The organism is Amycolatopsis acidicola, assembly GCF_007713735.2.
GTDB lineage: Bacteria > Actinomycetota > Actinomycetes > Mycobacteriales > Pseudonocardiaceae > Amycolatopsis_E > Amycolatopsis_E acidicola.
On sequence record NZ_VMNW02000051.1, the window covers coordinates 1 to 54,643 of the forward strand.

Here is a 54,643-nt window from a genome sequence, read left to right on the forward strand (position 1 = left end):
GGGTTGGGCAGGGCTCGGTTGGCAGGGCCCGGGTTCGCGGGGGCGCGGTTGGCGAAGCCCGGGTTGGCAGGGCCCGGATTGCGGGACCGGGTCGGCAGGGCCCGGTCGGCAGGGCGCGGGTGGCAGAGCCCGTTGGCAGAGCCCGGGTTGACAGAGCCCGTTGACGAAGCCCGTCGACGAAGCCCGTCGACGAAGCCCGCGTTCGCAGGGCCCGGTCGGCGGGGCCCGGTTGACAAAGCCGGGAACGGCGCCGATGGAAACGGCGGCCTTCAGCCGGGCGCGATCACCACACCGACCGGCAGCCACCAGCCCGGCCGACACTCCGGCGAGAGCGGCGAACATCCGGCCCGTCGCGGCGACCACTCCACCGGAACGCCCACCGCACCACCGGAACCGGCAAACACACACCCCCAGGCAGCCAACACACCACCGACAACCGCCACCACACACCCCCAGGCAGCCAACACACCACCGACAACCGCCACCACACACCCCCAGCCAGCCAACACACCAACGACAACCGCCGACACACTCCGTCCGGGCGGCGGCGCATCGAGCGCCGGTGCATCAGGGGTGTCTACTAGTGTGGTGATCGTGACCGAGGGCAGCAGAGCGCGCAGTAACCGGCGCGTCGTGTACGAGACGCTTCGCCGGCGGGTGCTCAACCTCGAGCTGCCGCCGGGGGCCGCGCTGTCCGAGAACGAGCTCGCGGCCGCCTTGGGGGTGAGCCGCACGCCGGTGCGGGAAAGCCTGATCCTGCTGGCCGAAGAGGGCCTCGTGCAGGTGTTCCCGCAGGTCGGTTCCTTCGTGTCGCGAGTCGATCCGCAGCGGGTGGCCGACGCGCAGTTCCTTCGGGAAGCCGTGGAGCTCGCCGCGCTCGCGGACCTGCCGGCCGAGCCACCGGCCGACGTCCTCGCCGAGCTGCGGGAAAACCTTGCGGCGCAACGGAAAAAGGACATCGACCTGGAGGAGTTCTTCGATCTCGACGAACGGTTCCACCACGGCCTGCTCCGCCTGAGCGGGCACGAACGCGCCTGGCCGACGGTCGTGTCGGCCAAGGGTCACCTCGATCGCGCCCGCCGCCTCGGCCTGCACCGCGCGGACTCCCCCAGGCTGTTCGTGCGCCAGCACGCGGAGATCCTCGAAGCGGTGGCCGGGCACGATCTCCCGGCCGCCGCCGAGACGATGAGGACGCACCTGCGCGAGGTGTTCGCCGACATCGAGCGGATCCGCGCCGAGCAGCCGGAGCTGTTCGCCTCCAACTCGGCCGCGGCGCCGGTGCGGCGCAACGTCGTCGTCTGGGAGTGAACCCGGCTCAGCGCCGGAAGTAGTGCCCCTCCCCGAGATCCGCCAAAAGCCCGGGCCGCACCGGCTGCCAGCCCAGCAGTTCACGCGTCGCCGCGGCCGACGCCGGGATGTCGAGCCCGAGCAGCCCGGCCAGCCAGCCGAAGTGCCCGGCCGCGTCGTCCGCCTCGATGGCCTTCACCGGCACGCCGAGCTGCTCGCCCATCACCTCCGCGAGCGAGCGGATCGGCACCCCCTCGTCGCCGACGGCGTGCAAAGTCGTGCCCGCCGGGGCTTTTTCCAGCGCCAGCCGGAAAAGGTTCGCGGCGTCGAGGCGATGCACGGCGGGCCACCGATTCGCCCCGTCACCGAGGTAGCCCGCCACGCCCTTCTCCCGGGCGATGCCCGCGAGCCGCGCCATGAACCCCTTGTCGCCCTCGCCGTGCACGGTCGGGCACAGCCGCACGATCGACGAGCGAATCCCTTGGGACGCCAGGGAAAGCACCAGTTCAGCCGTGGCGAGACGAGCCGCCGGGCCCTCGACGTCGGTGGGCGCCGGCCCGCCCTCGTGCCCGTCCTGTTCGGTCACCACACGGCCCGGCGTCAGCCCGCCCAGCCCGGAAGCGACCACCAGCGGCCGCCCGGAACCCGCGAGCGCCCCGGCGAAAGCCTCGACGGCGCGGCGTTCGGACCCGGCCGCTTCCCGGAAGTTCCCGGTGAACGCGATGTCGTGCTTGAAGGCCAGGTGGATCACGCCGTCCGACGCCGCGGCCGCGTCACGCAGCACGTCGAGATCATCCATCGTGCCGCGCAGGACCCGCGCCCCGGCCGCGGCCACGACCTCGGCCGAGGCCTCCGAGCGGGCGAGGCCGGTGACCTCGTGCCCTGCCTTGACGAGTTCCGGGACGACGGCCGAACCGATCCAGCCGGACGCGCCGGTGACGAAAACACGCATGGGAACAGCCTTTCGGCGAGTGATGTCAGTTTCTGTCATCAGAGTAGCAGCGATGTCAGACCCTGTCATCACGTACGATCTCCCGATGAGCCGATGGCAGCCCAACGCACACGGCCGGCTGGAGCAGGCCGCACTGGAGCTTTACGTCGAGCGCGGGTTCGACCGGACGACGGTGGCCGAGATAGCGGAACGGGCCGGGCTGACCGAGCGCACCTTCTACCGCCACTACGCCGACAAGCGCGAAGTGCTCTTCGGCGACGGCACGACGTTGCCGGCGTTGCTCGCGAAGGCCGTCGAGGAGGCGCCGGAGTCCGCGAAGCCGATCGACGCCGTCGCCGCCGCGCTCGACTCATGGGGCGTCCAGCTCCAGAAGAACCGCAAGGGCACGATGCGCCGCCACGACATCATTTCCGCGCATCCGGAGCTGTGGGAGCGCTACCTCGTGAAGCGGTCGAAGCTGGCCGCGGCGATGGCGGAAGGGTTGCGCGGACGCGGGGTCGACGAGCCGGCCGCCACTCTCGCGGCCGAGTCGGGCATGGCCGCCTTCGAGGTCGCGCACGCGCGCTGGCTCGGCGCCCCCGATTCGGCCGGGCTGACGCGTTACCTCCGCGAAGCGTTCCGCGAGCTGAAGGCCGTCATCGCGGGCGATTGACCGTCAGGCCAGGCTCAGCGGCGGGCGCCGGACGGCCAGCAGCAACGCGGCCAGCGTCGGCAGCCAGCGTTGCCCGCGGTCCGGTTCGGCGACCCAGCGCAGCTCCGGCGCGGTGACACCGGTGCACGGCAGCGGCACGGCCTGCCCATAGCCGAGCACCTCCACGCCGGTCGTCAGCTCGCCGCGGACGGTGATGCATTCGTTGGCGTCCGCGAGGAAAACCCAGTGCGGGCGGGCGTTTTCGACCGCGAGGACCGGGCCGTCCACGCCGAGCCGCTGCAGCCGCTCGTGCACGGTGCCCGCGATCCGGCGCGGCACGACCAGGGCCACCAGCCCGTTGTCGAGGACCAGCACGATCCGCCCGTCGCGCCGCTCGACCTGCCAGCCCAGCAACGCGCGGTACTCGGCGAGCCGCCAGCCGTGCGGCCGCCCCTGTAACGCGGGCGCGGTCACCGCAGCTCGTCCTTCATCACCTTGCCGGTGCCGTTCATCGGCAGCTCGGGCAGGAACTCCACGAACCGCGGCACCTTGAACCCGGCCATCCGCTCCCGGCTCCACGCGATCAGCTCGCCGGCGGTGACCGGCCGCCGCCGCACCACGAACGCCTTCCCGACCTCGCCGAGCCGTTCGTCGGGCACGCCGATCACCGCCGCCTGCGCGACCGCGGGGTGTTCGAGCAGGAAGCCCTCGATCTCCGCGGGATAGGCGTTGAACCCGCCGACGATGAACATGTCCTTCTTGCGGCCCACGATGCGCAGGTGCCCGCGCCCGTCGAGAGTGCCGAGATCGCCGGTGTGGAGCCAGTTTTCGGCGTCGATCGCTTCCGCCGTCGCGACCGGGTCGTCGAGATACCCCTGCATCACGCTGTAGCCGCGGACCAGCACCTCACCGTCCTCCGCCACGCGTACTTCCACGCCGTCGCAAGGAGTCCCGACGGTGGTCGCGATGTCCTCAAAGGAATCTCCCGGCCGGGACGCGGTCGCGGTGCCCGCCTCCGTCAGCCCGTAGCCGGTCATGATCGACTGGAACGGCAGCTCCCGGCGGATCCGGCGGATCAGCTCCACCGGGATGTCGGCCGCGCCGGTGACCGCCGCGCGCAGCGAGGACAGATCGCGCGTGCCGCGCGCTTCCAGCAGCGAGTGATACAGCGTGGGCGGGCCGGGCAGCATCGTGATCCGCTCGCGCTCCACCAGGTCCAGCACGCGATCCACGTCGAACACCGGGACGGGCAGGATGGTCGCGCCGCGGATCAGCGACGCGATACAGCCCGCCTTGTAGCCGAAGGTGTGGAAGAACGGGTTGACGATCAGGTACCGGTCGCCCTCGCGCAGATCCGCCAGATCGCACCATTCCGCGTACAGCCGCAGTGTCTGCTGGTGGTTCATCAGGACGCCCTTGGACTTCCCGGTGGTGCCGGAGGTGAACACGATGTCGGCGATGTCGGTGCCGTCGACCTCCCGCTCGAACGGCGCGCCGTCGTCGAGGAAGCCGGACCGGAGGTCGACCACCGGCACGGGCGCGGTGAACTCCAGGCCCAGGAACCCTTGCTGCGCAAGGACGAGCTTCGCGCCGCTGCGGGTGATCACGTCGGCGGCCTCGTCGGGCTTGAACCGGGTGTTCACCGGAACCAGCACGCCGCCCGCGGTCACCAGCCCGAACGCCGCGATGACCCATTCGGCCGAGTTGGGCGCCCAGATCGCGGCCCGGTCACCCTTGCCGATCCCGGCTTTCGCGAACGCGCCCGCCGCCACCCGCACCCGTTCGGCCAGTTCCGCGAAGCTCAGCCGCAGCGGGCCGTTGACCACCGCCTCGGCGTCACCGAAGCGTTCCCCCGCGGTCCGCACCAGCTGCGGGATGGTCGCCGGGATCCACCGGCCCAGATCGCCGCCCATGAGGTACCTCTCCGTCGCGCCACGGTATGCGAGATCATTCTTACCGTTTTGCGAGAATGCTATTCTCTCGCCGCGCTCGCCGCAATGTCCTGGCGCAGGCGGTACTTCTGCACCTTCCCGCTCGCGGTGCGCGGGAAGTCCTCGACTTCGTGCAGTTCCTCGGGCCATTTCTGCCTCGCCAGCCCGGCGCGGCCGAGGTGCGCGCGCAGCTCGTCAAGACCGGGCAGCGTGTGCCCGGGCTTGAGGCGCAGCACGGCCGCCGCGTGCTCGCCGAGCCGTTCGTCGGGGGCGGCGACGACGGCGGCTTCGGCGACCCCGGGCAGGCCGAGCAGGATCTCCTCGACCTCGCAGGCGCTGATGTTCTCGCCGCCGCGGATGATGAAGTCCGCCTTGCGATCGGTGATGGTGAGGTAGCCGTCTTCGTCGAGCTCGCCGACGTCGCCGGTGTGGTACCAGCCTTCGTCGTCGAAGACGGACGCGGTCAGCTCGTCGTCGGTGTAGCCGACGCACAGGTCCGGGCCGCGCGAGAGGATCTCGCCGTCCGGCGCGAGCCGGATTTCCACGCCAGGGCAGGCGTTTCCGTCCGTGTAGAGGCGTTTGTGCTCGGGCGCGTCGTGCACCGAGGCGGTGATCGACGGATGCTCGGTGCTGCCGTAGGCGCGGAAGACGGTGATCCCGAGCCCGGCCAGCCTCGTGGTGACGGCGTCCGGGACGGCGGACCCGCCCAGGCCCGCGTACTTCATCCCGCTCAGGTGCGCCGGCGTGAACCCGGGATGGTCCAGCAGGCTCGTCAGGTAGTACGGCACTCCCCCGCCGACGCTGAGCCCGTCGGACGCGATGAGGCGCAGCACCAGTTCCGGGTCCCAGACGTCGGCGAGGTTGACCGGGGTGCCGTCGAGCACCGGGATCAGGAAGGCGTTGACCATGCCGATGAAATGCCCGACCGGGGCGGAGGTGAGCTGCTTGCCGCGATCGGGCGGGTAGCGGGCGGCGAGCTGACGGGTCTCGAACCCGAGGGAGCGATGGCTGTGCACCACGCCTTTCGGGTCGCGGGTGGTGCCGGAGGTGAACGCGATCAGCGCGGGACCGGCGGGGTCGGCGGGCACCACCCCGGGCATCGGCTCGCCGGCGAGCAGGTCGTCGAAATCCCGGCCGACGACGCCGACGATGGGGACGTCCGCGCACAGCTCCGGGTCGAACTCCAGGCGCCCGAACCGTTCCGCGGTCACGAACACGCGCGGCCTCGTCGCGCCGAGGATGTAGCCGACCTCTTTGGGGCCGTAGAAGTGCACGATCGGCACCACGATCGCGCCGAGCAGGGACGAGGCCCAGAAGGTGCCGGCCGCCTCGACCCAGTTGGGCAGCTGGAACGCGACCACGTCGCCGGGCCCGACACCGCGCTCCCGCAACCCGGCCGCGAGCCTGCGAGCACGGTGTTCGACATCGCGGAAAGTGCCCGACCACGGCCTTACGGCGGAGTGCACGCGGAACGCCGCGTCCGGCGCGGCGGCCAGCCCGCGCGCGAGGAGATCGCCCAGGGTGTCCGCGGTCCACCAGCCTTCGGCTTCGTAGCGTTCGGCGAGTTCAGCGGGGATCTTGCGCATATGCGATATGTTATTCTCCTCACTGGAGAATGCCAATATCACCGGAAGAGAGTGCCGGAAAGGCGAGGCGCCGTGGTGAAGGACGTGACCGTCGAGGAGAGTCCGGTCGGGCCGGTGGTCCGGCCGCCGGAGGACACCGAGCTCGTCGTGCTGTATCTGCACGGGAACCAGGACGGGCCGGAGCCCGCGCTGGAAGCCGCGGGCCGGCTGGCGCTGCTGGCCGGGGCCACCGTCGTCTGCCCACGTTACCGGGGCGCTTTCCCGGCCGCCTTGATCGACGCGCATTCCGGCTACAGCTACTGCCAGGCGGCGGGTCCCGTGGCGGTGGTCGGTGAAGGGATCGGGGGCGCGCTCGCCACCGCGATGCTGGTGCAGCTGCGCGATTCCGAGGCGACCTCGCCGCGCCGCGCGGTGCTGGTGTCAGCGTTGCTCGACCTGACGCTGGACTCGAAAAGCCTGCAGTTCAACGCGAGCCCCACGTTCGACCTCGGCGCGCTGCGCAGCCGGATCGCGGACTACGCGCGCGGCACGCCGCTGACGGACTCGCACCTCAGCCCGCTCTACGCCAACCTGCACGGCCTGCCGCCGATGGCCTTGCTGGTCGCGGGCACCGACCCCATGCTGGACGACTCGCTCGCCTTCACCACCCGCGCGGCGCGCTCCGGGGTGGCGCTGGACCTGCGAGTCTGGCCCGACGCGGCGAGCTTCCACGCGCAGTCGACACACGTAATGGCGGAGTTCCTGGCGGCCCGCCACGCCGGCGCCGAGGCCGGGGCCGCGGCTTGAGTGGGGGGGCGCGTGGCTGGCGGGTTCACCGCGACCAAGCAGGCGGGCATTCACGCCTGAGGCGCAGCATGAGCACGCGAGCCGGATGCTCAGCCGGGTCCATCGCCGCCCGCCATCCGGGCACCCCAGCCAAAACCCCCGCGCTGCGCCCCGCGGGCGCCCAAGCCACAACCCCCGCGCCGCGCTACGGCGTGAGAGCACGCACGCAGTACGCGGCGATCCGCTCGACCTCAGGCTCCCCCGGCTCCACCCGCCGTTGCAGGTAATCCGACAGCATCCCGAAAGTCGCGTGCGCGGCGAGCGTCGCGTCGGCGGCCGGGGCGGTGCTGCCGAGTTCGGCGAACGGGCCGTGCAGCAACCCCGAGAGCCGCGCGCTGGCCGAGGGTTCCGCCGACGCGACCGGTTCGCCGAGGCGGCCCGCGTTCCACAGCACGGCCCGGGTCGTCGCGGCGCTGTCCTCGGCGGCTTGCGAGAGCACCCCGGCGACCCACCGCCGCACCTGCCGGTCCGCGCCCGGCGCCTTCGCCATCTGATGCGCCACATAGCTGTACAACCGGTCGGTCCCGTCCTCCAGTATCGCCGCGACGAGCGCGTCCTTCGACGGAAAATGCCGGTAGAAGGCGTCATTCGACAGTCCGGCGGCGGCGACGATGTCGGCCACCCTCGGCCGCGACTCCGTCCCACGGTCCCGGATCACGACCAGCGCGGCGTCCAGCAGACGCCGCACCTCACCGGCATAACCCGCCTCGCGTTTGGCCAGCGCGCGGCCCGCGATCCGTGCCGCGAGATCGCTCAGACTGTCGTTCTCGTTCATGAGAACATTATTCTGTCCAGGACCGCTCCCGCCAAGGAGGTTCCGTGCTCGTCCGGACCGAGATCGCCGACCGCGTCGCCACCGTGACGCTCGACCGGCCGGAGGCCCGCAACGCGCTGAGCCGCGCCCTCACCCACGAACTGTGGGACGCGATCACCGCCGCGGGCGCGGATCCCGCCGTGGACGTGGTGATCCTGACCGGCGCCGGTCCGGCCTTCTGCGCGGGCGCCGACCTCAAGGAGATCTCCGGGGAGACCCCGTCCACGACCGCCCCGCGCGGGCCTGGCCAAGGGCCCGAGCGGGACACCAACGGCCTCTTCCGGTTCCTGCCGGTCATCGAAAAACCCGTGCTCGGCGCCGTCAACGGCCCCGCGGTCACCGGTGGGCTGGAAGTGGCCCTGCAGTGCACTTTCCTCATCGCCTCGGAACGCGCCCGGTTCGCCGACACGCACGCGCGGCTGGGCGTGATGCCGGGCGCGGGCGCGAGTGTCCTGCTGGCCCGGAGAATCGGCCTCCAGCGCGCGATCGAGCTGTCGCTGACCGGGAACTTCCTTACGGCGGAGGAAGCATTGCACATCGGCTTGGTCAACCACGTCGTGCCGCACGAAGAACTGCTGCCCTTCGCCCGGAAACTGGCCGGGGACATCGCTTCCGGCGACCAGCCGGGCGTGCGGCACCTGCTCGCCCACTACCGGCGGATCGCGAACGCCGCCACCCTCGACGAAGCCCATCTCCTCGAAGGAATGCTGGCGGAGACGTGGCAGCAGGGCACCGGTCAGGTCGGCGCCCGGCGCTCCGAGGTCATGGCACGCGGCCGGGCTCAGACGGGTTCGAGCCCATCGACGCGCAGCAACGACCCCGTCGTGTAGGACGAAGCCGCGCTCGCGAAATACAGCGCCGCGGTGACGATCTCGTCCGGATAGCCGAATCGTCCTAAAAGGACGTCCGGCACCTCTTTCCCCGGGATCGCCCAGCTTTTCGAGATGTCCGTGTAGAACCCGCCCGGCGAGATCACGTTGAACCGCACCTTCGGCGCGAACTCCCGGGCGAACGCCACGCTCATCGCGTTGAGCGCCGCCTTCGCGCCCGCGTACGGCGCGAAACCGGGCGCGGGCCGCAGCGCGCCGGTGCTGGACACGCTGATCACCGAGCCGCCTTCCCCGGCCGCCATCCGTTCCGCCACCAGCGCGGACAACCGGAACGGGCCCTTGAAGTTCACCGACAGCACCTTGTCGAACAGCTCCTCGCCGGTGTCCACCGAGGACGGTGCGACCGGGGACATCCCGGCGTTGTTCACCAGGACATCCACCTTGCCGAACTGTTCGTAGGCACGCTCGGCCAGCGCGGACAGCTCGTCCCAATGCCCCACGTGGCAAGCGACGGGAAGCGCTTTCCGCCCGAGTTCGGACACCTCCCGCGCCACTTCCTCGCACGCGGGCAGCCGACGGCTCGCGATCACGACGTCGGCGCCCGCCGCGGCGTAGGCCAGCACGATGGCGCGCCCCAGCCCCCGGCTCCCGCCCGTGACCAGCGCGACCTTGCCCGACAGGTCGAACAGCTCGGCCGGGGTGCGCGCGGTCATTTCGCGGCCCCGTACCGCTCACGCAGGTGGCGTTTGTACAGCTTGCCGTTCGGGTCGCGGGGCAGCTGGTCGACGAAATCGACCGTGCGCGGGCATTTGTACGCCGCCAGCCGCGCGCGACAGTAGTCCAGCAGCTCCTCGCCGAGCCCCGGCCACGCCCCGTCCGCCCGCTGCACCACCGCTTTCACCGACTCGCCCATCTCCGCGTCCGGCACGCCGATCACCGCCGCGTCGGCCACCGCGGGATGGGTGAGAAGCACGTTCTCCGCCTCCTGCGGGTAGATGTTCACCCCGCCGGAGATGATCATGTGCGACTGCCGGTCGGTGAGGTAGAGATAGCCGTCCTCGTCGAGGTGGCCGATGTCACCGAGGGTCCGCCAGCCGTGTTTCTCCGAGACCGACGCCGTTTTGGCGGGGTCGTTGTGGTACTCGAACGGACGGCCGCCCGCGAAGTACACGACCCCGGTCTCCCCCGGCGGCAGCTCCTCGCCGTCCTCGCCGACGATGTGGCATTCGTTCAGCGGGCGGCCGACCGAACCGGGGTGCTCCAGCCATTCGCGCGGCCCGATCGAGGTGGTGCCGATGTCCTCGGTGCCCGAGTAGTACTCGTGGATGACCGGGCCCCACCAGTCGAGCATCCGCTGCTTCACCTCGACCGGGCAGGGCGCGGCGGCATGCACGACGTAGCGCATGCTGGAGACGTCGAACCGCTCGTGCCCCGGCAGCCGGAGCAGGCGGACGAACATCGTCGGCACGAACTGGGCGTGCGTGACCCGATGCCGTTCGATCAGCTCCAGGCAGCGGCGCGGGTCGAACCGCTCCATGACGACGACGGTCGCGCCGAGGCGGTGCATCGACATCGAGAACACCAGCGGGGCGGAGTGGTAGAGCGGCGCCGGCGAGAGGTACACCGAGCCCGGGCCCGCGTCCTGCATCACCAGCCCGCGCGCGATCTGCACCGGCGGCGCGGCCGGATCCCCGAAAGCCGTGCGCGGCAACGGTTTCCGCACGCCCTTCGGCCGGCCGGTGGTGCCCGAGGAATAGAGCATTTCGCGCCCTTCGCACTCGCCTTCGAGCGCCCCGGGCCCGTCCGCGGCGAGCACTTCGTCGTAGCGCTCGAACCCGGCGTGGGCGCCCACCGCGATCCGCACGGGGACGCGTGCCAGGTCGAGGCCGTCGAGCACGTCCGCCATCGCCTCGCTCGCGATGAGCGCGGCGGCTCCGCAGTCGTCGAGCACGTACTGCACCTCCCCAGCGAGCAGGTGGCTGTTGATCGCGGTGTAGTAGAGGCCGGACCGCTGGGCGGCCCAGGCGACTTCGAGGTATTCGCGGTTGTTCTCCATCAGGATCGCGACGTGGTCGCCCACGCCGAGCCCTCGCGCCCGCAACGCCCGCGCGAACCGGGTCGACCGCTCGTCGAGCTGCCCGTAGGTCACCACTTCGCCGCTGTCACCGAGGATGATCGCCGCCACGTCAGGGTCCTGGTCCGCGTGCCAGGACGGCGTCATCTCCAGCGGGCGCACGGTCATCGGGCCGCTCCCAACGCGGCCAGCACCCCGCCGTCGACCGGGATGTCGATGCCATTGACGAAACTCGCCTCGGCCGAGAGCGCGAACGCGACGACGGCGGCGACTTCCGCGGCCTGTCCCCGGCGGGCCAGCGGCGTGCGTTCGACGAGTGCCGCCATACTGGGATGCTCCCCGGCTTCCTGGCGCCCCTGCGGGGTGTCGATGATGCCCGGCGACACAGAGCAGATCCGTGCCCCGGCCGGGCCGAGCCGCACCGCTTCCTGCCGGACGAACCGGTGCACGCCGCGTTTGGCCCAGGAGTAGGCGGTTCCCGTGTCCTCAATGGACTCACCGAGAGCTTCGCGCAGTCTGCCGGTGAGTCCGGGATCGAGAGGTTCGTCGAGGGCCGCGAGCGCGCCGGGCGGCGGGACAGTGGGGTCGAGCAAGGGGGCCATCGAGGCGAAACACACCATGGCCGTGCCCGCCGTCGCGAGCGGCCGCAGGGTTTCGGCGAGGCGCGCGGTGGCGACGAAGTCGACCTCGAAGATGCGCCGCCAGTCCGCCATCGACGGCGAGATCCCCGCCGCGTGGGCGACGGCTCGCAGCGTGCCGAGCCCGGCCACCCGCTCAGCCAGCCCGCGCAGGCCGTCGGCGTCGGTGATGTCGAGGACGTACGCGCGTCCGCCCAGCTGCCCGGCCGCTTCCTTCGCGGCCGCCTCGTCGAGATCGACGAGGAGCAGTTCGTCGACGGTGCCCGCCATCCGCTCCGCGCACGCCAAGCCCATGCCGCGGCCCGCGCCGGTCACGACGCCCACTGTGGTCATGCCACGCTCCAGCACTGGGACAGGCCGGGCTCCGCGGCCCGGCTGAGCAGTTCGATCCGGACCCCGTCGTCGTTGCGGTAGAAGGCGAAGTAGGGCTTTCCGTCCGGGCCCGTCCGCGAGGCCTCGACCCGGAACCCCTTGTCCGCCAGCTCGCACCCGTCCCCGGCCACGTCGTCGGACCAGTAGCCGAGGTGGTGGATCCCGTCCGGTTCCCAGAGCGTGCCCGGGATGCTCCGGATCACCTCCAGGCGCGGGACGGAAACCGAGTAGGCGCACCGGATGTCGAGCACCCGCTCACCGCCCGGCAGCGTCACCGGGTTCGGGCCACCGACGACGGGGCCCCATTCGTAGCCCAGGACCGCAGACAGCGCCGACATCATCGCTTCGAGGTCCCCGGCGACGATGCCGAGGTGGAACTGATCGCCCGCTCGCACCGTGCGAGAATATCATTCTCTCTTTGGTGAATAAAGTTCTCGCGTCAGGACGCGATGCAACGGCACCGTGCAGCCGAAGACGAAGAGGCCGAACAGCGTGATGGGCCCGAGCCCCACCGGGAACAGCGGCACCTCACCGACCCGGCCCGCGTTGCCGATCCAGTTCCCGCCGACGTCCACCACCATCACCGCGGCCGCGAGCCAGACGCCCGCCCGGCGCGCGAGCGCGATCAGCACCGCGGTCAGCGGATCGAGGAAAACCAGGCACACGAAGAAAACCCGGAACACCAGCGGGTACGCGTCGTAGGCGTGAAGACCACTGCGGGCGAGGTCGAGGAGGTGCGCGCCCGTCCCTTCGAGGAACCCGGCGAGGTACACCGCGAGGAGCCACCTCGCCCACACCGGCAGCGCGCCCCAGCGTTCCCCCACGCGCGAAGATTATCCGATGGAGACGAGGTCCTCCTTGCCGAACGGCTCGTCGAACAGGTCGCCGGTGTGGAACAACTCGGTGGGGCCGAGGGCATCGGGCGGCTCCGCCGCGGCCGCCAGCGCCTCCGCCTTGAACGCGCGGGCCGCGACGCTGAGGGTGTGCAGCACCGGGCAGTCGTCCTCGTCGGGGATCGGCCAGGATCCGCCCCACACCCACACTTCGGTGAGCCGCTGTTCCAGCAGGATGCCGACCGCGCGCCGTACGCGCTGATCCGCTTCGTACAGCCTGGCGTCGACCGCGACGGCGTGCGGGCGCGGCCCGTGCGCCGGGGAGGTGAGCGCGGCCTCCAGGTCGAGCGCGCGCACGCCGAGGATCTGCAGCGGGCGCGCGTCGGCCAGGTCCGAGACAAGCGCCATCACGTCCCAGCCCGCCATCACGTGGTCGAACAGCCAGCCGCCCGCCGAGCGGACCGCGCCCGCCATGCTCGGCGCGAGCACCACGAGCCGGTGCGTCAGGGGCCGGCGGCGGGCGCGGTGAGCTGACGGGCCAGTGACCGGGTGTACTCCGCGAACACCTCGGGCAGCCGGATCGACGGATCGAGCAGCCATGTTGTCTCCATCCCGTAGAGAAACGCGACGACTTCCACAGCCTTGAGGTCCGCGTCGATGTCCGCGCGGTAGCGGCCGTCGCGCTGCCCGCGCCGGATGCCGTCCGCCACCGTCCCGACCGCGGCGTGGTACCGGTCCAGGAGGCGGTCGTGCAGCGGGGCGTCCGGATCGAGGTTCTCGAGCAGGAGAACCACGTACATGCCGACGAGCTCGGGCACGCGCTGGAACCGTTCGGAGACACCGTCGATCTGCTCGATGAGATCCTCGGACAGCTCGCGGTGGGCGTCGTCGTAGGCGTCGCGCGCTTCGAGCACCGCGTGCAGGAGCTGGTCCTTGGATTCGAAGTGGTGGAGCAGGCCCGCGGGGCTGACCCCGGCCTCGCGGGCGATCTGGCCGAGAGTGGTGTTGCGCCAGCCGTTACGCGTCAGCAGGCGTTGCGCGACCGCGAGTATGCGCTGGCGGCGATCCTCGCCCTTGGCGAGCAACGTGGCGTACGGGCGCTGATCGGACACCGGACTCCTTTGTCAACCGACCTACCGAACATACATTAAGTAGGTTCACCGGATATGACAAGGGTCACAGTGGGCGGGATTCCGGTGGCGTGCGGGGGAATCCCGGAGTGGCGGCGGCTACCCGTTCAGCACGCCGTCGAGGATGCGCTGGTATTCGTCCATCGCCTGGAAACCGACGATCACGGACCACAGGCTCGAAATGAGCGCGAGTACGCAGAAGACGATGCAGACGCCGTTCACGGCACGGACCGCGAACACCATCGCGGCGATCCCGGCGATCAGCGCGACGAACCCGACGACGATCACCGTCTGGTAGTCCATCACCCGCGACGTCCCGGTGACGATCTCGGCGATCGCGGCCAGCGCGACGGCGGGCCACGTGAACCAATGGTGCAGCGGTGCCTTTCGCGGCGCGGGCTGGGGAATCCCGGCGCGCGGCGGCCGATCACCGTGCGCCGGTTCATCACCCGCGACGGCCCGGTGACGATCTCGGCTCTCCCGGCCGGGGCGACGTGAACCGGTGGTGCAGCGGTGTTTTCCGGGTACCGACGCACGGTTCCCGCTGGTTACACGGCTGCGGGCCGGGCCACGACGAATTACCGTGGACCCTCATGGCGGGGCGGAAGCGGGCCGGGGTGCCGGAGTGGGTGGAGCCGATGCTGGCCACCGGGGACCGTGGGCGGATTCCGGCGGGGCCGGAGTGGGCGTATGAGTACAAGGTGGACGGCTACCGCGCCTGCATGCGCGTCGCGCCGGGCGGGGCCACCGTGCTGACCAGCCGCAACGGCATCGACTTCACCGCCGAATTCGCGGACCTCGCCGGGGTTTTCGGCGACGCGCTGGGCGGCGCCGACGCCGTGCTGGACGGCGAAGTCGTGGCCTACGACGAAAACGGCAAGGTCGATTTCAGCGCCCTCCAGGAACGCCGCGGCCGCTACCAGTCCCACCGGAGTTCGATCCGCCGCGACGAGCCGTTCGACGACGTGCCCGTCCGCTTCCTCGCCTTCGATCTCCTCCGCTACGCCGGCCGCTCCCTCCTCACCGCCCCCTACGACGAGCGCCGCGCCCTGCTGGAGGCGCTGCCGTTGCCCGACCCGTACCGGATCTCGGTCGTGCGCACCTTCACCTGGACCGAGCTCGACGCCGATCACCGCACGCCCGAAAACCTCCTCGAACACGTCGCCGCCACGGCCCGCGAGGGGCTGATGGCCAAGCTGCGCACCGGCGCGTACCACCCCGGCCGCCGCACCGACCTCTGGCGCAAGCACCCCCTGACCCACACCACCGAGGTGATCATCTGCGGCTACCGCCCCGGCCAGGGCCGCATCGCGGGCCTGATGGGCGGGCTCCTCCTCGGCGCGCACGACCCGGCCACCGGCGACCTCGTGTACCTCGGCGACGTCGGCACCGGGTTCACCGAGGCCGAGCGCGCCCGCATGAAGGAACGCCTCGCGCCGCTGGAACGCCGGCGCCACCCCTTCGCCGTGGCGCCGCCGCGCGAGGACGTCGCCCGCGCCCAGTGGGTGGAGCCGCGTCTGGTGGGCGAAGTCGAGTACCGGCAGTTCACCCGTGGCGCCGGGCGCGTGCGCCACACCGCCTGGCGCGGCCTGCGAGAAGACCGCTCTCCGGACGAAGTCCTCACCCCGGGCGCCACCGACCCGCAACCGGTACCGGGGAAGAAAATCACCGTGCAGGCCGGGAAACGCCGGCTCCAGCTGTCCAATCTGGACAAACCGCTGTACCCCGACGGGTTCACCAAGGGCGAGGTGATCCACTACTACTCCCGGATCGCGGACGTGCTGCTGCCCCACCTCGCCGGCCGCCCGGTCACGTTCCTGCGCTACCCGGACGGCGTCGGCGGCGGCCAGTTCTTCGGGAAGAACGTGCCCAGTGGCGCCCCGTCCTGGCTGCCGACCGTCACCCTCCCCCGGCATCGCTCCCGCGAGACCGTCACGTACCCGTTGCTGGACGAACTCGCCGCACTCGTCTGGGCGGCGAACCTGGCGGCACTCGAACTGCACGTTCCACAGTGGACGGTCAACGTCGAAGGGGAGCCCGCTCTGCCGGACCTCCTGGTGTTCGATCTCGACCCCGGCCCGGGCACGACGATCGTCGACTGCTGCCGCGTCGCCGAACGGCTCCACGACGCGCTCGCCGAAGACGGGCTGACGGCGTTCGCGAAAACCTCGGGCTCCAAAGGGATGCAGCTCTACGCCGCGATCACCACCGGCGACCCGGGCACCCCGTCTGCCTACGCGAAAGCACTCGCCGAGCGGCTGGCCAGGGAGACGCCGGACACGGTCACCGCCGTGATGGCCAAGGCGAAACGCACCGGCCGCGTGTTCATCGACTGGTCGCAGAACAACCCGGCCAAGACCACCATCGCGCCGTACTCCTTGCGCGGCCGCGATTTGCCCACCGTCTCGACCCCGATCACCTGGGACGAGGTCCGCGCGGGCACCGACGCCGAGGCCCTGGTCTTCACCGCCGACGACGTCCTCGACCGGGTGGACGAACTCGGGGACCTGTTCGCCGGGCTCGACACGAACCGGGCACCGCTCCCGTAGCCGTCCCGGAATGTGGCACAGTGTGCTGCATAACGGATCGTGAGCTACACTCGGGTGGCGAACCACCAGCTCCACTGGGAGGCCCTCCGATGACAACGCCGTGGACCCCGATCCGGCTCCGGGACCTGTCCGTCCCGAACCGGGTGTGGCTGTCCCCGATGTGCCAGTACTCCGCCGACCGGGACGGCGCCCCGACCGACTGGCACCTCGCCCACTACGGCGCCCGTGCCGCGGGAGGCGTGGGCATGGTCGTGGTGGAGTGCACCGGCGTCGCCCCCGACATGCGCACCACGTCCCGGGATCTCGGCCTGTACACGGACGAACAGGTGGCCGGCCACCGGCGGCTCGCGGACGTCATCCGCTCCGTCGGGTCGATTCCCGCGGTCCAGCTCGGCGCCGCCGGGCGCAAGAGTTCGCACGGCGTTCCCTGGGACAACGCCGGCACCCGCAGCCCGATTCCGCCGGAGGATGGCGGATGGCAGCCCCTCGCGCCCTCACCGATCCCGTTCGCCGGCCTCGCGCTCCCCGCCGAGATGTCCACAAAGGACGGAACGCGGGTGCTCGAAGACCTCGAACGTTCCGCCCGCAACGCGCACCGCGCCGGTTACGAAGCCCTCGAACTCCACGGCGCGAACGGCTACCTGCTGCACGAGTTCCTTTCACCGCTGGCCAATCACCGCACCGACGCCTGGGGCGGCGATCTCGCCGGGCGCCTGCGGTTCCCGCTTCGGATGATCGAAGCCCTGCGCGCGGGCTGGCCGGAGGACAAGCCGCTCCTCGTCCGGCTGCCCGCCGCCGACCTGCTCGAAGACGGGCTCACGGAGGACGACATGGTCACCGTCGCGGCCGCGATGGGCGGCGCGGGCGCCGACCTGATCGACCTCGTGTCCGGCGCGCTGACCCCGAAGGCCCTCCGGCTCACGGAACCGTTGCACAATGCCAGGTTCGGTCCGCGTTTCCGGGCGGCGGGCGTTCCCGTGGCCGCGTCCGGCCTGGTTTCCGAGCCACACCACCTCGACGAAGCGGTGCCCGGACTCGTGGACGCCGTCCTGGTCGGGCGGGCGATCCTGCGTGATCCCTACTGGGCGCTCCGCGCCCGCGGCGCCGATCCGCGCGAGTCGTGGCCGAAGCAGTACCACCGCGCGTTCTGAGCCTCAGGCCGCCGCGATCAGCTCGCCGATCTCCTCGGCGCCGGCCATCACCAGGCGCGCCAGCGCTTTTTCCTTCGAGGCGGCGAACCGCATCTCCGGGACGGACAACGTGATCGCGGCGATGGGCAGCCCGGCGCCGTTGGTGACGGCGGCGCCGAGGGAGGCGACGTGCGGGCGGAACCAGTCGGACATGTTGACCGCGTAACCGCGCTCGGCGGCGCGCGCGATCTCCTTCCGGACTTCCCGGACGCTGGGGAGTTTCTCGTCGAAATCGCGGACTTCGCGCTTGAGCACCTCATCGGCCTCGGCCGGGTCGAGCCGGGCCAGGATCGCCACTCCCGCGGACGTGGCCCGCAGCGGCAGCCGCCTGCCGACCTCGATGAACACGCGCACGGCGTGCGTGCTGTCCTCACGCAGGATCACGACGAGGTCGTCCCCGTCACGGAGTCCGAAGTGGACTGTCTCGTTCGTCTCCGCGGCCAGGCGTTTGATCACCGGCCGGGCGATCTCGCGCAGGTCCTCCTCGCCGGCTCCCCGCAACCCGACGGTGAGGGCCTTCATCGTCACGCCCCACCGCGAGCGGGCCGGGTCCACGATCCGGAGCCAGCCCGCCTCCTGGAGCGTGACCAGGCAGCGCTGCACCGAGCTCTTCGGGATGCCCATCACACGCGAAAGCTCCGACACGCCGATCGGCTGGCGGCCGGCGACCTCCTCGAGCACCCGCAGCGTGCTCAGCACGCTGTTCATCGCACTGTTGCTCGCCTTGTTCGTCGCGGTCACGTTGACGCCTTCGCTCGCCTGCCGGGCCCGCAGCCTATCAATTCCGGCGGCCGCCCGTCCCGCATCCCGGCACGCGCGCGCCGCGGCGTCAGGAAACGGCGCGGCCGAACTCGGCGCGGATCGCGGCGTTGTGCTCGCCCAGCGCCGGGACCGGCCCCATCACGGGCTCGCGGCCCGCGACGTCGATCGGCGGCAGCAGCGCGGACATCGTGCCGCCCGGGGTGCCGACCGGGCGAAACCTGTCCCGCGCCCGCAGCTGCGGATGCCGGGTCAGCTCCTCCGGTGTGCGCAGCCGCGCGTTGGCGATTCCTTGGGCGTCAAGGAGTTCGGCGACCTGCCCGGCGTCGCGTCCGGCGAAAGCGCTTTCCAGGATCGGCGTGAGTTCGTCGTCGTGCGCCACCCTGTCCGGGTTGGCCGCGAAGCGCGGATCCTCGACCAGGTCGGGGCGGCGCAGGATCTCGCGGCACAGGACTGTCCATTCGCGATCGTTCTGCACCGCGAGGAACACCTGGCCGTCGCCCGTGCGGTACGGGCCGTACGGCGCGATCGACGGGTGCCGCGCCCCGGTACGGCGCGGCGGTTCCTCGCCGTAGCGCGAAAAATACGCGGGCTGGCTCATCCACTCCCCCAGCGCGTCGATCATCGCGACGTGCAGGCTCGCGCCCTCGCCGGTCTTTTCCCGCTCATACAGCGCGGACAGGATCCCGCTGTAGGCGTACATCCCGGTGGCGATGTCGGCGATCGAGATGCCCGCCTTCGCCGGGGAATCCGGGGTACCGGTGGACATCACGAGGCCGGTTTCGCACTGCACCAGCAGGTCGTAGGCCTTCTTCGCCCGGTACGGCCCCTCGGCGCCGTACCCGGAGATCGAGCAGTGGATCAGCTCCGGCCGCGCCGCGCGCACTGCCCCGGCGCCGAGCCCGAGCCGCTCGGCCGCGCCGGGGATCAGGTTCTGCACGAACACGTCCGCCGTGCCGATGATCGCGTCCAGCAGCGCGCGGTCGCCCGGGTTCTTGATGTCGAGCTCGACGCTCTCCTTGCCGCGGTTGAGCCACACGAAGTAGCTCGACTCCCCGTGCACGGTGTGGTCGTAGCCGCGTGCGAAGTCACCGGCGCCGGGACGTTCCACCTTGATCACCCGCGCGCCGAGGTCGGCGAGCTGCCGGGTGGCGAACGGCGCGGCGACGGCCTGTTCGAGCGCGACGACGGTGATCCCGTCGAGTGGTGGCCGCACGGTCAGATCCGGTGCCGCTGGACGAGCTGTTTGGCGATGACGTTGCGCTGGATTTCGTTGGTGCCCTCGCCGACGATCATCAGCGGCGCGTCGCGGAAGTAGCGCTCCACGTCGAATTCCGTGGAATAGCCGTAGCCGCCGTGGATGCGCACCGCGTTCAGCGCGATCTCCATCGCCGTCTCGGAGGCGAACAGCTTCGCCATCCCCGCTTCCATGTCGGCGCGTTCGCCCGAGTCGTAGCGGCGGGCGGCGTACTGGACGAGCTGGCGGGCCGCTTCGAGTTTGGTGCCCATGTCCGCCAGGTAGTTCCCGACCGACTGGTGCTGCCAGATCGGCTTGCCGAACGTCTCCCGCTCCTGGGCGTACCGCAGCGCGTCCTCGAACGCCGCCCGGCCGACCCCGAGCGCCCGGCACGCGACCTGGATCCGCCCGATCTCCAGCCCCCGCATCATCTGCGAGAAGCCCTTACCCTCCACGCCACCGAGCACCGCCGAGGCCGGGACGCGGAAGTCGGCGAAGGACAGCTCGCAGCTCTCCACGCCCTTGTAGCCGAGCTTGGGCAGATCCCGCGAGACCTCGAACCCGGGCCCTTTTTCCACCAGCAGCACGGAAATGCCCTTGTGCGGCGGGTTCGCGTCGCGGTCTGTCTTGCACAGCAGCGCGATCAGGCCGGACCGGCGGGCGTTGGAGATCCACGTCTTCGACCCGTTCACCACGAACTCGTCGCCTTCGCGGCGCGCGTGGGTGCGCATGGCCTGCAGGTCCGACCCGCCGCCCGGCTCGGTCAGCGCCATCGTCGCCCGCAGCTCGCCCGTCGCCATCCGCGGCAGGTACTTCTCCTGCTGCTCCGGGGTTCCGAACGTCACCAGCAGTTTCGCCACGACGGTGTGCCCGCCCATCGCGCCGGCCAGGCTCATCCAGCCGCGCGCGAGTTCCTCGGTGACCGCGGCGTAGCACTGCGCCGACACCGACGCCTCACCCCACGGCTCCGGGATCGCCAGCCCGAAGATCCCCAGCTGCTTCATCTGCTCGATGAGCTTCTCCGGATACGTGTTGGCGTGCTCCAGCTCCTGCACCACCGGCCGGACCTCGCGGTCCACCCACTCCCGCACCAGACCGGCGATCGCCGCCTCGTCCTCGCTGAGCTGATCCATCACGCTTCCTTTCCTTCGCCGCCCCTCTATCATGGGTCATCATGGCTACGTCCGTGAAATAACGATCTCTGATAGGGCCATGCCGGACCGGGATGACGCGAGGACACGATGGACGTCAAGCAGCTCACCGCGCTGGTGACCGTGGTCGAGGTCGGCAGCGTGACCCGCGCCGCCGAGCTCCTGCACCTGGTCCAGCCCGCCGTCACCCGGCAGATCAAGACGCTCGAACAGGAGCTGGGGGTGCCGCTGTTCGACCGCACCCGCCAGGGGATGCGGCCGACCGAAGCCGGGCTCAGCCTCGCCGAACGGGCCCGCCGCGCGCTGACCGAACTCGACCGCGCCCGCGCCGAACTGGCCCCCGAGCCCGGCGTGGTCACCGGCATCGTTTCGCTCGGCCTGCTCGAAAGCACCGCCGTCCTCATCGCCGAACCCCTGGTCGCCGCGATCCTGCGCGACCATCCCGGAATCGAGCTGCGCGTGCAGACCGCGTACTCGGGTCACCTGCAACGCTGGCTCGACGACGGCGATCTCGACCTGAGCCTGCTCTACAACCTCACCGGCTCACCCTCGCTCAACGTCACGCCACTCGTGCGGGAGCAGCTGTGGGCCGTCGCCCCGGCGTCGGCGAAACTCCGGCCGGGGAAGCCGGTTCCGTTCGGCACGCTCGCCGGGCAGCCGTTCGTCATGCCGGCCGCGGGCCACGGTCTGCGCATCGTGATCGAGGCCGCCGCCCGCGAGGCCGGGACGGACCTGACGGGCGGGGTGCAGACGAACTCCATGTTCCTGCAGAAACAGCTGGTGCTGGCCGGGCACGGCTGGACCATCCTGCCCGCGTGCGGGATCGCCGACGACGTGACCGCGGGCGTGCTGAGCGCGGCGCCGCTCGGCGAACCCGAGGTGTGGCGCTCCATCGTGCTCGCCATGCCCCGGACCGGGCGCGTCCCGCCCGCGGTCGACGCCGTCGCCAGGGAGCTCACCCGCCAGGTCCGGCACGCCGTCCACAAAGGACGATGGCCGTCCGCCGACCTGGCTTCGTAGCGGAGTTCCGCGTTGTCAGCCGCGGGGCAGGCTTCCGGTCGCGGCGTACTCCACTCGCCGGGCCACCGAGACCGCCTGGTCCCCGAACCGTTCGTAGAACCGGGCGACCAACGCGAGCGTCGAGGCCGAGGCGGCCCCGTGCGACCACTCGGGGCCGGTGATCCGCGCGAGGACCCTGGCGTGCACCTCGTCGACGGACTCGTCGGTGCGCTCGAGGTCGGGGAACACGCCCTCGGCCGGTTCGGTGATGAACTCCGCGACCCGGTCGGCCATGCCGGTGGTGATCTTGCCCAGCTCGACGAAGGAGTCCTCCAGCTCGGCCGGAACCACCCGCCCGGGATGGGCGATCCGGGTGGTGCCCGCGACGTGCGCGGCCAGGTCGCCCATGCGCTCGAGCTTCTCCGCGCAGTGCACCGCCGCCAGCACAACGCGAAGATCACCGGCGACGGGGGCCTGCAGGGCGAGCAGGGTGTGGGCCTGCTCTTCGGACTCGTCCCGCAGGACGTCGAGCCGCGCGTCACGGCCGAGAACCTGTTGCGCCAGGTCGAGGTCCGCGGTGAGCAACGCCGTGGTGGCGTCGCGCATAGCGTCGGCGGCGAACAGAGCCATGTCACGGAGCGCGGTGCCCAGGCGGGCCAGCTCACCTTGAAACGCTTCTCTCACGACCAGCAGCCTAGATCCTCGCGGTGCGGGCGAGAAGTCCGATCAGGACAGTACCCACCGTCGAGGTTGGACAGTGGCGGCTTCGAAGAGCCCCGCGACACGGTCCGGGGCGCGCGAAGTGATTACTTTCGGCATCTCGCGGCGCCCGGCCCGGCGGGCCTAGCCTCAGCCGGGAACGCGACCATTTCCCTTGTTTCGTTCGGAGCGAGCCATGTCCTACGTCATCAACTGCGAGTGCGGCACCGAGGTACGGGGCGAGAACACCGAAGAGGTGGCCGACAACGCCGAACGGCACGTCGAGGCCGACCATCCCGAGCTGGTCGGCAAGATCAGCCGCGACGAGCTGCTGGCGCGGGCGCGGCAGGGTTAACCCACCCGGTTCCCCGCATCGTCACCGCGCACCGTCGTGCGGACATCGAGTTCCCGCAGCAGCGACCACACCAGCAGCAGGTCCAGTGCGATGATCAGCAGCGACCACACCGGGTAGTACGCCAGGAACAGGAAGTTCGCCAGGATGCTGAGCACCACGAGCAGCACCCCGGCGCCGTAGGCCCAGACACGCTTCGCCAGGACGCCGGCGCCGACGATCACCAGCAGGACGGCGAGCGCGGTGTGCGTCCACCCCCAGCCGACGGCGCCGGGGTCGATCAGCTGGTCCCGCTTGGGCGCGAAGAACGCGGGCTGCCGGATCGCGGTCAGGCCGACCGCCAGGTGCAGCACGCCGGTGACGACGAGCAGGATCCCGGCGAGCTGCCCGCCCCGCCGGGCGACGCCCTCGTGCCGGTGGCTGAAGCCGCGCAACGGCGCCTTGGGCGTCACCACCCGGCCTGCACTCTCGCCAGCGCCCACAGCACGAGCACGTCCAGCCCGATGATCACGACCGACCACCACGGGAACCACGGCAGGAACAGGAAACTGCCCAGCAGGCTCAGCCCCGCGATGACGAGCGCGGCGGTCTGCGCCCACCGCCGGGCACCGGACATGCCGATGCCGGTGAGTACCAGCAGCACCGCCACCACGACGTGCACCCAGCCCCAGCCGGGCAGGCTGAGCCCGACCAGGTCACCGGACACCTCGACGTAGAAGTCGCCCCGCACGAGCGCGGTGACGCCCGCGATGCCCTGGCACAGCCCGGACACCACCAGCATGATCGCGCAGAACCGCACACTGCCGGTGCGCGCGACCGCACCCTGGCTCGTCTCGGTCATGACACCTCCCGGGGAGCCAGCGTGTGCTCCTCCGCCCGCACGAGGCATCGCCCGTCATGGGTGAGCGGTGCCGTTCACAGCGCGGAGATCACCCGGACCCGACTCTCGACCGATCGCCTGCTGACCGCCGATCGGTGGTCGAGCCAGTCGTAGCCGTGCGGGCAGCCCGGGTGGACGTGCAGTTCGCACGAGATCCCCGCCAGCAGCAGACCGGAGGCGTAGGCGATCGACTCGTCCCGGAAGATGTCGAGCTCGCCGACCTCGACGAAGGCCGGTGGGAGGCCGGCGAAATCGGTCAGCCTCGCCGGCGCGGCGACCGGGGAGACGCCGGGCCCGCCGCGTTCGCCGCCCAGGACGGCGTCCCAGCAGGTGAAGTTGTTGTCGTAGCTCCAGGTCGGCATCGGCGCGAGGTACCGGTCCGGGTCGACGGTGCGGTCGTCGAGCATCGGGTAGATCAGGATCTGCCGCGCCACCGCGACACCCCTCTCCCGGGCCAGGATCACCGCGCCCGCCCCGACACCCCCGCCTCCGCTGTCACCCATGACCGCGATCCGGGCGGGGTCGACGCCCAGCTCCGCGGCGTGCCCGGAGAGCCAAGCCAGCGCCGCGAAGGCGTCCTCGGCGGGGATCGTGCCGGGGTGCTCCGGCGCGAGCCGGTATCCCACCAGCAGGAACGGCACCCCGGTGAGCTGCGCGTAGTGGCGCGCGAGTGGTTCGAAGTCGTCCAGCGTCCCGGCGATCATGCCGCCGCCGTGGAGGTAGACGACCGCGGAGCCGGGCGACGATCCCCGGCGTTCGTACCAGCGCACCGGAATCCGGGCGTCTCCGGCGGGAACGTCGAAAACCCGGGTCCCGACGTCGGGCGCGTACGGGGCCGAGCCGACCGACTTGGGCGTGTTCTCGTCGATCAGCGCCCGCAAGCCCAGCACGTCACCGCGAGCGGGCACCTTGGTCCCGGCGGCCTCCGCCGCGCGCGCGGCGAGCACGCGCGACAAGTCCGGATCCACCTCGAAACTCATGCGCCCACCGCGCAACCCGTCGCCCTGTGTCCATTGTGGACCTTCTCGGCCATGTCCCCGAACTCCTCTCCGCAGGTTCGCGACGACGATATCGCCGCCGCGGCGTTTCCCACCGGCTGGACAACGCCTCACTCCCGCGGGGAGCATCGACGTGGTGCACGAGCTGTCGGCCGAAACGTTGCACCGCCTGCGCCGGAAGGCGGTGGCGCAACGGGAGTCCGCGCTGGAGCAGTGGACCCGGGTCCGCGCGGACCGCGACCAGCACCTGATCGACGCGGAGGTCCGCGACGCCCGGCGGTCGCTGCTGGAGGAGGCCCGCCTGCGCGCCGGGGACCACGCCGCGGTGCTGTTCGACGCCGTGTTCCTCGCGATCGCGGATCTGCCCACCCGGCTGGAGGCGATCCTCGGCGCCGCGCTCGCCGCGACCGACGCCACCGCCTGTGACCTGCGGCTGCTCGATCCGCACGACGGCACCTTGCGCGTCGTCGCGTACCGGGGGCTTTCCCCGCCGGCCCACCGCTTCCCGCGCGATGTCGCGTCCTATCCGCTGTCGCTCGGCGGGGAGGTGCTCGGCGTGCTGTCCCTGCACAACCGGCGCTCCCACCGCCCATCCCGCAACGCGACCCTCGTCGCCGCCGGAGCCGCCCAGGCGATCGCGACCGCCCCGGCGCGGCGGGCGCTCACAGCCCCAGTGACTTCGCGATGATCACCTTCATCACCTCGCTCGTACCGGCGTAGATGCGGGCCACCCTGGCGTCGGTGTACAACCGCGCGATCGGGAACTCGGCCATGTACCCGTAGCCGCCGAACAGCTGCAGGCAGCGGTCCACGACGCGGCCCTGCGTTTCGGTGCAGAACAGCTTCACCTTCGCGGCGTCGGCGCCGGAGAGCCTGCCGTCGACGAGCTCCAGCACCGCGCGGTCGAGCATCGCCTGGGCGGCTTCGACCTCGGCGGCCATCGCGGCCAGCTCGAACTTCGTGTTCTGGAAGGTGGCGACCGGGGTGCCGAAAGCCTTGCGCTGCTTGACGTAATCGACCGTCGTCGCGATGGCGGCACCGGCCTGCGCGACCGAGCCGACCGCCACCGTCATCCGTTCCTGGGGCAGGTTGTGGCCCAGATACTTGAACGCCTCGCCCTCCTCGCCGAGCCGGTTCGCCACCGGCACGCGCACGTCGTCGAACGCGAGCTCCACGGTGTCCTGCGCCTTGATCCCGATCTTGTCCAGCACGCGCCCGCGCGTGAACCCCGCCATGCCGTCCTCGACGACCAGCAGCGTCAGCCCGGCACGCCGGTCGCCGGGGTCGGACGAGGTGCGGGCGACCCCGATGACGAGGTCCGCGAGCAGCCCGCCGGTGATGAACGTCTTCGCCCCGTTGAGGACGTAAGCGTCCCCGTCGCGCACCGCCGTGGTGCGGATTCCGGCGAGATCGGACCCGGTGCCGGGTTCGGTCATCGCGATCGCCGTCAGCAGCTTGCCCGCGGCCATCCCGGGCAGCCACCGGCCGCGCTGTTCTTCGGTGGCATAGGCCAGAAAATACGGCAGGATCACGTCGAGCTGCGTGCGCACCGTGCCGAGCGTGACCAGCGCGCGGGCCGCTTCCTCCTGCAGCACGACGTTGTAGCGGTAGTCGCTCAGCCCCGCTCCCCCGTACTCCTCCGGGATCGCCATGCCGAGCACGCCGAGTGAGCCGAGCTTCCCGAAGATCTCGCGCGGAAGCCGGCCGGCCTTTTCCCAGTCGGCGTAATGAGGTACGACCTCGTTGCCGATGAAATCCCTTACGGACTCCCGGAATGCCTCGTGGTCGGGGGTGAAGATGTCTCGGCGCACGGTGTCTCCCTCAGCTCGCTGCGCGGTCCGTCCCCGTCGCGCCCTGTTCCCGCAACGCGGCGATTTCGGCCGCGCCGAAGCCCAGTTCCCCGAGCACGCCGTCGGTGTGCTCGCCCAGCGCGGGGACCGGGCCCATCGGCGGGTCGAACCCGGCGATCACGGGCGGCGGTTTGAGCGCGGGCACCGGCCCGGCCGGGGTTTCGATCTTGCCCCAGCGCCCGCGCGCCGCCAGGTGCGGATGCGCGACCACCTCGCTGGGGCGGTTGAAGCGGGAGTTGCCGATCCCGGCCGCGTCCGCGCGCGACTGCACGTCCGCGAGGGTGTGCCGGGCGCACCACGCCGCGATCTCCTCGTCGAGCAGCGCCGCATGGCGGACCCGGCCGGAGTTGGCGAGGAAACGGGCGTCGTCGGCGAGGTCCGGCCGCTCCAGCAATTCCCGTGCGTACCGTTGCCATTCGCGGTCGTTCGTCGTGCCCAGCACGACCGTCTGCCCGTCGGAAGTCCGGTACGCGCCATAGGGGGCGACCGCGGGCGAGCCCATCCCGCGCGGTTCCTGGTCCACGCCGGAATGCTGGGTGTAGGTGAGCGCGTACCCCATCAGGTCGGTCATCGTGTCGAACAGGCTCACCGCCACCGGCGTGCGCTGATTCGCGTACAGCAGGGACACAATGGACAGTGCCGCGTACAGGCCCGTGGTCACGTCGGCCATCGGCGGGCCGGGCTTCGCCGGAGCGCCGGGGCCACCGGTGATCGCGCACGCGCCCGATTCCGCCTGCACCAGCAGGTCGTACGCGCGCTTGTGCGAGAGCGGCCCGCCCGGCCCGTATCCGTCGATCTCCACCGCGATCAGCGACGGGTGCCGTTCCGCGAGATCCGGCGGAGTGAGCCCGAGTTTCGCCGTGGTGCCGGGCGCCAGGTTCGACACGAGCACGTCCGCCCGCGCCAGCAGCCGGTGCAGCACGGCGAGTCCCGCTTCGGTCTTCAGGTCCAGGGTGACCGACTCCTTGCCGCGGTTGCACCACACGAAATGCGCGGCCAGCCCGCCCACGACGTCGTCGTAGTGCCGGGCGAAATCGCCGCCGCGCGGGTTCTCGACCTTGATCACCCGCGCCCCGAAGTCGCCGAGCACCCGGCTGCAGATCGGCGCCGACACCGCCTGCTCCAGGCTCACCACCGTCACCCCGGCCAGCGGGCCGCCGGTCATCGCCGCACCTCGCCCCGGCCCCGACGAGCGCAAGTTGGCCACCCCCGTCGACGTGTTGGCCGCCCCGGTGCACGAGTTGGCCGCCCCGGTGCACGAGTTGGCCGCCCCGGTGCACGAGTTGGCCGCCGCGTCGCGAAGGCGGCCCCGCGGACAACCAACACACCAGCGGGACGGGCAAACACACCCGCGGGAGCGGCAACCACGCCAGCGGGACCGGCCAACACACCCGCGGGACGGGCGAACACACCGACGCGAGCCGCCAACACGCCCGCCGGATCGACCAACACACCCGCGCGAGCCGCCAACACACCAGCGGGACGGGCAAACACGCCCGCGGGAGGGGCAAACACGCCCGCGGGAGGGGCAAACACGCGCGGGGGGCCGGTGGCGGGCATCAGTAGCTCCTCGGCATGCCGAGGGTGTGCGAGCCCAGGTAGTTCAGCACCATCTCCTGGCTGACCGGGGCGATCCGCATCACGCGCGCTTCCCGGAAATAGCGGGCCACGTGGTATTCCTCGGCGTAGCCCATGCCGCCGTGGGTCTGCAGCGCGCGGTCCGCGGCGGTGAAACCCGCGTCGGCGCACAGGTACTTCGCCGTGTTTGCTTCGCGTCCGCACGGCCGCCCGTGGTCGTAGAGCCAGGTTGCCTTGCGCAGCACCAGTTCCGCGGCGTCGAGGTGCGCCAGCGAGTCCGCGAGCGGGAACTGGATGCCCTGGTTCATCCCGATCGGCCGGTCGAACACCGTGCGCTCCCCGGCGTAGCGGACGGCCTTCTCCAGCGCCACCCGCCCGATGCCCAGTGCCTCGGCGGCGATCAGCATCCGCTCCGGGTTCAGCCCGTCGAGCAGATACCGGAACCCCTGCCCCTCCTCGCCGACGCGGTCCTCGACGGGTACGCGCAGGTCGTCGATGAACAGCTCGTTGGAGCTCACGGCGTTGCGGCCGAGTTTCGGGATGGGCCGGATGTCCACGTGCGCGCGGTCGAGGTCGGTGAGGAACAGCGTCATCCCGTCGGTCGGCTTCGCCACGTCCTCGCGTTTCGCGGTGCGGGTCAGCAGGAGGATCTTCTCCGACTCCATGGCCTTGGAGATCCACACCTTCCGCCCGTTCACGACGTAGTGGTCACCGTCGCGGCGGGCGAACGTGGTGATGCGGGAGGTGTCCAGCCCGGCGCCGGGCTCGGTCACGCCGAAGCACACGTGCAGCTCCCCCGTCGCCACGCGCGGCAGGGTCCGCCGTTTCAGCTCCTCGGACCCGTGCACCACCACGGGCTGCATCCCGAAGATGGACAGGTGGATCGCGGTGGCCGCGTTCATCCCGCCGCCCGAGCGCGCCACCTCCTCCAGCACCAGGCTCGCCTCGGTGATGCCCATCCCGTGCCCGCCGTAGGCCTCCGGGATGGTGATGCCCAGCCAGCCGCCGTGGGCGATGGCGTCGTAGAACTCCGCGGGGAACTCGTGCGCCTGGTCGCGCTCCATCCAGTACCGGTCGCCGAACCGGCCGGCCAGTTCCGCGACGGCCTTGCGGATGACCTGCTGGTCCTCGGTCAGCTCGAAGTCCACTCCGGGCACCTCCACGCACAGCGGGATGCCGCGCGGGCGCGCCGCACGGCATCCGTCCGGACAGTCACTTGCCGGCAGCGGCGGCCACGGCGCGGCGCGCGCGCTGGCGGTATCCCTCCAGTTTCTCCGAAGGCGCGATGGTCCGGTGGCTGCGCGCCTGGATCGACACGTCGTGCCCGGCCGCGGCCCGGCGCAGCGCGCCGACGGTGGCCTGCTCCTTCGGGATGTGGCTGAACGGGTCGAAGGAGTACCAGCGCATGGCGTTCTCGTGGGTCATCTTGTCGATCTCGTCGTCGGGCACCTGCTCGCGGTCGAGTACCGCGCCCAGCTCCTCCGGCGCGCCCGGCCACATCGAGTCGCTGTGCGGGTAGTCCGCCTCCCAGCAGATGTTGTCGATGCCGATCTCGTGGCGCAGCTTAACGCCGAGCGGGTCGGAGATGAAGCAGGTCAGGAAGTGCTCGCGGAACACCTCGCTGGGCCGCTTGCCGCCGAAGTCCTGCAGCGTCCACGTCGCGTGCATCTCGAACGTGCGGTCCACCCGCTCCAGGAAGTACGGGATCCACCCGGTGCCGCCCTCCGACAGCGCGATCTTCAGGTCCGGGTAGTCCTTGACCGGCTTGGACCACAGCAGGTCCGCGGCCGCCTGCACGAGGTTCAGCGGCTGCAGGGTGATCATCACGTCCGGCGGCGAGTCCACCGCCGGGATCGAGAGCCGCCCGGACGATCCGATGTGGACATTGAGCACGGTGTCCGTCTCCACCAGCGCGCGCCACAACGGGGTCCAGTACTCGTCGTGGAAGCTCGGATAGCCCATCGCCGCGGGGTTTTCGCTGAACGTCAGCGAATGGCAGCCCTTCTTCGCCACCCGCCGCACCTCGTCGGCGCAGGCCTCGGCGTCCCAGATCACCGGCAGCGCCATCGGGATGAAGCGGCCGGGGTACGCGCCGCACCACTCGTCGATGTGCCAGTCGTTGTAGGCGCGCACCAGTGACACGGAGAACTCCGGGTCCTCGGTCGCGAACAGCCGCGCCGCGAAACCGGGGAACGACGGGAAGTTCATCGACGCGAGCATCCCGCCGGCGTTCATGTCCTTGACCCGCTCGTGCACGTCCCAGCAGCCGGGGCGGATCTCGTCCAGGCCCTGCGGCTCCATCCCGTACTCCTCCTTGGGACGGCCCGCCACCGCGTTGAGCGCCGCGTTCGGGATCACGGTGTCGCGGAACTTCCAGACGTCCGTGCCGTCGTCCTGGTGCACCAGCTGCGGGGCGTCGGCGCGGTAGCGCTCGGGCAGGTGGTTCACGAACATGTCGGGCGGCTCGATGATGTGGTCGTCGACGCTGATCAGGATCATGTCTTCGCGCTTCATGGAATTCCCTTCTAGTCCGATGCGGGCAGCGGTTTCGCGGTCTTGAGGGTCATCGGCTCGCCGTCGCAGCTCAGCTCCCCGGTGCCGGCCGAGGTGCAGAGCAGCTCGAGCGTGCCGGCGGCGTCGACGTAGCGTTTTCCGAGCAGCGTCACCGGTTCCCCGGACGCGGCCGGGCGGGGTCTCGCGGAGTTCGCGGGCACCATCGGGCTGCCGCCGCAGGCCAGCGCGGGGCCCGCCCCGGCGGGTGCCCGCACGACGACCACCCGCGTGGCGCACACCGTGCTGGCCAGCTGGTCGCCGGGACGCAGGGCCGGTGCTGATGAGCTCATACTCGACATCCCTTCGCGGCGGTGGCCGTTCCCCGGGCACGCTGCGCCACCCGGCAGGTGCTCTCACCATTGGGAAACTATCTTCTCCTCCAGCGAGAATCAACCTTTACCCGCGACCGGACGCACCCGGCCGGCCGTCCCGCGAGGCCGGGGAGTTGACGCCCGCCGACCGGCGTGTAAATCTTGCCTTCAGTATTTGAGAATGTAATTCTCGCTCAGGAGGACCTCTGATGCGGCTGCCCCCGCTGCCGGCCCACGAATGGGACGACCGGACCCGCGCGGCGCTGGCCGGGCTCGTGCCGCGGGAGCGCCAGGACCCTGAAGGCGCGGGCCCCGCGCTGTCGACCGTCGTCCGCCATCCCGATCTCGCGAAAGTGTTCTTCCGGTTCAGCACCTACCTGATGACGCATTCGACGCTGCCGCCCCGGCTGCGCGAGCTGACCGTCCTGCGGGTGGCCCGGCGGCGTTCGTGCGCTTACGAATGGGTGCACCACGCCCGGTTCGCGGCCCGGCTGGGAATTTCCCGCGCGGAGGTCGCGGCGGCGAGCGAAGGGCGTTCGGCCGATCCGTTCGAGGAGACGGTGCTCGCCGCCGTCGACGAGCTGGACGAGACCTCGACGCTGTCGGACAAGACGTGGGCCGCGCTCGGCGAGCACCTCGACGAGCGGCAGCGGATGGACCTCGTGTTCACCATCGGCGGCTACTGCCTGATGGCCATGGCGTTCAACACCTTCGGCATCGAAGCCGACGAGGAGGCGTAAGGCATGCCCGGACCTTCCCGCACCGACGACCTGGTGGAGATCCAGCAGCTGCTCGCCCGCTACGCGGTGACCATCACCCAGGGCGACATCGACGGGCTGCTCGCGGTTTTCACCCCCGACGGCACTTACAGCGCTTTCGGCGACAGGTACCCGCTTTCGGAGTTCCCGGCGATGGTCGACGCCGCGCCGAAGGGCCTGTTCCTCACCGGGACCCCGGCCATCGAGCTGGACGGCGACGACGCGACCGGCACCCAGCCGCTGTGCTTCGTCGACCACGCCACGCACGACATGCGCATCGGCTATTACCGCGACACCTACCGCCGCACCGAAAACGGGTGGCGGCTGGCGACGCGGGCGATGACGTTCATCCGCCGCAGCGGCGCGCACGACTCCGGCCGCCCGCACGCCTACCAGCCCCGGGCATGAACGTCGCGGAGTTCCGGGCCGGACTGCGCGCCTGGCTCGCCGAGCACGACCTCTCCCCCGGCCCGATGCCCGGCTTCGCGGAAGAGGTCGCGCAGCTGGCGCGCGTACGCCGCGCCCTGTTCGACGCCGGGTGGATGCGCTACGGCTGGCCCGCGGAAGTCGGCGGGCTCGGCGGGCCGGCCGTGCTCCGCGCCGTCCTCGGCGAGGAGGTCACCAGCCGGGACCTGGCCGACCCGGGGATCTACTCGATGGTCGAAGTCCTGGCGCCGACGATGCTCTCGTACGCGCCGCCCGCGCTCGCCGCGGAGATGGTGCCCCGCCTGCTGAACGGTTCGGAACAGTGGTGCCAGGGCTTTTCCGAACCGGGCTCGGGCAGCGACCTCGCGTCGCTCACCACACAGGCGCGCCCACGGGGTGACGACTGGGTCGTGCACGGGCAGAAGGTCTGGACCAGCCTGGCGCAGTTCTCCGCCCGGTGCGTGCTGCTGGCGCGGACGGCGCCCGGGCACGGCGGGATCACGGCGTTCTTCGCGGACATGGACTCGCCCGGGATCACCGTGCGGCCGTTGCGCACCATGCACGGGCGGGACGAGTTCTGCGAGGTGTTCTTCGACGACGTCGTGGTGCCCGGCGACCGGATCCTCGGTGGCCCCGGCGACGGCTGGCGGGTGGCGATGGACCTGCTCCCGCACGAACGCTCCACGTGCTTCTGGCACCGGATCGCGCACCTGTATACCCGCCTGGACCGCCTGGTCGCGCAGACCGGTTCCGCCGACGACGCGGCGCTCGGCTCGGCTTTCCTTGCCCTGCACACCATCCGCTGCCGCTCGCACGCGACACAGCGGCGCCTGGGCGAGGGCGCGCGGCTCGGCCCGGAGACGTCCGTGGACAAGGTGTTGCTCGCGACGGCTGAGCAGCGGCTGTTCGACACCGCGCGCGACCTGCTGCCCGGCGTGATCGAACTCGACGATTCCGCGTGGCGGGCGGAGTTCCTGTACTCGCGCGCGGCCACCATCTACGGCGGCACGGCCGAGATCCAGCGCAACATCATCGCGCGCCGGCTGCTCGGGCTCGGGAAGGAGTAGCCGGTGGAAACGGCCGAACTCGACCTGCTCACCGACACCCTGCGCAAGACGATGAGCGACGCCTCCGGGGCGGAACTCGACGAGGCGCTGACGGCGCTCGGCTGGCCGGAAATGCTCGCCGAGTTGCCGGAAGTCGCCGTGCCCCTGGTGTTCCGGCTGCTGGGCGAGACCGGCGCCCATGCCCCGGTGCTCAACGACGTGGTGCTCGGGCGGGCCTCGGGCGAAACGGTGCCGCTGCCCTACGCCGGCGGGCGGTGGGTGCTGTGGCCGCGAAGCGGATCCGGCACCGGGCTGGACGAAGAGATCCCGCTGGCCGCGGTTCCCGAGGGTTCACCGGTTCCGCTCGCGGCCGGACGCCGCGCGGTGGGCTGGTGGCTGCTCGGGAGCGGGCGGGCGATGCTGGCGCTGGCTCGCGCGCACGCGCTGGACCGGACACAGTTCGGGAAGCCCATCGCGGCGTTCCAAGCGGTCCGGCATCGCCTGGCGGAAACGTTGGTGGCGTTGGAAGGTGCCGAAGCCTGCCTCGTCGCGGCGACGGACGATCTCGGTTCCCTGCTGGCCAAAGCCGCCGCGGGCGACGCCGCGTTGACGGCCGCCCGGCACTGCCAGCAGGTGCTCGGGGGCATCGGCTTCACCGCGGAACACGCGCTGCACCGCCACGTGCGGCGGGCGCTGCTGCTGGACGGATTGCTGGGGAGTTCCAGGGAACTGACACGGGAGGCCGGGGAAGTGGTGCGCCGCAGCGGAAGCGCGCCACGGGTGGTCGAATTGTGAGGCGTGTCAGGTGTTCCGGCCGCCGTTCACGCCGAACACCTGGCCGGTGACGTACCCCGCCTCCTCGCTCACCAGGAAAGCGCACGCGGCGGCGATGTCCTCCGGGCGGCCCGGCCGGCGCACCGGCGTGCGCGCGGCATGGTGGTCGACACCCGCGCCGAGGAACCCGCGTTCTTCGTTGCGGCGGGTCATCGGGGTGTCGATGAACCCGGGCGGGATGGTGTTCACCGTGATGCCCTCGGGTCCCAGCTCCAGCGCGAGTGCCTTGGTGAAGCCGACCACGCCCGCCTTCGAGGCGACGTAGTGGGTCATGAACGGCTGCCCGGAATGCGCGCTGGAGGAGGAGATGTTCACGATCCTTCCCCAGCGGGCGCCGATCATGTCGGGCACGGCGGCCTGGCAGCAGTGGAACGTGCCGGTCAGGTTCACCGCCAGGATCCGTTGCCACGCCGCGGCCGAGATGTTCACGAAGCGTTTGAAGCCGTCCTTGCCCGCCGAGTTCACGAGGATGCTCACCGGCCCGTACCGTGCCCGCACCTCGTCCAGCCCGGCGTCGACCGCCGCGCGGTCCGCCACATCGACGGCGACCGCGCAGGCGTCGCCGCCGTCGGCACGGATCTTCGCCGCGGCGGCTTCCGCGGCCGGGCCGTCCAGGTCGAACACGCCCACCCGGGCACCGTCCCGCGCGAGGCGCCGCGCCACCGCGAGCCCGATCCCGGAGCCCGCGCCGGTGACCACCGCGGTCTTCCGCACCGCCGTCTCCACTGTCCGATCAGGACGGACGCTCGTCACGGACCACCTCGCCGCCCTTCATGACGAACCGGACGTCCTCGGTGACGCCGATGTCGGCCAGCGGGTCGCCGGGCACCGCGATCACGTCGGCCAGGAGCCCCGGCTCCAGCCGCCCGCGATCGTCGGCGTCGATGAGCTCCGCGGCGACCGTGGTGGCCGCGCGGATCGCCTGCAGCGGCGTCATTCCCCGCCGTACCAAGGCGAGCAGCTCCCTCGCGTTGCGACCGTGCGGGATGGCCGGTGCGTCGGTGCCACACGCGACCCGCACGCCCAGCTCGATGGCGCGGCTGATCGTCGCCCGGGAGCGCGGGAACACCTCGGCGGCCTTGGCCTGCAGCTCCGGCGCCGCGTTCGAGGTGTCCATGCCCTCGGTCAGATACGTTGTGGCGACAAGGAAAGTCTCGCGCTCCAGCATCAGCCGCAAGGTCTCTTCGGTCGCCAGCGAACCGTGCTCGATGCAGTCGATCCCGGCGTCGACGGCGTTGCGGATGGCCTCGTCGCCCATGCAGTGCGCGGCCACCTTCAACCCCGCGCGATGTGCTTCGTCCACAATGGCCCGGAGCTCTTCGTTCGAGTACTGCTGCGCCCCGGCCGGGCCGGTGTGCGACATGACGCCGTTGGACGCGCACACCTTGATCACCCGCGCGCCGTGCTTGATCTGGTAGCGCACGGCCCTGCGCACCTCGGCGACGCCGTCGGCGATCCCTTCCTCCACCGACAAGGGCAGCACGTGCGGCGCCAGCGCCTGGAACATCGTGGGGTCCAGATGCCCGCCGGTCGGGGTGATCGCGTGCCCGGCGGGCACCACCCGCGGCCCCTCGATCCAGCCGAGGTCGATCGCCTTGCGCAGCGCGACGTCGAGCAGCAGCCCGCCGGTCTGCACGAACAACCCGAGGTTGCGCACCGTGGTGAGGCCCGCCCGCAACGTCCGCCGCGCGTTGGCCACGGCGCGCAGCGTGCGCACCGCCGGGTCGTCTTGCACCGGGTTGAGCGGGCTGCGGTGGTCCGGCCCGCCGAGGAGCAGGTTGACCTCCATGTCCATCAGCCCGGGCAACAAGGTGACGTCGCCGAGGTCGAGCACCTCCGCGTCCTCGGGTGCGGCCTCGGCGATCCGGCCGTCGACGACGGCCAGCTCGGCCTGTTCGATCAGCTCGCCCTTGTCCACGTCGAGCATCCGGGCGGCCCGCAGGCGGACCGGCGGCCTCGGCTTGCGCGGCACGCTTCGCTCCTTTCTCAGACAGCGGGTTCGAGTACGGCGTCGATGCTCGACGCGCCGCTGTCCGGGACCTTCGGCTGCCGCCAGCCCTCCACCGGGAACGCCACCGTGACCAGCGAGCAGAACAGCCACAGCAGGTGCTTGTCCTGCTCGCCGATGTCGTCCATCGACACGGTCTTGAGGTACTCGGTGCCGGACTCCAGCAGCGGGAACGCCGCGTCGTAGAAGGCCTGCAGCTCCTCCATCGTGCTGCCGAACCGCTTGGCGTAGCGGGCTCGTTCACCGTGGATAGCCCAATCCGCGAAGGGTTCGAGCGCCGCGAACCGCGCGGGGAAGACGCCGGTCATTTCGCCTCCGGGTTCTGCCGGCCTGCCTGGTAGTCACGCACGTACTGCTGCGCGGTGTTGTGCAGGTGGCGCAGCAGGACTTCCTGGTCGTTGAGCGGGAACTCCGTGACGGCACGGGATTCCAGCATGGTCTGGGTGGCTTCGAGGGTGTTGCCGTCCTGCAGCCCGTACTCCTTGAACGACACCACCGCGCGTTCCTGCTGCAGCCGCTCGTAGGCGTTCTTCGGCGGCACGAAATACGCGGTGCCCTCGAAGATGTGCGTGTTGTAGGAGGTGGGCCAGTAGTGGTAGGTCAGCACCCAGTTCTGCTTCCAGATCAGCAGCATGAAGTTCGGGAAGAAGACGAACGAGTCCATCCCCCAGTGCTTGTGCCTGCCGGGGTTCACCGCCGGCGGCAGCTCCTCGGTGCGCAGCCCGATGTCGGGGCCCTCCCACGGGCCGAACAGCCCGCTGCGCAGCACGCGCTCGACGGGCTTGACCATCGTCATCTCCTTCGGCGGCGCGGAACCGCCCCACGAGGAGACCATGCTGTGCGGGCCGTCGACGTCGTAATGCAGCGCCTCGTAGCCGAACTTCTGGATCTTGCGCGCCTCCTCGGGCTCGTACTGGCCCTGGTGCAGGATCGGCGCGTGGTAGAACTCGGCGAAGGCGTCGATGAACAGCTTCCAGTTGCTGCCGATCTCCGCGCGGTACTTGTGCACCTGGGTGAGCTTGCCGAACGGGTAGCCCTCGATGCCCTTGGCGAAATTGCCGAGATACTCCCGTAACGGCGTGGTGTTCCCGGGGTCGAGGTTGACGAAGATGAACCCCTCCCACACCTCCGCCTGCACGCCGACGAGCCCGAACCGGTCCTTGTCGAGGTCGAAGAACTCGCCCTCCTGCTGGACGAAGGTGAGCTTGCCGGTCAGGTCGTAGCGCCAGGCGTGGTACTTGCAGGTGAACTGGCGGCAGACCCCGCTGACCTCCTCGCGCGGGAAGTCGTTCCACACCAGCTTGTTCCCGCGGTGCCGGCACACGTTGTGGAAGGCGCGCACCTCGTCGTCGGTGCCGCGGACCACGATCACCGACGTGCGGGCCGCGTCCAGCTCCTTGGTGAAGTAGCTGCCCTTGCGCGGCAGCTGCTCGAGCCGGCCCACGTTCAGCCAGGTGCGGCGGAAGATGGCGTCGCGCTCCAGCTCGTAGAACTCCGGCGAGATCGAGTCCGCGTACGAACGGGGACCGGTGTCGATCCCGAAATGCTCCGTCCAGCTGCCCTCGGCGGGCTTGGTGAAGTGTGCCATGTGGTCAGGTCCTCCGGTATCGGCGACACCGCGACGATAGCAACGATCTCCAAAAATGAGAAGCTCATTTCCGCCGGATTCTTCCGGTGTGATCGGCGTTCTCACCTGCCGGGAGCCGTACCGGAGGCCGACGCGCCGGGGCTTGTCCCGCGCACCGGCGGAGCACCCGCTAAACTGCGGTTATGGTGTTTTCGTGGCACAGAGGACGGATCCGGTGACCAGCCCCGGAGAAGAGCCCGCCTGGCGGCAGCGTGCCGTGGAGCGCTCCATCAAGTCGGCCAAGGTCCGCGCCGAGAAACGCGTGCAGCGGTTCCTCGACGCCGCGCAGGTCATCATCGGTGAAAAGGGCAGCACGGATTTCACGGTGCAGGAGGTCGTCGACCGCTCACGGCAGTCACTGCGCGGCTTCTACCAGCACTTCAGCGGGAAACACGAGCTGTTGCTGGCGCTGTTCGAGGACGCGCTGACGCGCACCACCGACCAGATCAGGGCGGCCGCCGCGGGCCACGACGAGCCGCTGGACAAGCTGAAAACGGCCGTGCAGCTGCTGTTCGAGCTCTGCCGGCCGGACCCGGCCGCGCAGCGCCCGCTGTTCACCGACTTCGCGCCGCAGCTGCTGGTCTCGCACCCGAACGAGGTCAAGGTGGCGCACGCGCCGCTGGTCGAGCTGTTCACCGAGCTGCTCACCGAGGCCGCCGACGCGAAGAAACTGCGCACCGACGTCAAACCGCGCCGGATGGCGGCGCTGGTGATGCAGACGGTCATGTTCAACGCGCAGTCCAGCGGCGGCGGGGACGAGGACACGGCGCACCCGCTGACCACCGAGGAGATCTGGGAGTTCTGCGCGCACGGTTTCGCCCGACGCTGAGAACGTTATTCTCATAGCGGTAGAGTTCGATTACACTCGGGTGCATGCCCGACCTGTGGACGGACCTGCTCGGCTGCCTCGACCTCGAAGCCCCCGCTGACGCGGGCGCCAACGGCCACGCGGTGCTGCGCGGGCGGAACCAGGAGCTGAGCTACCACCGGATCTTCGGCGGCCAGCTGCTCGCGCAGTTCCTCCGCGCGGCCTGCCTGACCTGCCCGGACAAGGCCGTGAAGTCGGTGCACACGCTGTTCGCCAAGGAAGGCAATGCGGACGAGCCGGTGTGCTATGAGGTGACCAAACACCACGAAGGCCGCTCGTTCGCCGGGCTCTCGATCATCGCCCGCCAGGCCCACGGCGTCGCGGCCACGGCGTCGGTTTCGATGCACGCCCCCGAAGCGGGTTTGGACCGGCAGACGGCGCCGGTGCTTCCGTCGCTGCCCAAGGACGAGCACCGGATCGAGCTCGGGCTGATCCCGTGGGAAACCCGCACCACCACCGATCTCGACGCCCGCGAATCCGGCTGGCCCGAGTTCGATCTGTGGATGCGCACGCCGGCCGTGGACCCGGGCCTGGCGCCCGCGCTGGTCGCGTACGCCACGGATCTCAGCCTGATCGGCACCGCGCTGCGTCCCGTGGAAGGCGTGAGCCAGCGCGACGCGGGCAAGGCGTTCACCTCGGCCGTCACGTCGCACACGGTGTGGTTCCACCGGCCCTTCCGCACCGACGGCTGGCTGCTTTTGCGCCAGCACAGTCCGGTGGTCGCGCACGGCCGGTGTTTCGGCCGCGGCGACGTGCTCACCGAAGACGCTTCGCTCGTCGCCTCCTACGCGCAGGAGGCGCTGCTCCGTTTCCCAGGCTGAGTTTTCCCGCTGACACGACGAGGTGTGCGATGGAAACCGTTCCCCGGCGGGTGGTCCAGTGGGCCACCGGCACCATCGGCACGCGGGCGCTGCGCGCGGTGATCGAGCATTCGGCGCTGGAGCTCGCCGGGGTCTACGTGCACAGCCCGGAGAAGGCCGGGCGCGACGCGGGTGAGCTGTGCGGCCTGGGGCCCACCGGCGTCACGGCGACGAACGACGCCGGCGAGGTCCTGGCGCTCGGCGCCGATTGCGTGCTGTACATGCCGATCGCCTGCGACCTGGACGAGGTGTGCCGGATCCTGGCGGCGGGCACGGACATCGTCACCACGCGCGGCGAGTTCCACCATCCCGCGAGCATGGATCCCGCGGCGCGGCAACGGGTCGAGGCCGCGTGCGCGCGGGGCGGGACGTCGATCCACAGTACCGGCAGCAGTCCCGGGTTCATCACCGAAGCGGTGCCCCTGGTGCTGACCTCGATCCAGCGGCGGCTGGACAGTCTCGTCATCCACGAGTACGCCGACCTGTCGCGGCGCGACTCGCCCGGCCTGCTGTTCGAGGTGATGGGCTTCGGGAAGCCGCCCGGCGCGTTCGACGAGCGGAAGCTTTCCCATGCACGGACGAGTTTCGGCCCTTCGCTGCGGCTCGTGGCCGAGGCGCTGGGCCTGCCGCTCGACGAGGTTCGGGCCAGCGGTGACGTGGCCGTCGCGAAGTCCGATGTGGACATCGCCGCCGGGACGCTGCGGGCGGGAACGGTGGCGGCACAGCAGATCACCGCGTCCGGGATCCACAAGGGACGCTCGTTGCTGGGTTTCCGCGCGACCTGGTACTGCACGACGGAACTGGAGCAGGACTGGGACCTGCGCGCCACCGGCTGGCGGGTGACGGTGGACGGGGACGCGCCCCTCGACGTCGAGCTGCGTTTCCCGGTGCCGCTGGAGAACATGGCCGCCGTCTCGCCCGGCTACACGGCCAACCGCGCGGTGAACGCCGTCCCGTACGTCTGCGACGCGGCGCCGGGGATTCGCACGTCCCTGGATCTGCCGCAGATGGTCGCGACCCTGGGGTGATCCGCGCCGGGGCGTTGCTTCGCGCCAGGGGCCGCCGCCCCGCGCCCCGCACCACCAGCCACCGCCGGGAACGGCCAACACGCCCGCGGGGATGGCGAACACCCGCCCCGGAACGGCCAACACACCAACGGGAGCGGCCGACAAGCCGACGGGAACCGCCAGCTCGCCAGCGCCAGCGGCGAACACGCCCGCGCGAGCCGCCACCGCCCCGGGCGCAACGGGCACCATCAACCGGACCACCCGACACACTCGCGGCGCCAGCCAACACGCCCACCGGAACAGCCACCACTCCCGCGCCACCAGCCAACACGCCCGCGCGAGCCGCCACCGCCCCGGGCGCAACGGGCACCATCAACCGGACCACGCGGCACACCCGCGCCAGCAGCTACACCCACGCCACCAGCCAACACACCAACCAGAACCCCCCAACACACCCCCGGGAACCGCCAACACGCCAGCGCGGGCGGCCAACACGCCGGCGCGCCGGGAGTGGGAGGGCGGCGCCGCTAGGCGGGCGCACCGGTCAGGTCGGCCAGCAGGACGCGGCGCAGGAGTTTGCCCGTCTCGGTCTTGGGCAGCTCGTCCCGGAAGACCACGGCGTCCGGGGTTTTCGACGAGCGCAGGCGGGACCGTACCCAGGCGCGGATCTCCTCCGGATCGCCCTCGCCCACGACGACCGCGACGAGGCGCTGGCCCCATTCCGCGTCGGGCAGCCCGAGTACGGCCGCCTCGGTCAGGCGCGGGTGCGCCAGCAGCACGTCCTCGATCTCGGCGGGCGCGATGTTCTCGCCGCCGCGGATGATCGTGTCGTCGGCGCGGCCCTCGATGTAGAGGTAGCCGGCGTCGTCGACGCGGCCGAGGTCGCGCGTCGCGAACCAGCCGCCGTCGTCCAGGGAACTCCTGCCGCCGTACTCGCCGGAGATCTGCTCGCCGCGCACGAACACCAGCCCCGTCTCCCCCGCGCCCACCCGGCCACCGTCCTCCGCGCGGATCTCGATCTCGATCCCCGGCAGCGGCCTGCCCACCGAACCCAGCCTGTCCCGCACCACCGGATCCGCCGAGGCGAACGCCGCACGGTGGTCCTCCGGCCCCAGCACCGCGACCGTCGACGCCGTCTCCGTCAGCCCGTAGGCGTTCACGAAACCCGTGTCCGGAAACACTTCCAGCGCCCGTTCGAGCACCCGGCGCGGTGTGCGGGCACCGCCGTAGGACAGCGTGCGCAGGGTGGGCACCGACGCCGTGCCCTCACCGATCGCGGCCACGATGCGGGCGAGCATCGTCGGCACGACCATCGCGTTCGTCACGCCTTCCCGCCGTACCGTGCCCAGCCATCCGGCGGCGTCGAAGGCGGGCAGGTAGACCACCCGGCGCCCGGTGTACAAATTGGACAGCAGGTTCGTCAGGCCCGCGATGTGGTAGGGCGGAGCGGCCACCAGCGCCGCGTCCTCCTCGGCGGCCGACGCGAACTCCAAGGTGTTGAGCACGTACGCCAGCAGATGCCGATGCCGCAGCACCGCCGCCTTCGGTTCCGACGTCGTGCCGCTCGTGTAGATCAGCACGGCCACGGCGTCGGCGACCCACTCGGGCACTTCCCCTTGCGGTGCCTGGGTTTCCAGCAGCTCCCCGGGGTTCTCCACGACCAGCGCCCCCGGATGCCGTTCGCGCAGCGCCGAAAGCTGCGCCTCCCCGAGCCGGTAGTTCAACGGCACGAACGGAACCCCGGCCAGCGCCGCCCCGAACAACGCGACCGGGTACGCAAGATGGTTGGCGCCCAGGTAAAGCACGGCCGGGTAGCCCCGGAACCGCTCCGCCGCCGCGCGGGCGTGCCCGAGCAACTCACCCGCGGTCAGGGACCGCCCGCCTTCGGTGACCACGGGCTTCGAACCGGCGGCGGCCGCCATCTCCAGGATCATCGCGATGTTCATCGCGAGATCAGCTTTTCCAGGCTGGCCCGGAAGTCCTCGGTCTCGAAGGACCTCTCCTCCGCCGTGGTCGCGAAGTCCAGCGTTGCGAGCACCGCCCGTTCGAGGTGGAGGTTCAGCAGGCGTTTCGTGCTTTCCACCGCCTGACGCGGCAACCCGGCGATCCGCTTCGCACAGGCCAGCGCCTCGGCCACCGGGTCCTCGACGATGTGGTTGGCCAGCCCCATTTCCAGCGCCCGCCGCGCCGGAATGCGCGCGCCCGTCAGGGCATACTCCTTCGCGAAATGCAGGCTCGTGTGCAGCGGCCACGTGACGGGCCCTCCGTCGGCGGCGACCAGCCCGACCTGCACGTGGGGGTCGGCCAAATACGCCTGTTCGGCGAAGTACACGACATCGCTCAGCGCCACCAGGCTGCAGCCGAGCCCGACGGCGGGCCCGTTCACGGCGGCCACCAGCGGCACGCGGCAGCGCGCCATGCCCAGCACGATGTCCCGCCCGTGCGCGATCGACTTCGCCCGCAACTCGGGGTCCTGGCGCAGCTCGTCGAGATAAGCGAAATCGCCGCCCGCCGAGAACGCGCGGCCGCTGCCGGTCAGCACGGCCGCGCGGGCGTCACGGTCTTCGCTCAGCCTCGGCCACAGGTTCGCGAGCCCGGTGTGCAGCGCGTCGTCGACCGCGTTGAGGGCGTCGGGCCGGTTCAGCGTGATGATCCGGAGCGGGCCGTCGGCGCGGACGTCGATCTCTTCGGGCATGTCGTACATTCAGGCTCCCAATCCGAGGATCCGCGAGGCGATGATGTTCTTCTGGATCTGCGAGGTGCCGCCCATGACGCTCTGCGCGCGGCTGTAGAGGTACACCCCCAGCAGGCCGGGATCGCCGGTGCCACCGACGGCGAGCGCGGCGTGGCCCACCGACTGCTCCACCCACGTCATCAGCAGTTTGTCGAGCGAGCCCTCGGGCCCGTGCACCACGCCGTCGAGCTGTTCGGACAGCCGGCGCCGCACGTGCAGGCGCAGCATCTCGGCCTGCACCGCCGCCCACGCGAGCTCCTCCGGCGCGCTGCGGCCGGCCCGTTCGGTGAGCTGGCGGACGAGTTTGCCGTAGCGGGCGGAAAAGCCGAGCGTGCCGGGTTCGCGTTCGTGCCCGACGACGGTCATCGCCATCGCCCAGCCGTCGCCGGGTTCGCCGATCAGGTTCGCCGCCGGCACCCGGGCCCCGTCGAAGAGCACCTGGCCGAACTCGCGCGTGACGCCGTTCATCATCTTCAGCGGGCGCTGCTCGACGCCGGGCTGGTGCATGTCCAGCACGAACGCGGAAATCCCGCGGTGCCGCGGCGCGTCCGGGTCGGTGCGCGCCAGGAGCAGGCACCAGTCCGCGACGTCGGAGTAGCTGGTCCAGATCTTGTGCCCGTGTACGACGTACTCGCCGCCTTCGCGGGTGGCGGTGGTGGTCAGGGACGCCAGGTCCGAACCGGCGCCGGGTTCGCTGAAGCCCTGGCACCACCGTTCGGTGCCCCTGATCATGCCGGGCAGGAAGCGCTTTCTCTGCTCCTCGCTGCCGTGCCTGCCGAGCCCCTGCACGAGATAGCCGAGGCTGGGCCGGGGTGGCGCGCCCGCGATGGCGAGTTCTTCGTCCACGATCACGTCGTAGACCGGCGGCAGCTCGTACCCGCCGTACTCCTGGGGCCAGGACAGTCCGAAGAATCCCGCCGAGTACAGGGCGCGGTGCCAGTCCGGCTGCCGTTCCCAGTACTCGTCGCCCGAGGCCGGGAACTCCTTCGCGTGCTCGTCGAGCCAGGCACGCAGCCGGGTGCGGAACGCCGCCTCCCCTGGCGAGTCACGATAGTCCACTTCGGACCTCCTCCAGCCGGGCCGGGAACAGTTCGGCCGACACCAGCACCCGCCGCAGGTACACGTGAGCCAGGCACTCCCATGTGTTGCCGATACCGCCGTGCACCTGCACCGCCGTCTCGCACACCGTGCGCGCCGCGCGGGCACAGTAGATCTTGGCGACGCGGGCGGCGTGCCGGGCTTCGGGCGGAGGCAGTTCGTCGACGGCCCAGGCGGCGTGGCGCAGCACGCTGATCGAGCCTTCGATCAGGGCGAGGCCTTCGGCGAGCAGGTGCGCGACTGCTTGGTACGAACCGATGACGTGGCCGTACTGCTCACGGATCTTGGCGTAGTCGCAGGCGACCGCGTGGGCCCCGCGGGCACAGCCGACGAGGTCCGCGCAGGTCACCACCTGCGCGAGGGCACGCCAGCGTTCGGCGTCGGCGGCGGACAGCTCCCCCAGCGGTTCGAGCGGTCCGGTCAGCTCGGCGATGTGGCGGGTGAGGTCGGCGCCGGGGACGGGAGCACCGACGTCACCCGCGAGGACTTCGTTGCGGTGCAAGGTGAACGCGCGCTGGAAACCCCGGGCGTCAGGCGCTTCGTCGTCGACCGCGAGCGTGGCCGGGCCGGCGCCGAAGTGGCGGCCGAGGTCGTCGGCGAGCACCGGGCCCGCGAACGGCACGTCCACCAGCCCGCGCCCGAACTCCTCGGCGACGATCGCGACCTCCACCCCGGCAGCGCCGTCGGACCGCAGCGCCCGCCAGCCCGTGGCTTCCACGGCTTTGTCCAGCCGGGTCACGCGGTCCACATCGGACAGTTCACCGACCGAGCCCGGCCCGAGGTCGGCGGCCAGCTTCGCGGCCGCGTCCCGCAGCTGGCGCTGCTCACTGGTCAGCCGGACGTCCATACCGCTCCTTGAGGATTCTGCGCAACACCTTGCCGGAGGGCAGCCGCGGGATCTCCGGCACGAACACCACCTCGCGCGGCCGCTTGTAGGAGGCCAGCCGTTCGCCGACGAGCCCGGTGAGCTTCTCGGCCTCGATGGGCCGGGCGGCGGCCACGGCGGCGATCACCGCTTCGCCGTCCGCGGTGTCGGGCACACCGAACACGGCGCAGTCGGCCACCGCGGGATGCCCGTGCAGCACCGCTTCCACCTCGGCCGGGGCGACCTGGAACCCGCGCACCTTGATCATTTCCTTGGACCGGTCGGTCAGGTGCAGCCAGCCCCCGGCATCGAGGTCGCCGACGTCCCCGGTGCGGTACCACCCGTCGTCGAAGGCCTCGGCGTTCGCCTCCGCCGGGAGGTAGCCCGCCATCAGGGACTCCGCGCGAGCCTGGATCTCGCCGGTTTCCCCTGGGGCGACGGGCTTTCCGGTGTCCAGCGAGACCACCCGCAGCACCACTCCCGGCACGGCCTTGCCCGCGCTGTCGAGCCTGGCGTCCTCCAGCGGATTACACGCGATCACCGGCAGCTCGCTGGCGCCGTAGGCGGGCACCCAGCGCACGCCCGTCCGCCGGGTGACCTCCTCGGCGACGCTCGCGGTGACGGGCGTGGCGCCCCACATGATGTAGCGCAGCGAGGACAGGTCGAAGGACTCGAGCTCGGGATGTGAGGCGATGGCGAGCGCGATCGGCGCCACCGCCATCTCGACGGTGATCCGGTCGGCCTCGATGGTGCGCAGCAGCCGGTCCAGGTCGAAACGGCGATGCAGGCGCATCCAGGTCCCGCACTCCAGCGCGGTCACGATGTTGAGCAGGCCGAGGATGTGCGACGGCGGGGTGACCACCTGGATCCGGTCCTGGTCGCTCAGGCCCAGCGCGTCCCGCCAATGCCGCACGGCGGCACCGAACGAACGATGGGTGTGGCGCACGGCTTTGGGCAGCCCCGTGGTGCCGGAACTGAACACCAGCACCGAATCCGTGTCGGGATCCGGCTCGGCCCACGTGGCTTCGGCCGGTTCGATCGGCTCGTCGAGCGACAGCATCGGCAGGAGCCCGGCCAGCACCGGGTTGTCGCCCACGGCGTGCTCCGTGCCGGTCACGGCGAGGGCGTGCTCGACCTCCCCGCGTTTCCAGGCCGGGCTGATCAGCACCACCGCGGCGCCGAGGCGCCAGATCGCCCGCACCGCGATCACGAACTCCGGGCGGTTGGACGACATCAGCGCCACCCGATCACCGGCGCGCACCCCGCGCGCGCCCAGGGTGCGGGCCAGTCCGGCGGCGAGCGCGTCGAGCCTGGTGAGGCTGTATTCGCTGTCCTCGAAGGTAAGGACGACCCGCTCGGTCATGATCTCAGCTCCGCCGCGAGGCCGGCGAGCATCTCGCGGGTGCGCTGCTTCGACGCGACGAGTTCGTCCCGGCTCTCGCCGATCGGCAGCAGCCGCACCGAAAGATCGGTCACCCCGGCGTCCGCGAAGCGCCGGAACCGCGCCGCGATCGCCGGCTCGTCGCCCGCCGCGCACAGATCGCCGATGTCACGGGCGTCGCCGTAGTCCAGGAGCCGCTGGTAGTTCGGGGAGATCTCGGCCTCGCCGAGGATCCGGTTGGCGCGCCGCCGCACGGAGTCCACTTCGGACGGACGGCACAGGCACACCGGGATCCCGGCCACGACGCGCGGCGCGGGCCGCCCGGCCTCGGCGGCCGCCTTGGTGATGCGCGGGACGACGTGGCCGGAGATCGCGCGCTCGTCGGCCATCCACAGCACGGTGCCATCGGCGCGCTCCCCCGCCAGCCGCAGCATCACCGGGCCGAGCGCGGCCACCAGCACGGGCAGCGGGCCGACCGGGCCGAGGTCCAGCGGGTTGTGCACGGTGAAAGTGCCGTTCTCGACGTCGACCGCGCCGGGACCGCGGAACGCCGCGTCCAGCACGTCGAGGTAGTCGCGGGTGTACGCGGCGGGCCGCTCGTACGGCAGCCCCAGCATGTCGCGCACGATCCAGTGGTGCGACGGGCCCAGCCCGAGCGTCAGCCTGCCGCCCGCCGCGGCCTGCGCGGACAGCGCCTGCCGCGCCAGCGCGACGGGATGCTGGGCCTGTAACGGGACCACCGCGGTGCCCAGCTCGATCCGCGCGGTTCTCGTGCCCATCAGCGAAACCGCCACCAGCGCGTCGAAATCGCCCGGGATCTGCGGCACCCAGGCGGTGTCGAGCCCGGCGTCCTCCGCCCAGGCCACGTCCGCGAGCATCCGCGAAACCTTGCGGGCGGAATCGCCACGCTCCGGCCCGGTCATGACCCCGATCCGCACGTTTCCTCCTCGGCTCGACGGCGATTACGCTACTTGCAGAAAACGAGAATGCCAATACCATCAATGAGAACCGACCTACGACCGCAAGGAGCGGGATGGACGCGCTGACCGGCAGTCTCGTCACGCCCGCGATGGCGGCCGCCGTGGGCACCACACTGTCCCGGCAGGTGAGCTACCCGGTGAGCGAATCCGACATCCGCCGCTGGGCCATCGCCGTCTACTGGCCCGAGCCGCCCCCGGCGCGGTTCCTCCAGAACTCAGCGGCTCCCGCGGAGTTCAACCCCTTCGCGTGGGCCGTCGCGGAGCGCGTCACCGCCACGGAAGCGCCGGACCCCAACGACCCGGACAGCACGGAGAAGCTCGCCGGGATCCCCGGCCCCGGCCTGCGCTTCCTGCTCAACGGCGGGCTTTCGGCCGAATACGGCGCGCCGATCCGCCCGGGCGACGTGATCACCTCGGTGCGCCGCCTCGGCCCGTACTCCGAACGCGAAGGCCGGCTCGGCCGGATGTTGTTCACCCGCACCGAGGACACGTGGACCAACCAGGACGGCGCGTTCGTGCGCCGCGCGGTGGCCACGATCATCCGCTACTGAAGGGACCCGGGATGACCGAGATCGCGGTCGGCACCGAGCTGCCGCCGTTCTCCCGCGCCACGGGCTTCGGGAACTGGAACCGGTTCGCCGCCGTCAACGACGAGTTCGTGCCGATCCACATGGACGACGAGGCCGCCCGCGCGGCCGGGCATCCGACGGCGATCGGGATGGGCACGCTGCAGTGGTCCTACCTGCACAACCTGCTGCGCGACTGGCTCGGCGGGCGCGGCGCGATCCTTCGCGTCGAGGGCCAGTTCCGGGGCCGCAACACCCGCGGCATGACGGTGACGGCGCGCGGGATCGTCACCGCGCTCGGGGAAGAGAACGGGACGCGCACGGCGACGCTCGACGTGTGGACCGAAGACGAGCACGGCACCCGGCTGCTCCCGGGCACCGCCGTCGTGAGCCTGGAGTAGGAGTGAAGATGACCGAAGCGGTGATCATCAGCGCGGTGCGCACCCCGGTGGGGACCGCGCGCAAGGGCACGCTCACCGAGACGCCCGCGGAGGAGCTGGCCACGCACGTCCTCACCGAAGCCGTGCGCCGGAGCGGGCTCGCGCCGGAGCGGTTCGACGACGTGATGCTGGCCGAATCCCTTTACGGCGGCGGGGATCTCGCCCGTTACGCGGCCGTCGCGGCGGGGATGACGCAGGTGCCGGGGCAGGCCGTCAACCGGCACTGCGCGGGCAGTCTCACCACGGTCGGGAACGCGGCCGCGACCATCCGGGCGGGGATGGACCGGGCCGTCGTGGCCGGGGGCGTCCAGTCGTCGTCGCTCGCGCCGCGGGGCGTGTGGCGGATCCCCGGGCGGGACGAGACCGAGACCCGCAACCCGCCCACCTTCCCGCAGAGCGCGGAGGTGAACGACGACGTCTCGCTGACCGTCGGCTGGAACGTCGCGCGGAAGTACGGGATCAGCCGGGAGCGGATGGACGCCTGGGCCGTGCGCTCGCACGCCCGCGCCATCGCCGCGATCGACGCCGGGACGTTCGACGACGAGATCACCCCGGTGAAGGTGACCCGCCGGGATGGCACCGTCACCGAGTTCGCCGTCGACGAGCACCCGCGCCGCGACACGTCGCTGGAGAAGGTCTCGAAGCTCAAGCCGCTGCACCCGGAGATCGAGGGTTTCTCCATCACCGCGGGGAATGCCTGTGGCGCCAACGACGGCGCGGCCGCGCTGGCGCTCACCTCCGGCGAACTCGCCGCCGAGGCCGGACTGTCCGCTTTGGGCACCGTGAAGGCGTGGGCGGCGGCGGGCGTCGACCCGCGCTACACCGGCGTCGGGGCGATCGACTCGATCACGAAAGTACTCGGCCGCGCCGGGCTGTCCGTGCCGGACGTGCACCTGTGGGAGATCAACGAGGCGTTCGCGTCGGTTCCCGTGGCCGCGTGCCAGGAGTTGGGCATCGACGAGGAACTGGTGAACGTGCACGGCAGCGGGTGCAGCCTCGGCCACGCCGTCGCCGCCACGGGCGCCCGGATGCTGACCACGCTGACGCACGAACTGCGCCGCCGCGGCGGCGGAATCGGCGTGGCGGCGATGTGCGCCGGCGGCGGTCAGGGGGGCGCGGTCGTCATCGAGGTCGGCTGATCCATTGTGGACTTCTCAGCGCCGTCCGCAGAGCACCTCCAGGTCCTCCGCGCAGGCGTAGTACTGGAAGCCCGCCATGGTGGCCCGGCCTTCCCGGGTGAACAGGTAGTCCTTGAAGGCGGCGGGCAGTGACTCCGGTTCCGGCCAGCCCCGGCTGTAGAGGTACTCGACCGTCCAGAACGGGTAGCCCGCGCGGATGTCGTCCAGCGTCGCGGCGCGGCCGTCCAGGCTGATCTGCTTCACGTTGGCCGCCTGCTCGACGTCGGACACGTCCGCGTAGCCGATCGCGTCGTCCTGGCTGGCGATCTGGTCGGTCAGGTTCGCGGTGGAGCCCTGCTCGCACACGATCGGCAGGTTCGGGGCGACACCGGCGTTCCGCTCACGGCAGGAGTCCGAAGTGGACTGCGCCTGCTTCCGCGGTACGCCGGGCGCACTCAGTACGTACTGTTCGAGTGCCTGCCGCGTGCCCGAGGACGTCGTCCGGCCCACGACGCGGATTTCCCCGGCGTCACGCGGATTCCCGGTGATATCGCTCCAGGTGCGGGCGGTGCCGGTGAAGATGCGCCGCGCGTCTTCGAGGGACAGGTCGTTCACCGGGACGTTGGCGCTCGCGACGAACGTGAACGGAACGATGGCCAGGGGCTGCGGCACCAGCTGGGCGAACTGCGGGTCGTCGAACCGGCCGTCCGACAGCGCGAGCTGCCCGCCGCGGTTGTCGTTGTCGGCGAGCCGCCGGAGGCCCTCCAGGCTGCCCGGCGTGCGCACCTTCACCGAAGCTTGCGGGCAATAGGCGTGGTACGAGCCGGCCAGTTCCGTGGCCGCCCGGCCGAACGCGCTCGACCCTTCCACGGCGATCTCACCGGGTACGCACACCACGCCCTCCGGAAGCTTGGTGAAGGGCGTGACGTTGTTGAGCAGCAACACAACCGCGAGTACGCCGGCGCAGACCGCGGTCAGCCCGCCCCACAGCAAAGTGGCCGGCCGGATCTTCTCGCGGCCCTCGGTGGTGGTGATGGCGCCTTCGCGGAGCGCGCCCTCCACGGTGACCTCGTGCTGTTCGCCGGGCCGCGTGCCGGAGAGCACGACGACGAGCTTGTACGAGTCCTCCTCGCCGAGCCTGAGCATCGGCAGCTTCACGCGCTCCGGCTCGATCGTGAAGTCGGGCATCTTGGTGACGACCCGTTGCAGTTCGACGGGCTCGGACTCGGTGGCGTCGACGGAAACGACCGTGCGGCCCGGAAAATGCAGTGCAAGCGGCGACACGTAGTCGTCCGGCTCGATCTCCACGCCCCCGGCGTTCTTGATGCGCACCACCACGAACCCGGGGTCGGCCACCGCGGCGTGCTCGCCCTCGAGCCGCAGCGCCTCCCCTTTGTCCACGTCGAACGGGGTGTCGATGCGCACGCGGCAGGACAGGATCCGCCTGCGGCGGGAACGCACGTTGCTGGCCACGGTGGCCACGGCCGCCAGCGCCGTGACGATCGAGGTGCCGGTGGTGCCGACCGGGCTGATCGCGGCCTCCGCGACCCACTGCCGTTGCGTGATTCCCAGGACTACCACCACGATCGCGAGCACCGCGAGCCCGGCGACCAGGAGCCGCCGGTGCCTGCGGCGGCGTCGCACGGGGGCCGCGCGGTGGACGACCGTGTCGGGCACGCGCCGCGCGCCCGCCGCCGTCGAGGGATCGGCCTCCTTGGCGAGGCTGATCCGGCGCGCGGCGACCGTCACCTTCTCGTCGATCCCGGCGCCGTCCTCCTCCGGGTACGCCGCCCGGTAAAGGGCCCTCGTCAGCTGCGTTTTCTCGTCATCGGACGGCATCGGCGGCGGCTCCTCCCGTCGGGGCTCCCTGGGCGGCGGCGCATTCCGGGCACCGGCCGGACATCTCGTCCAGCACGTAGGAGGCCTCCAGCACGGCCTCCCACATGACCTGCCGGGGCCCCTTGCTGCGGTCGGGTTCGCCGGCGTGCAGGAACTTCTCGACGATGATCTCCCAGTGATCCTGGGCCAGCCGCCAGTCGAGTTCGTGGCGCAGCGCGAACCGGAGCGCGAACAGCTGCGGGATTTCGAAGCCGTGCTTGCGATACTGAAGGCGGCTCAGCAGCGGGATGTGCGTGATGCGCCGGGTGTCCGCGCCGCCGCGCATCCGGCGGATGTTGCGGTTGTCGGACACTTCGCTGACCACGTACCCGGCCACGGCGCCCGCGAAGCCGGTGACGACGAGCCAACCGGAGAGCGACAGGGGAAGCGCGAGCGCCGGGACGCCGGTGCTCCACGGCGAGTCGATCTGCACGCTCACGTCATAGGCTTCGCGGCCGCCGATCACGAGCGCGTTCGCGAGGAACAGGGCGGCGAAACCGGCGAGGATGTAGTAGCCGCGCACGCGCAGCCAGTACTGGATGCCGTGGTAGCGGCCGAGTCCGCGCCGGCGGCGGCGGAACAGGGCCCGCAGGGATTCGCGTGGCGGCGGGTCGATGTCGTCCGGCTCGGCCACGTCGTCCGGTCTCGTCACGTGCCGCGCCGACCCCTCACCCCCGGCAAGCTACCGGAAGTCACAGGTCTTTTCGAAGCCCGCCGGGGAAAGTGGACCGGCCCGGCGCCGGGAATTCACCGCACGGCAAGCCGTAGTTTCCCCGTTTAGGCGGCCTGGCACACTTTCGCCGTGCGCGGCGGCCCCGAATCACCCGGTTACCGGGTCACGGCACCGAAAACACCCCGCCACCCGCCCATGCAGCCACCGAGTCCCATGCACCCGAAGTCACGCCGGTGGATGCGCCTCCAACCACGCCTTCGCCCGGCGAGCCGACGCGCGCGAGAGCCACGCGTCCTGAACGACTTCCGCCAGTTCCGCACGGCTCAGCTCACCGAGCCGGCAGGCGCGCACCAGCACCGAGGGATGCCCGTCGAAATGCGGGGTCGTGAAGAAGGGCGAGCCCTCGTCCTGGACCAGGGCCAGTTTGTCCGCCTCGGAGCCGACCCAGAACACGATCACGTCCGGGTACCGCTCCCCCGTCTCCGGGTCGACCGCGTCCGGCCGCGGGGTGCGGAAGAACACGAACGACTTCCCACCCACCTGGTACACCGGATTCTCCGCGGAGCCGCGCACGATCGTCACATGCGGCATCGCCAGCGCGAGTTCATGCACATCCTCGACCCGGGCGGGCCGCTCCGCTGCGTCCGGCACGAACCCAGCGTAATCCGGGAAGTCAACCGGCGCGCTGCCCACCCGGCGCCCCACCGCGCAAGGCGAGCAGGTCGAAAGTGCGCGGCGCCGTCACCGCGCCCGCGCAGGAGGCCGGGCGCACCTTGCCCAGCGGACGGGGGCGGACGTCGACCGTGCACGGGGAACCATCGGCCAGCGACAGCCGCACGCGGACCGCGCCGTCGTCGCCGAGAACCTCGTCGCCCACCGGGATCACATCGTCCACTCCGGACAGTCCGAACCGGACTCGTGTGAAGTGTTCGGCCGCCTGGACCGGGACGCGAAGCCCGGCCCGGCCGCGCAGAAACCCGGTGAGCACGCGGCCATCCCGCACAGCCGCCGCGAACTCCGCGGCGTCGGCGGCGGTGAGCCCACCGTGGAAACGCCCGTCCGGCACCGTCACGACATTCGCGGCATACCGGTGCCCGCCGACGTGCGTCGCCTCCCAGACCAGCCCCGGCAGCCGCTCGTCGAGCCGTTCCGCGAGCGGCCTGCCGAGCCGCGCGCAGCACACGTCCCGGCGGCCATGCGTGCACACCAGCACCACCTTCCCGGCGCCGCGCGTACCGAACCCCGGCGGCCTGCCGGCCGCGAGCGCCTCCAGGTCGAGCCCGGCCAGCTCACGGAGATCGCCGATCACCGCGCGCTCCAGCCACCCGCCGGCCGGACCCGCCGCGAACACCGTCACCGGCGAGGAACGCCGGCGCCGCACCGGGCGGATGCACAACGTGCGCAGCCCGGCTTCGCCCGCGGCCGCCCAGAAATCGGGCGGCACGCCATGAGGCGGCCCCACCGGCGGCCACGGCCCCGGGTGCTCCACCAGCAACCACCCCGACGCCCGCTCGGGCGCCGTCGCGAACACCGGCTCCCGGCCCGCGAACCGGACCGCCGCGCACTCGCGCCGGACCCTCATCCGGCCACCGTGCCGAAGGTCTTGGTCTCCAGGAACTCCTCCAGCCCGGCGACCCCCTTCTCCCGCCCGATCCCGGACTGCTTGTACCCGCCGAACGGCGTGTCGGCGAAGAAGTAGTTGCCGCCGTTGATGCTGAACGTGCCGGTGCGGATCCGCCGCGCCAGCGCCAGCGCCCGCTCCTCGTCACCCTGGATGGCGCCGGAAAGCCCGTACACGGAGTTGTTGGCGATGCGGACGGCGTCGTCCTCGTCTTCGTACGGGATCATCGCCAGCACCGGCCCGAAGACCTCCTCCTGCGCCAGTTCGCTGTCCGGGTCCACCCCGGCCAGCAGCGTCGGGGTGTAGAAGAACCCGGGATCCACCCGCTCCCCGCCGGTCACGAGCTTCGCCCCGGCGTCGACGGCGCGGCGGACCATACCGTCCACTTTGTCCCGTTGCCGTGCACTGATCAGCGGCCCCATATAGGTTTTCGGATCGGAGGGATCGCCGTAGGGCACCTTGCCCAGGTATTTCGCGACCAGCCCGGCCAATTCGTCGTGCCGGGACTTCGGCACGAGGATCCGCGAGTTGAGCGCGCACCCCTGCCCGGCGTGGAGGCAGATACCGAAGGCGGCGTACATCGCGGCGCCCTTGGGGTCGGCGTCATCGAGTACGATCAACGCCGATTTCCCGCCCAGCTCCAGGAAAACCCGCTTCACCGTGGCGCTGGCGGCCGCGAGAATGCGGCGCCCGGTGGCCGTGGACCCGGTGAAGCTGACCACGTCGACGGCCGGATGGGTGGTGAGCACCTCGCCCACGGCGACGTCGGCCGAGGTCACGACGTTGACCACCCCGGCGGGGATGTCCGTGTGCGCGGCGATCAGCTCCCCCAGCGCGACCGCGACC

Annotated in this window: 60 protein-coding genes (1 of these 60 cut by a window edge); 20 read left to right on the forward strand and 40 right to left on the reverse strand. The window is 71.2% G+C overall.

Annotated elements, in window-relative coordinates; translation table 11 throughout:
* Nucleotides 1-594 precede the first annotated feature (594 nt).
* Nucleotides 595-1,308: a GntR family transcriptional regulator gene (locus tag FPZ12_RS28025; RefSeq protein ID WP_243770068.1), complete on the forward strand. Its 714-nt coding sequence runs from the start codon at nt 595-597 to the stop codon at nt 1,306-1,308.
* 7 nt (nt 1,309-1,315) lie between these two features.
* Here FPZ12_RS28025 and FPZ12_RS28030 read toward each other — a convergent pair whose 3' ends face one another.
* A complete protein-coding gene (locus tag FPZ12_RS28030; protein WP_144751478.1) occupies nt 1,316-2,239 on the reverse strand; it encodes an SDR family oxidoreductase in 924 nt (307 codons plus the stop codon).
* 85 nt (nt 2,240-2,324) lie between these two features.
* On the opposite strand from FPZ12_RS28030, the gene FPZ12_RS28035 reads away from it, so the two are divergent.
* Complete coding sequence (locus FPZ12_RS28035) at nt 2,325-2,891, forward strand: TetR/AcrR family transcriptional regulator (protein WP_144751481.1); 567 nt, start codon at nt 2,325-2,327, stop codon at nt 2,889-2,891.
* A gap of 3 nt (nt 2,892-2,894) precedes the next feature.
* Here the strand turns inward: FPZ12_RS28035 and FPZ12_RS28040 are convergent, their stop codons facing one another.
* From FPZ12_RS28040 to FPZ12_RS28050, 3 genes are read right to left on the reverse strand one after another with little or no spacing between them, the layout of a single operon-like run.
* Nucleotides 2,895-3,344: a hypothetical protein gene (locus FPZ12_RS28040; RefSeq protein ID WP_144751484.1), complete on the reverse strand. Its 450-nt coding sequence runs from the start codon at nt 3,342-3,344 to the stop codon at nt 2,895-2,897.
* Nucleotides 3,341-4,783 (reverse strand): FadD3 family acyl-CoA ligase, encoded by a 1,443-nt coding sequence (locus tag FPZ12_RS28045; protein WP_144751487.1) that lies wholly within the window; start codon nt 4,781-4,783, stop codon nt 3,341-3,343. Before FPZ12_RS28045 ends, FPZ12_RS28040 begins: the two co-directional genes overlap by 4 nt.
* 59 nt (nt 4,784-4,842) lie before the next feature.
* A complete protein-coding gene (locus FPZ12_RS28050) occupies nt 4,843-6,387 on the reverse strand; it encodes an AMP-binding protein (protein ID WP_144751491.1) in 1,545 nt (514 codons plus the stop codon).
* A gap of 75 nt (nt 6,388-6,462) precedes the next feature.
* Here FPZ12_RS28050 and FPZ12_RS28055 point away from each other — a divergent pair, with 75 nt between their 5' ends.
* Nucleotides 6,463-7,173: an alpha/beta hydrolase fold domain-containing protein gene (locus FPZ12_RS28055; RefSeq protein WP_208026039.1), complete on the forward strand. Its 711-nt coding sequence runs from the start codon at nt 6,463-6,465 to the stop codon at nt 7,171-7,173.
* A 184-nt stretch (nt 7,174-7,357) separates the two neighbouring features.
* Here the strand turns inward: FPZ12_RS28055 and FPZ12_RS28060 are convergent, their stop codons facing one another.
* On the reverse strand, nt 7,358-7,987 hold the full coding sequence (locus FPZ12_RS28060; protein ID WP_144751497.1) for a TetR/AcrR family transcriptional regulator: 630 nt from the start codon (nt 7,985-7,987) through the stop codon (nt 7,358-7,360).
* A gap of 44 nt (nt 7,988-8,031) precedes the next feature.
* Between FPZ12_RS28060 and FPZ12_RS28065 the strand changes: the two genes are divergently transcribed.
* A complete protein-coding gene (locus tag FPZ12_RS28065) occupies nt 8,032-8,856 on the forward strand; it encodes an enoyl-CoA hydratase (protein ID WP_144751500.1) in 825 nt (274 codons plus the stop codon).
* Here FPZ12_RS28065 and FPZ12_RS28070 read toward each other — a convergent pair.
* The 8 genes from FPZ12_RS28070 to FPZ12_RS28105 form a co-directional block, all read right to left on the reverse strand.
* Complete coding sequence (locus tag FPZ12_RS28070) at nt 8,808-9,569, reverse strand: SDR family NAD(P)-dependent oxidoreductase (RefSeq protein WP_144751503.1); 762 nt, start codon at nt 9,567-9,569, stop codon at nt 8,808-8,810. The genes FPZ12_RS28065 and FPZ12_RS28070 overlap by 49 nt on opposite strands.
* On the reverse strand, nt 9,566-11,098 hold the full coding sequence (locus tag FPZ12_RS28075; RefSeq protein ID WP_341771239.1) for an acyl-CoA synthetase: 1,533 nt from the start codon (nt 11,096-11,098) through the stop codon (nt 9,566-9,568). Before FPZ12_RS28075 ends, FPZ12_RS28070 begins: the two co-directional genes overlap by 4 nt.
* Nucleotides 11,095-11,901 (reverse strand): SDR family oxidoreductase, encoded by an 807-nt coding sequence (locus FPZ12_RS28080; RefSeq protein ID WP_144751506.1) that lies wholly within the window; start codon nt 11,899-11,901, stop codon nt 11,095-11,097. The genes FPZ12_RS28075 and FPZ12_RS28080 overlap by 4 nt, the downstream gene beginning before the upstream one ends.
* On the reverse strand, nt 11,898-12,335 hold the full coding sequence (locus FPZ12_RS28085; RefSeq protein ID WP_144751509.1) for a VOC family protein: 438 nt from the start codon (nt 12,333-12,335) through the stop codon (nt 11,898-11,900). The genes FPZ12_RS28080 and FPZ12_RS28085 overlap by 4 nt, the downstream gene beginning before the upstream one ends.
* Before the next feature lie 12 nt (nt 12,336-12,347).
* Complete coding sequence (locus tag FPZ12_RS28090) at nt 12,348-12,764, reverse strand: hypothetical protein (RefSeq protein WP_144751512.1); 417 nt, start codon at nt 12,762-12,764, stop codon at nt 12,348-12,350.
* A gap of 9 nt (nt 12,765-12,773) precedes the next feature.
* Nucleotides 12,774-13,265, reverse strand: a complete 492-nt coding sequence (locus FPZ12_RS28095; protein ID WP_208026040.1) for a hypothetical protein — start codon at nt 13,263-13,265, stop codon at nt 12,774-12,776.
* An 11-nt stretch (nt 13,266-13,276) separates the two neighbouring features.
* The gene (locus tag FPZ12_RS28100; protein ID WP_144751515.1) at nt 13,277-13,885 is read right to left on the reverse strand and encodes a TetR/AcrR family transcriptional regulator; all 609 of its coding nucleotides are present in this window, start codon (nt 13,883-13,885) and stop codon (nt 13,277-13,279) included.
* A gap of 117 nt (nt 13,886-14,002) precedes the next feature.
* Entirely contained in the window at nt 14,003-14,206 is a 204-nt protein-coding gene (locus FPZ12_RS28105) for a DUF308 domain-containing protein (RefSeq protein WP_144751518.1), read from the reverse strand.
* Nucleotides 14,207-14,272: 66 nt separating this feature from the next.
* Here FPZ12_RS28105 and FPZ12_RS46925 point away from each other — a divergent pair, with 66 nt between their 5' ends.
* The 3 genes from FPZ12_RS46925 (at nt 14,273) to FPZ12_RS28115 (ending at nt 17,603) form a co-directional block, all read left to right on the forward strand.
* Nucleotides 14,273-14,401 carry a hypothetical protein gene (locus tag FPZ12_RS46925; protein WP_279537837.1) on the forward strand — a complete coding sequence of 43 codons (129 nt, stop codon included), beginning with the start codon at nt 14,273-14,275 and terminating at the stop codon, nt 14,399-14,401.
* A gap of 95 nt (nt 14,402-14,496) precedes the next feature.
* On the forward strand, nt 14,497-16,452 hold the full coding sequence (gene ligD, locus FPZ12_RS28110) for a DNA ligase D (protein ID WP_166462935.1): 1,956 nt from the start codon (nt 14,497-14,499) through the stop codon (nt 16,450-16,452).
* A gap of 89 nt (nt 16,453-16,541) precedes the next feature.
* A complete protein-coding gene (locus tag FPZ12_RS28115; RefSeq protein WP_144751521.1) occupies nt 16,542-17,603 on the forward strand; it encodes an oxidoreductase in 1,062 nt (353 codons plus the stop codon).
* A 3-nt stretch (nt 17,604-17,606) separates the two neighbouring features.
* Here the strand turns inward: FPZ12_RS28115 and FPZ12_RS28120 are convergent, their stop codons facing one another.
* From FPZ12_RS28120 to FPZ12_RS28130, 3 genes are all read right to left on the reverse strand, one after another.
* A complete protein-coding gene (locus FPZ12_RS28120; protein ID WP_208026041.1) occupies nt 17,607-18,383 on the reverse strand; it encodes an IclR family transcriptional regulator in 777 nt (258 codons plus the stop codon).
* Between the two features lie 88 nt (nt 18,384-18,471).
* Nucleotides 18,472-19,617 (reverse strand): CaiB/BaiF CoA transferase family protein, encoded by a 1,146-nt coding sequence (locus FPZ12_RS28125; RefSeq protein ID WP_144751524.1) that lies wholly within the window; start codon nt 19,615-19,617, stop codon nt 18,472-18,474.
* A 2-nt stretch (nt 19,618-19,619) separates the two neighbouring features.
* Entirely contained in the window at nt 19,620-20,771 is a 1,152-nt protein-coding gene (locus FPZ12_RS28130; RefSeq protein ID WP_144751527.1) for an acyl-CoA dehydrogenase family protein, read from the reverse strand.
* 108 nt (nt 20,772-20,879) lie between these two features.
* Here FPZ12_RS28130 and FPZ12_RS28135 point away from each other — a divergent pair, with 108 nt between their 5' ends.
* Entirely contained in the window at nt 20,880-21,809 is a 930-nt protein-coding gene (locus FPZ12_RS28135) for a LysR family transcriptional regulator (RefSeq protein WP_144751530.1), read from the forward strand.
* 15 nt (nt 21,810-21,824) lie between these two features.
* Here the strand turns inward: FPZ12_RS28135 and FPZ12_RS28140 are convergent, their stop codons facing one another.
* Complete coding sequence (locus FPZ12_RS28140; protein WP_144751533.1) at nt 21,825-22,472, reverse strand: phosphate signaling complex PhoU family protein; 648 nt, start codon at nt 22,470-22,472, stop codon at nt 21,825-21,827.
* Between the two features lie 211 nt (nt 22,473-22,683).
* On the opposite strand from FPZ12_RS28140, the gene FPZ12_RS45750 reads away from it, so the two are divergent.
* A complete protein-coding gene (locus FPZ12_RS45750) occupies nt 22,684-22,842 on the forward strand; it encodes a DUF1059 domain-containing protein (protein WP_166462936.1) in 159 nt (52 codons plus the stop codon).
* Here FPZ12_RS45750 and FPZ12_RS28145 read toward each other — a convergent pair.
* The 3 genes from FPZ12_RS28145 to FPZ12_RS28155 form a co-directional block, all read right to left on the reverse strand.
* On the reverse strand, nt 22,839-23,294 hold the full coding sequence (locus FPZ12_RS28145; protein ID WP_144751536.1) for a DUF7144 family membrane protein: 456 nt from the start codon (nt 23,292-23,294) through the stop codon (nt 22,839-22,841). The genes FPZ12_RS45750 and FPZ12_RS28145 overlap by 4 nt on opposite strands.
* Nucleotides 23,288-23,680: a DUF7144 family membrane protein gene (locus FPZ12_RS28150; RefSeq protein ID WP_144751539.1), complete on the reverse strand. Its 393-nt coding sequence runs from the start codon at nt 23,678-23,680 to the stop codon at nt 23,288-23,290. The genes FPZ12_RS28145 and FPZ12_RS28150 overlap by 7 nt, the downstream gene beginning before the upstream one ends.
* Before the next feature lie 74 nt (nt 23,681-23,754).
* On the reverse strand, nt 23,755-24,699 hold the full coding sequence (locus FPZ12_RS28155) for an alpha/beta hydrolase (RefSeq protein ID WP_144751544.1): 945 nt from the start codon (nt 24,697-24,699) through the stop codon (nt 23,755-23,757).
* A 151-nt stretch (nt 24,700-24,850) separates the two neighbouring features.
* On the opposite strand from FPZ12_RS28155, the gene FPZ12_RS28160 reads away from it, so the two are divergent.
* Nucleotides 24,851-25,405, forward strand: coding sequence for a hypothetical protein (locus FPZ12_RS28160; RefSeq protein WP_144751546.1), 555 nt, complete (start codon nt 24,851-24,853; stop codon nt 25,403-25,405).
* Here FPZ12_RS28160 and FPZ12_RS28165 read toward each other — a convergent pair.
* The 5 genes from FPZ12_RS28165 to FPZ12_RS28190 form a co-directional block, all read right to left on the reverse strand.
* Nucleotides 25,380-26,528, reverse strand: coding sequence for an acyl-CoA dehydrogenase family protein (locus FPZ12_RS28165; RefSeq protein WP_144751549.1), 1,149 nt, complete (start codon nt 26,526-26,528; stop codon nt 25,380-25,382). The two genes, FPZ12_RS28160 and FPZ12_RS28165, sit on opposite strands and share 26 nt — an antisense overlap.
* A gap of 10 nt (nt 26,529-26,538) precedes the next feature.
* Nucleotides 26,539-27,732, reverse strand: a complete 1,194-nt coding sequence (locus FPZ12_RS28170) for a CaiB/BaiF CoA transferase family protein (RefSeq protein ID WP_144751552.1) — start codon at nt 27,730-27,732, stop codon at nt 26,539-26,541.
* A gap of 394 nt (nt 27,733-28,126) precedes the next feature.
* Complete coding sequence (locus FPZ12_RS28180) at nt 28,127-29,293, reverse strand: acyl-CoA dehydrogenase family protein (RefSeq protein WP_144751555.1); 1,167 nt, start codon at nt 29,291-29,293, stop codon at nt 28,127-28,129.
* A 64-nt stretch (nt 29,294-29,357) separates the two neighbouring features.
* Entirely contained in the window at nt 29,358-30,659 is a 1,302-nt protein-coding gene (locus tag FPZ12_RS28185; RefSeq protein ID WP_144751557.1) for an amidohydrolase family protein, read from the reverse strand.
* A gap of 11 nt (nt 30,660-30,670) precedes the next feature.
* Entirely contained in the window at nt 30,671-30,988 is a 318-nt protein-coding gene (locus tag FPZ12_RS28190) for a hypothetical protein (RefSeq protein ID WP_144751560.1), read from the reverse strand.
* 230 nt (nt 30,989-31,218) lie between these two features.
* On the opposite strand from FPZ12_RS28190, the gene FPZ12_RS28195 reads away from it, so the two are divergent.
* The 4 genes from FPZ12_RS28195 to FPZ12_RS28210 are packed head-to-tail and all read left to right on the forward strand — an operon-like array spanning nt 31,219 to nt 34,034.
* A complete protein-coding gene (locus tag FPZ12_RS28195; protein ID WP_144751563.1) occupies nt 31,219-31,749 on the forward strand; it encodes a carboxymuconolactone decarboxylase family protein in 531 nt (176 codons plus the stop codon).
* Between the two features lie 3 nt (nt 31,750-31,752).
* Nucleotides 31,753-32,175: a nuclear transport factor 2 family protein gene (locus tag FPZ12_RS28200; RefSeq protein ID WP_144751566.1), complete on the forward strand. Its 423-nt coding sequence runs from the start codon at nt 31,753-31,755 to the stop codon at nt 32,173-32,175.
* On the forward strand, nt 32,172-33,260 hold the full coding sequence (locus FPZ12_RS28205) for an acyl-CoA dehydrogenase family protein (protein WP_144751569.1): 1,089 nt from the start codon (nt 32,172-32,174) through the stop codon (nt 33,258-33,260). The genes FPZ12_RS28200 and FPZ12_RS28205 overlap by 4 nt, the downstream gene beginning before the upstream one ends.
* Before the next feature lie 3 nt (nt 33,261-33,263).
* Nucleotides 33,264-34,034 carry an acyl-CoA dehydrogenase family protein gene (locus FPZ12_RS28210; protein WP_208026042.1) on the forward strand — a complete coding sequence of 257 codons (771 nt, stop codon included), beginning with the start codon at nt 33,264-33,266 and terminating at the stop codon, nt 34,032-34,034.
* Between the two features lie 6 nt (nt 34,035-34,040).
* Here FPZ12_RS28210 and FPZ12_RS28215 read toward each other — a convergent pair whose 3' ends face one another.
* Genes FPZ12_RS28215 through FPZ12_RS28230 form a run of 4 tightly spaced genes read right to left on the reverse strand, consistent with a single transcriptional unit; the run spans nt 34,041 to nt 37,669 of the window.
* Entirely contained in the window at nt 34,041-34,826 is a 786-nt protein-coding gene (locus tag FPZ12_RS28215) for an SDR family NAD(P)-dependent oxidoreductase (RefSeq protein WP_243770069.1), read from the reverse strand.
* Nucleotides 34,807-36,045: a metal-dependent hydrolase family protein gene (locus FPZ12_RS28220; RefSeq protein ID WP_208026043.1), complete on the reverse strand. Its 1,239-nt coding sequence runs from the start codon at nt 36,043-36,045 to the stop codon at nt 34,807-34,809. Before FPZ12_RS28220 ends, FPZ12_RS28215 begins: the two co-directional genes overlap by 20 nt.
* A 14-nt stretch (nt 36,046-36,059) precedes the next feature.
* Nucleotides 36,060-36,389, reverse strand: coding sequence for a hypothetical protein (locus FPZ12_RS28225; protein ID WP_144751576.1), 330 nt, complete (start codon nt 36,387-36,389; stop codon nt 36,060-36,062).
* Nucleotides 36,386-37,669 (reverse strand): aromatic ring-hydroxylating oxygenase subunit alpha, encoded by a 1,284-nt coding sequence (locus tag FPZ12_RS28230; RefSeq protein ID WP_144751579.1) that lies wholly within the window; start codon nt 37,667-37,669, stop codon nt 36,386-36,388. The genes FPZ12_RS28225 and FPZ12_RS28230 overlap by 4 nt, the downstream gene beginning before the upstream one ends.
* A 193-nt stretch (nt 37,670-37,862) precedes the next feature.
* Between FPZ12_RS28230 and FPZ12_RS28235 the strand changes: the two genes are divergently transcribed.
* From FPZ12_RS28235 to FPZ12_RS28245, 3 genes are read left to right on the forward strand one after another with little or no spacing between them, the layout of a single operon-like run.
* Nucleotides 37,863-38,537, forward strand: a complete 675-nt coding sequence (locus FPZ12_RS28235) for a TetR/AcrR family transcriptional regulator (RefSeq protein WP_208026044.1) — start codon at nt 37,863-37,865, stop codon at nt 38,535-38,537.
* A gap of 44 nt (nt 38,538-38,581) precedes the next feature.
* Complete coding sequence (locus tag FPZ12_RS28240) at nt 38,582-39,397, forward strand: acyl-CoA thioesterase (RefSeq protein ID WP_144751582.1); 816 nt, start codon at nt 38,582-38,584, stop codon at nt 39,395-39,397.
* 29 nt (nt 39,398-39,426) lie between these two features.
* A complete protein-coding gene (locus FPZ12_RS28245) occupies nt 39,427-40,464 on the forward strand; it encodes an NAD(P)H-dependent amine dehydrogenase family protein (protein WP_144751585.1) in 1,038 nt (345 codons plus the stop codon).
* A gap of 506 nt (nt 40,465-40,970) precedes the next feature.
* Here the strand turns inward: FPZ12_RS28245 and FPZ12_RS28250 are convergent.
* From FPZ12_RS28250 to FPZ12_RS28275, 6 genes are read right to left on the reverse strand one after another with little or no spacing between them, the layout of a single operon-like run.
* Complete coding sequence (locus FPZ12_RS28250; protein WP_150980532.1) at nt 40,971-42,389, reverse strand: class I adenylate-forming enzyme family protein; 1,419 nt, start codon at nt 42,387-42,389, stop codon at nt 40,971-40,973.
* Nucleotides 42,386-43,147 (reverse strand): enoyl-CoA hydratase/isomerase family protein, encoded by a 762-nt coding sequence (locus tag FPZ12_RS28255; protein WP_144757980.1) that lies wholly within the window; start codon nt 43,145-43,147, stop codon nt 42,386-42,388. The genes FPZ12_RS28250 and FPZ12_RS28255 overlap by 4 nt, the downstream gene beginning before the upstream one ends.
* Complete coding sequence (locus FPZ12_RS28260) at nt 43,148-44,236, reverse strand: acyl-CoA dehydrogenase family protein (protein WP_144757981.1); 1,089 nt, start codon at nt 44,234-44,236, stop codon at nt 43,148-43,150. It abuts the gene before it with no gap.
* Nucleotides 44,223-45,122, reverse strand: a complete 900-nt coding sequence (locus FPZ12_RS28265) for an acyl-CoA dehydrogenase family protein (RefSeq protein ID WP_144757982.1) — start codon at nt 45,120-45,122, stop codon at nt 44,223-44,225. Before FPZ12_RS28265 ends, FPZ12_RS28260 begins: the two co-directional genes overlap by 14 nt.
* Nucleotides 45,100-46,503, reverse strand: a complete 1,404-nt coding sequence (locus FPZ12_RS28270; protein WP_144757983.1) for a class I adenylate-forming enzyme family protein — start codon at nt 46,501-46,503, stop codon at nt 45,100-45,102. The genes FPZ12_RS28265 and FPZ12_RS28270 overlap by 23 nt, the downstream gene beginning before the upstream one ends.
* Nucleotides 46,500-47,459, reverse strand: coding sequence for an LLM class F420-dependent oxidoreductase (locus FPZ12_RS28275; RefSeq protein ID WP_144757984.1), 960 nt, complete (start codon nt 47,457-47,459; stop codon nt 46,500-46,502). Before FPZ12_RS28275 ends, FPZ12_RS28270 begins: the two co-directional genes overlap by 4 nt.
* A gap of 95 nt (nt 47,460-47,554) precedes the next feature.
* Between FPZ12_RS28275 and FPZ12_RS28280 the strand changes: the two genes are divergently transcribed.
* From FPZ12_RS28280 to FPZ12_RS28290, 3 genes are read left to right on the forward strand one after another with little or no spacing between them, the layout of a single operon-like run.
* The gene (locus tag FPZ12_RS28280) at nt 47,555-48,052 is read left to right on the forward strand and encodes an FAS1-like dehydratase domain-containing protein (RefSeq protein ID WP_208026045.1); all 498 of its coding nucleotides are present in this window, start codon (nt 47,555-47,557) and stop codon (nt 48,050-48,052) included.
* An 11-nt stretch (nt 48,053-48,063) separates the two neighbouring features.
* Nucleotides 48,064-48,468: a MaoC/PaaZ C-terminal domain-containing protein gene (locus FPZ12_RS28285; RefSeq protein WP_144757985.1), complete on the forward strand. Its 405-nt coding sequence runs from the start codon at nt 48,064-48,066 to the stop codon at nt 48,466-48,468.
* Between the two features lie 8 nt (nt 48,469-48,476).
* Nucleotides 48,477-49,646, forward strand: coding sequence for a thiolase family protein (locus FPZ12_RS28290; RefSeq protein WP_144757986.1), 1,170 nt, complete (start codon nt 48,477-48,479; stop codon nt 49,644-49,646).
* 15 nt (nt 49,647-49,661) lie between these two features.
* Here FPZ12_RS28290 and FPZ12_RS28295 read toward each other — a convergent pair whose 3' ends face one another.
* From FPZ12_RS28295 to FPZ12_RS28315, 5 genes are all read right to left on the reverse strand, one after another.
* Nucleotides 49,662-51,464, reverse strand: coding sequence for a PstS family phosphate ABC transporter substrate-binding protein (locus FPZ12_RS28295; RefSeq protein ID WP_144757987.1), 1,803 nt, complete (start codon nt 51,462-51,464; stop codon nt 49,662-49,664).
* Nucleotides 51,451-52,155 (reverse strand): DUF6313 family protein, encoded by a 705-nt coding sequence (locus FPZ12_RS28300; protein WP_144757988.1) that lies wholly within the window; start codon nt 52,153-52,155, stop codon nt 51,451-51,453. Before FPZ12_RS28300 ends, FPZ12_RS28295 begins: the two co-directional genes overlap by 14 nt.
* A 246-nt stretch (nt 52,156-52,401) precedes the next feature.
* Nucleotides 52,402-52,827: an MmcQ/YjbR family DNA-binding protein gene (locus FPZ12_RS28305; protein WP_243770070.1), complete on the reverse strand. Its 426-nt coding sequence runs from the start codon at nt 52,825-52,827 to the stop codon at nt 52,402-52,404.
* A gap of 22 nt (nt 52,828-52,849) precedes the next feature.
* Entirely contained in the window at nt 52,850-53,758 is a 909-nt protein-coding gene (locus FPZ12_RS28310) for a sucrase ferredoxin (protein ID WP_144757989.1), read from the reverse strand.
* Nucleotides 53,755-54,643, reverse strand: the 3' portion of a protein-coding gene (locus FPZ12_RS28315) for an aldehyde dehydrogenase family protein (RefSeq protein ID WP_208026046.1). 575 nt of this gene lie beyond the right edge of the window; 889 of the gene's 1,464 nt are visible here — the last part of the coding sequence; the start codon falls outside the window, past its right edge — the gene reads right to left on this strand; it ends in the stop codon at nt 53,755-53,757. Before FPZ12_RS28315 ends, FPZ12_RS28310 begins: the two co-directional genes overlap by 4 nt.

Bases quoted from the DNA above. Each gene is read 5' to 3' on its own strand.
- FPZ12_RS28030 (WP_144751478.1), bottom strand. From the start codon at position 2,239: ATGCGTGTTTTCGTCACCGGCGCGTCCGGCTGGATCGGTTCGGCCGTC.
- FPZ12_RS28035 (WP_144751481.1), top strand. From the start codon at position 2,325: ATGAGCCGATGGCAGCCCAACGCACACGGCCGGCTGGAGCAGGCCGCA.
- FPZ12_RS28045 (WP_144751487.1), bottom strand. From the start codon at position 4,783: ATGGGCGGCGATCTGGGCCGGTGGATCCCGGCGACCATCCCGCAGCTG.
- FPZ12_RS28050 (WP_144751491.1), bottom strand. From the start codon at position 6,387: ATGCGCAAGATCCCCGCTGAACTCGCCGAACGCTACGAAGCCGAAGGC.
- FPZ12_RS28060 (WP_144751497.1), bottom strand. From the start codon at position 7,987: ATGAACGAGAACGACAGTCTGAGCGATCTCGCGGCACGGATCGCGGGC.
- FPZ12_RS28070 (WP_144751503.1), bottom strand. From the start codon at position 9,569: ATGACCGCGCGCACCCCGGCCGAGCTGTTCGACCTGTCGGGCAAGGTC.
- FPZ12_RS28075 (WP_341771239.1), bottom strand. From the start codon at position 11,098: ATGACCGTGCGCCCGCTGGAGATGACGCCGTCCTGGCACGCGGACCAG.
- FPZ12_RS28080 (WP_144751506.1), bottom strand. From the start codon at position 11,901: ATGACCACAGTGGGCGTCGTGACCGGCGCGGGCCGCGGCATGGGCTTG.
- FPZ12_RS28105 (WP_144751518.1), bottom strand. From the start codon at position 14,206: ATGGACTACCAGACGGTGATCGTCGTCGGGTTCGTCGCGCTGATCGCC.
- FPZ12_RS46925 (WP_279537837.1), top strand. From the start codon at position 14,273: ATGGTGCAGCGGTGCCTTTCGCGGCGCGGGCTGGGGAATCCCGGCGCG.
- ligD (WP_166462935.1), top strand. From the start codon at position 14,497: ATGGCGGGGCGGAAGCGGGCCGGGGTGCCGGAGTGGGTGGAGCCGATG.
- FPZ12_RS28115 (WP_144751521.1), top strand. From the start codon at position 16,542: ATGACAACGCCGTGGACCCCGATCCGGCTCCGGGACCTGTCCGTCCCG.
- FPZ12_RS28130 (WP_144751527.1), bottom strand. From the start codon at position 20,771: ATGGATCAGCTCAGCGAGGACGAGGCGGCGATCGCCGGTCTGGTGCGG.
- FPZ12_RS28135 (WP_144751530.1), top strand. From the start codon at position 20,880: ATGGACGTCAAGCAGCTCACCGCGCTGGTGACCGTGGTCGAGGTCGGC.
- FPZ12_RS45750 (WP_166462936.1), top strand. From the start codon at position 22,684: ATGTCCTACGTCATCAACTGCGAGTGCGGCACCGAGGTACGGGGCGAG.
- FPZ12_RS28150 (WP_144751539.1), bottom strand. From the start codon at position 23,680: ATGACCGAGACGAGCCAGGGTGCGGTCGCGCGCACCGGCAGTGTGCGG.
- FPZ12_RS28155 (WP_144751544.1), bottom strand. From the start codon at position 24,699: ATGAGTTTCGAGGTGGATCCGGACTTGTCGCGCGTGCTCGCCGCGCGC.
- FPZ12_RS28170 (WP_144751552.1), bottom strand. From the start codon at position 27,732: ATGACCGGCGGCCCGCTGGCCGGGGTGACGGTGGTGAGCCTGGAGCAG.
- FPZ12_RS28185 (WP_144751557.1), bottom strand. From the start codon at position 30,659: ATGAAGCGCGAAGACATGATCCTGATCAGCGTCGACGACCACATCATC.
- FPZ12_RS28190 (WP_144751560.1), bottom strand. From the start codon at position 30,988: ATGAGCTCATCAGCACCGGCCCTGCGTCCCGGCGACCAGCTGGCCAGC.
- FPZ12_RS28195 (WP_144751563.1), top strand. From the start codon at position 31,219: ATGCGGCTGCCCCCGCTGCCGGCCCACGAATGGGACGACCGGACCCGC.
- FPZ12_RS28200 (WP_144751566.1), top strand. From the start codon at position 31,753: ATGCCCGGACCTTCCCGCACCGACGACCTGGTGGAGATCCAGCAGCTG.
- FPZ12_RS28205 (WP_144751569.1), top strand. From the start codon at position 32,172: ATGAACGTCGCGGAGTTCCGGGCCGGACTGCGCGCCTGGCTCGCCGAG.
- FPZ12_RS28225 (WP_144751576.1), bottom strand. From the start codon at position 36,389: ATGACCGGCGTCTTCCCCGCGCGGTTCGCGGCGCTCGAACCCTTCGCG.
- FPZ12_RS28230 (WP_144751579.1), bottom strand. From the start codon at position 37,669: ATGGCACACTTCACCAAGCCCGCCGAGGGCAGCTGGACGGAGCATTTC.
- FPZ12_RS28240 (WP_144751582.1), top strand. From the start codon at position 38,582: ATGCCCGACCTGTGGACGGACCTGCTCGGCTGCCTCGACCTCGAAGCC.
- FPZ12_RS28245 (WP_144751585.1), top strand. From the start codon at position 39,427: ATGGAAACCGTTCCCCGGCGGGTGGTCCAGTGGGCCACCGGCACCATC.
- FPZ12_RS28250 (WP_150980532.1), bottom strand. From the start codon at position 42,389: ATGAACATCGCGATGATCCTGGAGATGGCGGCCGCCGCCGGTTCGAAG.
- FPZ12_RS28255 (WP_144757980.1), bottom strand. From the start codon at position 43,147: ATGTACGACATGCCCGAAGAGATCGACGTCCGCGCCGACGGCCCGCTC.
- FPZ12_RS28265 (WP_144757982.1), bottom strand. From the start codon at position 45,122: ATGGACGTCCGGCTGACCAGTGAGCAGCGCCAGCTGCGGGACGCGGCC.
- FPZ12_RS28270 (WP_144757983.1), bottom strand. From the start codon at position 46,503: ATGACCGAGCGGGTCGTCCTTACCTTCGAGGACAGCGAATACAGCCTC.
- FPZ12_RS28280 (WP_208026045.1), top strand. From the start codon at position 47,555: ATGGACGCGCTGACCGGCAGTCTCGTCACGCCCGCGATGGCGGCCGCC.
- FPZ12_RS28285 (WP_144757985.1), top strand. From the start codon at position 48,064: ATGACCGAGATCGCGGTCGGCACCGAGCTGCCGCCGTTCTCCCGCGCC.
- FPZ12_RS28290 (WP_144757986.1), top strand. From the start codon at position 48,477: ATGACCGAAGCGGTGATCATCAGCGCGGTGCGCACCCCGGTGGGGACC.
- FPZ12_RS28295 (WP_144757987.1), bottom strand. From the start codon at position 51,464: ATGCCGTCCGATGACGAGAAAACGCAGCTGACGAGGGCCCTTTACCGG.
- FPZ12_RS28310 (WP_144757989.1), bottom strand. From the start codon at position 53,758: ATGAGGGTCCGGCGCGAGTGCGCGGCGGTCCGGTTCGCGGGCCGGGAG.